This window comes from Rhodococcus sp. SGAir0479 (assembly GCF_005484805.1).
Classification (GTDB): domain Bacteria; phylum Actinomycetota; class Actinomycetes; order Mycobacteriales; family Mycobacteriaceae; genus Prescottella.
Genome location: NZ_CP039432.1, coordinates 4409706 through 4467376, shown reverse-complemented (window position 1 = coordinate 4467376; position 57671 = coordinate 4409706). Strand labels below are relative to the sequence as shown.

Annotated in this window: 55 protein-coding genes and 2 pseudogenes (2 of these 57 cut by a window edge); 26 read left to right on the top strand and 31 right to left on the bottom strand. The window is 69.0% G+C overall.

Going from position 1 to position 57671, the window contains the following annotated elements; all coding sequences use genetic code 11:
• The 3 genes from E7742_RS20645 to E7742_RS20635 all read left to right on the top strand — a co-directional run.
• Positions 1–1592 carry the 3' portion of an arylsulfatase gene (locus E7742_RS20645; protein WP_137800649.1) on the top strand. Its footprint begins 754 nt before the window's first position, so the window shows 1592 of its 2346 coding nt (coding positions 755–2346); its start codon lies off the left edge, out of view; it ends in the stop codon at positions 1590–1592.
• A 105-nt stretch (positions 1593–1697) separates the two neighbouring features.
• A complete protein-coding gene (locus E7742_RS20640) occupies positions 1698–4307 on the top strand; it encodes a LuxR C-terminal-related transcriptional regulator (RefSeq protein WP_254699087.1) in 2610 nt (869 codons plus the stop codon).
• Between the two features lie 126 nt (positions 4308–4433).
• Complete coding sequence (locus E7742_RS20635; RefSeq protein WP_137800647.1) at positions 4434–4667, top strand: hypothetical protein; 234 nt, start codon at positions 4434–4436, stop codon at positions 4665–4667.
• A 2-nt stretch (positions 4668–4669) separates the two neighbouring features.
• Here the strand turns inward: E7742_RS20635 and E7742_RS20630 are convergent, their stop codons facing one another.
• Together E7742_RS20630 and E7742_RS20625 are read right to left on the bottom strand one after the other, a co-directional pair.
• A complete protein-coding gene (locus E7742_RS20630) occupies positions 4670–6373 on the bottom strand; it encodes a SulP family inorganic anion transporter (RefSeq protein ID WP_137800646.1) in 1704 nt (567 codons plus the stop codon).
• A gap of 34 nt (positions 6374–6407) precedes the next feature.
• Complete coding sequence (locus E7742_RS20625; RefSeq protein WP_137800645.1) at positions 6408–6785, bottom strand: hypothetical protein; 378 nt, start codon at positions 6783–6785, stop codon at positions 6408–6410.
• 231 nt (positions 6786–7016) lie between these two features.
• On the opposite strand from E7742_RS20625, the gene leuA reads away from it, so the two are divergent.
• Both leuA and E7742_RS20615 read left to right on the top strand, forming a co-directional pair.
• The gene (leuA, locus tag E7742_RS20620; protein WP_137800644.1) at positions 7017–8825 is read left to right on the top strand and encodes a 2-isopropylmalate synthase; all 1809 of its coding nucleotides are present in this window, start codon (positions 7017–7019) and stop codon (positions 8823–8825) included.
• Positions 8826–8949: 124 nt separating this feature from the next.
• The gene (locus E7742_RS20615; protein WP_137800643.1) at positions 8950–9492 is read left to right on the top strand and encodes a TspO/MBR family protein; all 543 of its coding nucleotides are present in this window, start codon (positions 8950–8952) and stop codon (positions 9490–9492) included.
• 35 nt (positions 9493–9527) lie between these two features.
• On the opposite strand, the gene E7742_RS20610 is transcribed toward E7742_RS20615, so the two are convergent.
• Complete coding sequence (locus E7742_RS20610; RefSeq protein WP_137800642.1) at positions 9528–10493, bottom strand: tellurite resistance/C4-dicarboxylate transporter family protein; 966 nt, start codon at positions 10491–10493, stop codon at positions 9528–9530.
• A gap of 108 nt (positions 10494–10601) precedes the next feature.
• Here E7742_RS20610 and E7742_RS20605 point away from each other — a divergent pair, with 108 nt between their 5' ends.
• From E7742_RS20605 to narI, 4 genes are read left to right on the top strand one after another with little or no spacing between them, the layout of a single operon-like run.
• On the top strand, positions 10602–14321 hold the full coding sequence (locus E7742_RS20605) for a nitrate reductase subunit alpha (protein ID WP_137800641.1): 3720 nt from the start codon (positions 10602–10604) through the stop codon (positions 14319–14321).
• Positions 14321–15988 carry a nitrate reductase subunit beta gene (narH, locus tag E7742_RS20600; protein WP_137800640.1) on the top strand — a complete coding sequence of 556 codons (1668 nt, stop codon included), beginning with the start codon at positions 14321–14323 and terminating at the stop codon, positions 15986–15988. The genes E7742_RS20605 and narH overlap by 1 nt, the downstream gene beginning before the upstream one ends.
• Positions 15985–16590 carry a nitrate reductase molybdenum cofactor assembly chaperone gene (gene narJ / locus E7742_RS20595; RefSeq protein ID WP_137800639.1) on the top strand — a complete coding sequence of 202 codons (606 nt, stop codon included), beginning with the start codon at positions 15985–15987 and terminating at the stop codon, positions 16588–16590. The genes narH and narJ overlap by 4 nt, the downstream gene beginning before the upstream one ends.
• The gene (narI, locus tag E7742_RS20590) at positions 16587–17333 is read left to right on the top strand and encodes a respiratory nitrate reductase subunit gamma (RefSeq protein WP_302660124.1); all 747 of its coding nucleotides are present in this window, start codon (positions 16587–16589) and stop codon (positions 17331–17333) included. Before narJ ends, narI begins: the two co-directional genes overlap by 4 nt.
• Before the next feature lie 4 nt (positions 17334–17337).
• On the opposite strand, the gene E7742_RS20585 is transcribed toward narI, so the two are convergent.
• The 3 genes from E7742_RS20585 to E7742_RS20580 form a co-directional block, all read right to left on the bottom strand.
• Complete coding sequence (locus E7742_RS20585; protein ID WP_217497566.1) at positions 17338–17658, bottom strand: DUF1269 domain-containing protein; 321 nt, start codon at positions 17656–17658, stop codon at positions 17338–17340.
• A gap of 18 nt (positions 17659–17676) precedes the next feature.
• Positions 17677–17826, bottom strand: coding sequence for a hypothetical protein (locus E7742_RS23375; protein WP_217497512.1), 150 nt, complete (start codon positions 17824–17826; stop codon positions 17677–17679).
• A 325-nt stretch (positions 17827–18151) separates the two neighbouring features.
• Entirely contained in the window at positions 18152–19144 is a 993-nt protein-coding gene (locus E7742_RS20580) for a GlxA family transcriptional regulator (protein ID WP_137800638.1), read from the bottom strand.
• Between the two features lie 137 nt (positions 19145–19281).
• Here E7742_RS20580 and E7742_RS20575 point away from each other — a divergent pair, with 137 nt between their 5' ends.
• The 4 genes and pseudogenes from E7742_RS20575 to E7742_RS23815 all read left to right on the top strand — a co-directional run bounded on the left by E7742_RS20575 (position 19282) and on the right by E7742_RS23815 (position 20723).
• Positions 19282–19920 (top strand): isochorismatase family protein, encoded by a 639-nt coding sequence (locus E7742_RS20575; RefSeq protein ID WP_137800637.1) that lies wholly within the window; start codon positions 19282–19284, stop codon positions 19918–19920.
• 68 nt (positions 19921–19988) lie between these two features.
• Positions 19989–20312, top strand: a pseudogene (locus E7742_RS23825) (hypothetical protein); the annotation flags it as partial.
• Positions 20227–20424 (top strand): annotated as a pseudogene (locus tag E7742_RS23820) (recombinase family protein); the annotation flags it as partial. The pseudogenes E7742_RS23825 and E7742_RS23820, both read left to right, overlap by 86 nt.
• A 113-nt stretch (positions 20425–20537) precedes the next feature.
• Positions 20538–20723 (top strand): hypothetical protein, encoded by a 186-nt coding sequence (locus E7742_RS23815; protein ID WP_368076973.1) that lies wholly within the window; start codon positions 20538–20540, stop codon positions 20721–20723.
• A 155-nt stretch (positions 20724–20878) separates the two neighbouring features.
• On the opposite strand, the gene E7742_RS20565 is transcribed toward E7742_RS23815, so the two are convergent.
• The 3 genes from E7742_RS20565 to E7742_RS20555 form a co-directional block, all read right to left on the bottom strand.
• Positions 20879–21391, bottom strand: coding sequence for a hypothetical protein (locus E7742_RS20565; RefSeq protein ID WP_137800636.1), 513 nt, complete (start codon positions 21389–21391; stop codon positions 20879–20881).
• 101 nt (positions 21392–21492) lie between these two features.
• Positions 21493–21753, bottom strand: coding sequence for a WhiB family transcriptional regulator (locus E7742_RS23810; protein WP_368076972.1), 261 nt, complete (start codon positions 21751–21753; stop codon positions 21493–21495).
• Between the two features lie 61 nt (positions 21754–21814).
• Positions 21815–22219 (bottom strand): hypothetical protein, encoded by a 405-nt coding sequence (locus E7742_RS20555; RefSeq protein ID WP_137800634.1) that lies wholly within the window; start codon positions 22217–22219, stop codon positions 21815–21817.
• A 216-nt stretch (positions 22220–22435) separates the two neighbouring features.
• Between E7742_RS20555 and E7742_RS20550 the strand changes: the two genes are divergently transcribed.
• The 3 genes from E7742_RS20550 (at position 22436) to E7742_RS20540 (ending at position 24861) form a co-directional block, all read left to right on the top strand.
• Complete coding sequence (locus E7742_RS20550; protein WP_137800633.1) at positions 22436–22816, top strand: SHOCT domain-containing protein; 381 nt, start codon at positions 22436–22438, stop codon at positions 22814–22816.
• Between the two features lie 100 nt (positions 22817–22916).
• On the top strand, positions 22917–24155 hold the full coding sequence (locus E7742_RS20545; RefSeq protein ID WP_441346932.1) for a MurT ligase domain-containing protein: 1239 nt from the start codon (positions 22917–22919) through the stop codon (positions 24153–24155).
• Positions 24148–24861: a type 1 glutamine amidotransferase gene (locus tag E7742_RS20540; RefSeq protein WP_137800631.1), complete on the top strand. Its 714-nt coding sequence runs from the start codon at positions 24148–24150 to the stop codon at positions 24859–24861. The genes E7742_RS20545 and E7742_RS20540 overlap by 8 nt, the downstream gene beginning before the upstream one ends.
• Before the next feature lie 18 nt (positions 24862–24879).
• On the opposite strand, the gene E7742_RS20535 is transcribed toward E7742_RS20540, so the two are convergent.
• The 13 genes from E7742_RS20535 to E7742_RS20475 all read right to left on the bottom strand — a co-directional run bounded on the left by E7742_RS20535 (position 24880) and on the right by E7742_RS20475 (position 38242).
• Positions 24880–25320: a flavin reductase family protein gene (locus tag E7742_RS20535; RefSeq protein ID WP_137801326.1), complete on the bottom strand. Its 441-nt coding sequence runs from the start codon at positions 25318–25320 to the stop codon at positions 24880–24882.
• Positions 25321–25656: 336 nt separating this feature from the next.
• A complete protein-coding gene (locus E7742_RS20530; RefSeq protein WP_137800630.1) occupies positions 25657–26559 on the bottom strand; it encodes an oxygenase MpaB family protein in 903 nt (300 codons plus the stop codon).
• Between the two features lie 48 nt (positions 26560–26607).
• Positions 26608–27201, bottom strand: a complete 594-nt coding sequence (locus E7742_RS20525; RefSeq protein ID WP_137800629.1) for a mce associated protein mas1a — start codon at positions 27199–27201, stop codon at positions 26608–26610.
• Positions 27188–28408, bottom strand: coding sequence for an MlaD family protein (locus E7742_RS20520; RefSeq protein ID WP_137800628.1), 1221 nt, complete (start codon positions 28406–28408; stop codon positions 27188–27190). Before E7742_RS20520 ends, E7742_RS20525 begins: the two co-directional genes overlap by 14 nt.
• The gene (locus E7742_RS20515) at positions 28405–29442 is read right to left on the bottom strand and encodes an MlaD family protein (RefSeq protein WP_137800627.1); all 1038 of its coding nucleotides are present in this window, start codon (positions 29440–29442) and stop codon (positions 28405–28407) included. Before E7742_RS20515 ends, E7742_RS20520 begins: the two co-directional genes overlap by 4 nt.
• Positions 29442–30566 carry an MCE family protein gene (locus E7742_RS20510; RefSeq protein WP_441346867.1) on the bottom strand — a complete coding sequence of 375 codons (1125 nt, stop codon included), beginning with the start codon at positions 30564–30566 and terminating at the stop codon, positions 29442–29444. Before E7742_RS20510 ends, E7742_RS20515 begins: the two co-directional genes overlap by 1 nt.
• On the bottom strand, positions 30557–31624 hold the full coding sequence (locus E7742_RS20505; RefSeq protein WP_137800625.1) for an MCE family protein: 1068 nt from the start codon (positions 31622–31624) through the stop codon (positions 30557–30559). The genes E7742_RS20510 and E7742_RS20505 overlap by 10 nt, the downstream gene beginning before the upstream one ends.
• Positions 31624–32673 (bottom strand): MCE family protein, encoded by a 1050-nt coding sequence (locus E7742_RS20500; protein ID WP_137800624.1) that lies wholly within the window; start codon positions 32671–32673, stop codon positions 31624–31626. The genes E7742_RS20505 and E7742_RS20500 overlap by 1 nt, the downstream gene beginning before the upstream one ends.
• Positions 32670–33854 (bottom strand): MCE family protein, encoded by a 1185-nt coding sequence (locus E7742_RS20495; RefSeq protein ID WP_254699086.1) that lies wholly within the window; start codon positions 33852–33854, stop codon positions 32670–32672. Before E7742_RS20495 ends, E7742_RS20500 begins: the two co-directional genes overlap by 4 nt.
• 2 nt (positions 33855–33856) lie before the next feature.
• The gene (locus tag E7742_RS20490) at positions 33857–34714 is read right to left on the bottom strand and encodes an MlaE family ABC transporter permease (RefSeq protein ID WP_137800623.1); all 858 of its coding nucleotides are present in this window, start codon (positions 34712–34714) and stop codon (positions 33857–33859) included.
• Entirely contained in the window at positions 34714–35523 is an 810-nt protein-coding gene (locus E7742_RS20485) for an MlaE family ABC transporter permease (RefSeq protein WP_137800622.1), read from the bottom strand. Before E7742_RS20485 ends, E7742_RS20490 begins: the two co-directional genes overlap by 1 nt.
• Positions 35524–35599: 76 nt before the next feature.
• On the bottom strand, positions 35600–37198 hold the full coding sequence (gene fadD5 / locus E7742_RS20480) for a fatty-acid--CoA ligase FadD5 (protein WP_137800621.1): 1599 nt from the start codon (positions 37196–37198) through the stop codon (positions 35600–35602).
• A gap of 267 nt (positions 37199–37465) precedes the next feature.
• The gene (locus E7742_RS20475) at positions 37466–38242 is read right to left on the bottom strand and encodes an enoyl-CoA hydratase-related protein (RefSeq protein WP_137800620.1); all 777 of its coding nucleotides are present in this window, start codon (positions 38240–38242) and stop codon (positions 37466–37468) included.
• 387 nt (positions 38243–38629) lie between these two features.
• Here E7742_RS20475 and E7742_RS20470 point away from each other — a divergent pair, with 387 nt between their 5' ends.
• Both E7742_RS20470 and E7742_RS20465 read left to right on the top strand, forming a co-directional pair.
• Entirely contained in the window at positions 38630–39892 is a 1263-nt protein-coding gene (locus tag E7742_RS20470; protein WP_137800619.1) for a TetR/AcrR family transcriptional regulator, read from the top strand.
• Between the two features lie 48 nt (positions 39893–39940).
• Complete coding sequence (locus E7742_RS20465) at positions 39941–40417, top strand: DUF4334 domain-containing protein (RefSeq protein WP_137800618.1); 477 nt, start codon at positions 39941–39943, stop codon at positions 40415–40417.
• Between the two features lie 16 nt (positions 40418–40433).
• On the opposite strand, the gene E7742_RS20460 is transcribed toward E7742_RS20465, so the two are convergent.
• From E7742_RS20460 to E7742_RS20450, 3 genes are read right to left on the bottom strand one after another with little or no spacing between them, the layout of a single operon-like run.
• Entirely contained in the window at positions 40434–41243 is an 810-nt protein-coding gene (locus tag E7742_RS20460; protein WP_137800617.1) for an oxygenase MpaB family protein, read from the bottom strand.
• The gene (locus tag E7742_RS20455) at positions 41240–41920 is read right to left on the bottom strand and encodes a GntR family transcriptional regulator (RefSeq protein ID WP_137800616.1); all 681 of its coding nucleotides are present in this window, start codon (positions 41918–41920) and stop codon (positions 41240–41242) included. The genes E7742_RS20460 and E7742_RS20455 overlap by 4 nt, the downstream gene beginning before the upstream one ends.
• A gap of 9 nt (positions 41921–41929) precedes the next feature.
• On the bottom strand, positions 41930–43072 hold the full coding sequence (locus tag E7742_RS20450; protein ID WP_137800615.1) for an acyl-CoA dehydrogenase family protein: 1143 nt from the start codon (positions 43070–43072) through the stop codon (positions 41930–41932).
• 166 nt (positions 43073–43238) lie between these two features.
• Between E7742_RS20450 and E7742_RS20445 the strand changes: the two genes are divergently transcribed.
• Both E7742_RS20445 and E7742_RS20440 read left to right on the top strand, forming a co-directional pair.
• Positions 43239–44756 carry an aldehyde dehydrogenase family protein gene (locus E7742_RS20445; protein WP_137800614.1) on the top strand — a complete coding sequence of 506 codons (1518 nt, stop codon included), beginning with the start codon at positions 43239–43241 and terminating at the stop codon, positions 44754–44756.
• 4 nt (positions 44757–44760) lie between these two features.
• Positions 44761–45708, top strand: coding sequence for an oxygenase MpaB family protein (locus E7742_RS20440; RefSeq protein ID WP_137800613.1), 948 nt, complete (start codon positions 44761–44763; stop codon positions 45706–45708).
• Here the strand turns inward: E7742_RS20440 and E7742_RS20435 are convergent.
• Entirely contained in the window at positions 45687–46604 is a 918-nt protein-coding gene (locus E7742_RS20435; protein ID WP_137800612.1) for a LysR family transcriptional regulator, read from the bottom strand. The genes E7742_RS20440 and E7742_RS20435 overlap by 22 nt on opposite strands.
• Positions 46605–46678: 74 nt before the next feature.
• Here E7742_RS20435 and E7742_RS20430 point away from each other — a divergent pair, with 74 nt between their 5' ends.
• The 3 genes from E7742_RS20430 (at position 46679) to E7742_RS23805 (ending at position 50258) form a co-directional block, all read left to right on the top strand.
• Positions 46679–47605, top strand: a complete 927-nt coding sequence (locus E7742_RS20430; protein ID WP_254699085.1) for a DMT family transporter — start codon at positions 46679–46681, stop codon at positions 47603–47605.
• A gap of 112 nt (positions 47606–47717) precedes the next feature.
• Entirely contained in the window at positions 47718–49262 is a 1545-nt protein-coding gene (locus E7742_RS20425) for an acyl-CoA synthetase (RefSeq protein ID WP_137800610.1), read from the top strand.
• Between the two features lie 819 nt (positions 49263–50081).
• The gene (locus tag E7742_RS23805; RefSeq protein ID WP_368076928.1) at positions 50082–50258 is read left to right on the top strand and encodes a hypothetical protein; all 177 of its coding nucleotides are present in this window, start codon (positions 50082–50084) and stop codon (positions 50256–50258) included.
• Positions 50259–50328: 70 nt separating this feature from the next.
• On the opposite strand, the gene E7742_RS20415 is transcribed toward E7742_RS23805, so the two are convergent.
• Positions 50329–51651 carry an NAD(P)/FAD-dependent oxidoreductase gene (locus E7742_RS20415; protein WP_254699356.1) on the bottom strand — a complete coding sequence of 441 codons (1323 nt, stop codon included), beginning with the start codon at positions 51649–51651 and terminating at the stop codon, positions 50329–50331.
• 157 nt (positions 51652–51808) lie between these two features.
• Between E7742_RS20415 and E7742_RS20410 the strand changes: the two genes are divergently transcribed.
• A complete protein-coding gene (locus E7742_RS20410; protein ID WP_137800609.1) occupies positions 51809–52744 on the top strand; it encodes a LysR family transcriptional regulator in 936 nt (311 codons plus the stop codon).
• Positions 52745–52753: 9 nt separating this feature from the next.
• On the opposite strand, the gene recR is transcribed toward E7742_RS20410, so the two are convergent.
• The 3 genes from recR to E7742_RS20395 are packed head-to-tail and all read right to left on the bottom strand — an operon-like array spanning position 52754 to position 54179.
• Positions 52754–53362 carry a recombination mediator RecR gene (gene recR, locus E7742_RS20405; protein WP_137800608.1) on the bottom strand — a complete coding sequence of 203 codons (609 nt, stop codon included), beginning with the start codon at positions 53360–53362 and terminating at the stop codon, positions 52754–52756.
• A 10-nt stretch (positions 53363–53372) separates the two neighbouring features.
• The gene (locus tag E7742_RS20400) at positions 53373–53696 is read right to left on the bottom strand and encodes a YbaB/EbfC family nucleoid-associated protein (RefSeq protein ID WP_137800607.1); all 324 of its coding nucleotides are present in this window, start codon (positions 53694–53696) and stop codon (positions 53373–53375) included.
• Positions 53697–53744: 48 nt separating this feature from the next.
• Entirely contained in the window at positions 53745–54179 is a 435-nt protein-coding gene (locus tag E7742_RS20395) for an SRPBCC family protein (protein ID WP_137800606.1), read from the bottom strand.
• A 172-nt stretch (positions 54180–54351) separates the two neighbouring features.
• Here E7742_RS20395 and E7742_RS20390 point away from each other — a divergent pair, with 172 nt between their 5' ends.
• Positions 54352–55797, top strand: coding sequence for an FAD-binding oxidoreductase (locus E7742_RS20390; RefSeq protein WP_137800605.1), 1446 nt, complete (start codon positions 54352–54354; stop codon positions 55795–55797).
• Positions 55794–57095, top strand: a complete 1302-nt coding sequence (locus E7742_RS20385; RefSeq protein ID WP_137800604.1) for a class I SAM-dependent methyltransferase — start codon at positions 55794–55796, stop codon at positions 57093–57095. Before E7742_RS20390 ends, E7742_RS20385 begins: the two co-directional genes overlap by 4 nt.
• Before the next feature lie 63 nt (positions 57096–57158).
• Here the strand turns inward: E7742_RS20385 and E7742_RS20380 are convergent, their stop codons facing one another.
• Positions 57159–57671: the 3' portion of an IclR family transcriptional regulator gene (locus E7742_RS20380; protein WP_254699084.1), read on the bottom strand. 258 nt of this gene lie beyond the right edge of the window; only the last 513 of its 771 coding nucleotides appear in the window; the start codon falls outside the window, past its right edge; the stop codon is at positions 57159–57161.

Below are 57671 nucleotides of genomic sequence, written 5' to 3'. Positions count from 1 at the left end.
GCTACGAGGCCTACCGGGAGTGGGTCCTCGCCCGGATGATCGAGCGGGGCATCCTGCCGGCGGACACCGACCTGACGCCGCTGAATCCGATGCCGGACGGCACCTTCTCGCCACTGGACGCGGTCCGGCCGTGGGACGAGCTGAGCGACGAGGAGAAGCACATGTTCAGCCGGATGGCGGAGGTGTTCGCCGGCTTCTCGGAGTACACGGACGCCCAGGTGGGCCGCATCGTCGACTACCTGGAGGAGTCGGGCCAGCTCGAGAACACGCTGATCCTCTACTGCGCCGACAACGGGGCGTCCGGTGAGGGCAGCCCCAACGGTTCGGTCAACGAGGGCAAGATCTTCGGCGGCTACCCGGACGACGAGGCGCAGAATCTCACGATGGTCGACAAGCTCGGCAGCCCCGACACCTACAACCACTACCCCACCGGGTGGGCGGCGGCGTTCTCGACGCCGTACAAGATGTTCAAGCGCTACACCTACCAGGGCGGTGTCTGCGATCCGCTGGTCATCCACTGGCCGGCCGGGATGAAGGCACGCGGGGAGGTACGCCATCAGTACCACCACTCGACCGATATCGTGCCGACGATTCTCGAGGCGTGCGGCGTCTCGATGCCCGACACCTACAACGGAGTCGAGCAGACGCCGCTGTCCGGAGTGTCGATGGCGTACTCGTTCGATGCGCCCGCCGACGGGCCGACGGCGAAGCAGACGCAGTATTACGAGATGTTCGGCCAGCGCGGCCTGTGGCACCGGGGATGGAAGGCCGTGTCGGTCCACGGCCCGATCTCGGGAACGGGAAATTTCGACAAGGACGTGTGGGAGCTGTACCACACCGATGTGGACCGTGCCGAGGCTCACGACCTGGCGGCGCGGCATCCCGACAAGCTCGAGGAACTGAAGACGCTGTGGATGGCGGAGGCCGAGGCCAACAACGTGCTGCCACTCAACGACCTCCAGGTTCTCGGCAACCCCAAGGACTTCGAGACCTTCATCGGGATGGAGTTCCACCAGCCGGTGCCGCCGAGCGGCCAGTACGTCTACTACCCCGGCACCAGCGAGATCCCCGAGCGGTCGGCGGCCAACGTGCACGGCGTGTCGTACCGGATCCTCGCCGAAGTCGACCTCACGCCCGACACGGAGGGAGTGATCTTCGCGCACGGTTCCCGCTTCGGCGGACACGCGCTGTTCGTCAAGGACGGGACGTTGACCTACGCGTACAACTTCCTCGGCATCCCGCCCGAGGACCGGATTTCGGCGCCGGTCCCCACGTCCGGCAAGCACATCCTGGGGGTCGAGTTCACGAAGGAAGGCATGGGGCCCGATCGGGAGGGCATCGGACCGCTACGCCTCTACATCGACGACAAGCAGGTCGGCGAGCAGAAGATCCGCACGGTCCTCGGCCATTTCTCGCTCTGCGGCGAGGGCCTGTGCATCGGGTACGACAGTGCCGACCCGGTGTCGAGCGCGTACCCGGAGCCCCGGTTCGAGTTCCGCGCCGGCAAGATCACCAAAGTCGTCTTCGACATCGCCGACGACGCGTACGTCGACATCGAGAAGCACATGCAGGCCGCCATGGCCCGCGACTGACGCGATACTGCCTCCACGAACCGCCTGCGCGGGTTAGACTTTCCCCGCTGCAGGCGGTTCGTCCTTTTGTCCGGATATGAACTCGTTGTGTGGGAGGCATGTCGGGTGTCCATCGCGCAAGACGGGAGATTCGCTGCGGGCGTCGAGATTCCGACGTTGCGCAGCGACCGTGTCGTGCACCGCCGACGTCTCTGCGATGCCCTCGACCGTGCGCTCGGCCAGCCGGACGAACAGTCGTCGGTCGTACTGATCTGCGCCCCAGCGGGATCCGGCAAGTCGACACTGCTGGCGGACTGGGCGCGTCGGGTGATCGACGAGCCGGGCCGCCCGCTGGTCGCGTGGGCCGCGCTCGACGACGTCCACAACTCAGCCGCGGACCTGCGCGCGGAGCTCGTCCGCGCGGTCACCGCCATCGCCCCCCGCGAGCTCCACACCGGAGACGAACCGGACTCCGATAATTCACGGGCACAGCAACTTCCGTTCCCCGAACTGCTGCACCGGCTCGACCGACCGGTGTGGTTGATCCTCGACGACGCCCACCTTCTTCACGAACCGGACGCCCTGTCGGAGTTGGAGATGCTGCTCCGGGCACCGCCGGCACAACTTCGTGTGGTGGTGTGCGGGCGTTTCGAACCCCCACTGGCGTTCCAGAAACTTCGACTCGACGGCCGGATCCTCGACGTGACGTTCGACGACCTCGCCTTCACCGCCGCAGAAGCGGCGGCCCTGCTGGCCGAGCACGGTGTCGAACTGGACGCGGCCGACCTGTCGGCGCTCATGGAGCGGACCGAGGGTTGGGCCGCGGGCCTCCGACTCGCCGGAATGTCACTTGCGGGCAACGCCGACGCGCGCGCGATGATCGAGAACTTCACGGGATGCCGCCGCGCGGTCGCCGACTACCTGATCGAGCAGGTACTGTCCGGCCAGAGCGACGAGGTCCGACAGTTCCTGGTGAAGACGTCCGTCCCTGCCACGTTCTCGGCAGCCCTCGCCGAGGAACTGACCGGCTGCGCCGACGCCCACGCGATCATCGATCTGCTCGAACACCGGAACTTCCTGATCACTCGGGTCGAGACCACCCCCGCGTTGTTCCGCTACCACCCACTGCTGCGCAGTTACCTGCGCGCCGAGATCAGCCTCCTCGGCCGGCGTGCAGTCGCCGACCTCGAGCACGTGACGGCGCGCTGGTACGCCAGGTTCGGCGACGCGCTGCTGTCCCTCGAGCACGCCGTGACGGCCGGCGACGTGGCCGACGTCGAAACCGTGTTGTCCGAATCCGGTCTCGGACTCGTCCTCGACGGGCACGGTGACGCGGTCGAGAGACTGGTCGCCGAAGCGCCACGCACCATCCGCGACCGGCCGACCACCCGTCTCGTTCGTGCCGCCGCCTATCTGCACGGCGACAACCCCACGGTCGCCGAGGCTCTGCTCGCGTCGATCGACGGTCGGCCGCCGCTCCCCGGGATCGACGGTCGGGCACGCGTGCTCGTGGACGCGCTCCGCCTGCAGTACGCCGTGCACTCCGGGGATCCGGCACGGCTGCACGCGCTCTCCCCGGGATCGGACGAGGTCGCATCGGGCGACCACCTGCTGGATGCGTTCGTGGCGCTGCAACGCGGTCGCGTCCGACTGCACGTCGGCGAACTCGAGTCCGCCGCGGAAACCCTGCAGCGCGCACACGCCCACGCCCGGGAGAGCGATTCGGCACCACTGCTCACACAGACGTCGACCGCCCTGGGAGTGGTCGCACTGTGCCGCGGCCGGATCGGCGAAGCCGGCACCTGGGCCGCCGAGAGCCGATCGGCGGCGATCGTCGCCGTCTCGCCCGACGCGACGGACGCCCGCCGGACCGCGCTGCTCGAAGCCCTGTGTCACTACCTCCGCAACGACACCGCGCGCGCGGCCGAACTCGTCGGCGCAGCCGACGACACGTCCTCCGAAAGCGTCATGGCCCGAGCACTGTTCGGGATCGACACCGCCCCGGACCGCCGCGCGGCCGTCGCCGCGCTGCACGCGGCCACCGTGTCGGGCAGGCCGGCGGCACACCCGCCCGGATTGCTCGCGGCCTGTCTGCCGTCCATCCACTTCGCGTACCTGCACATCGGAGAGACGACGTGGGCCCACGAGCTGGTCGCCACCGCGACGCGCGTTCTCGAGCGAACCGGTGACGTCCTCCTGCTCGAGGCCGTCCTGCATCTGTGCGCGAACCAGCTCGAGCGCGCCCGGAGTGTTCTGCATCCGGTGCTCGAGGGCGAGATCGCGTGCGCGGCGGCCACCAACACCGTGACCGCCTGGCTCGTCGAAGCCGAACTGGCCGGGCGCCGGGCGCACGAGGCCCGAGCTCACGAGGCGCTGGGCGAGGCGCTGCGTCTCGCCGAACCCGAGGGCGTGCTTCGTCCGTTCCACGACATGACGTCGGCCAGCCTGGACCTGCTGTCCGCGAACCGAGGACGCTTCGGACCCCGCGACAGCTTCGCCGCCACGGTGTGGGCGTCGCTGCCGCGCACGGCCGCCACCACTGCCGAGAAGCTGACACGGCGCGAGCTGCAACTGCTCGCCGAGTTGCCCACGTGGCGCACCGCGGACGAGATCGCGGCCGATCTGTGCGTGTCCGTCAACACCGTCAAGACCCATCTGCGCGGCATCTACCGCAAGCTCGGTGTGACCACCCGCCGCGACGCGGTCACGGCGGCACACACGCACGGTCTGCTGTGAGACTCGGATTCACCATCGACGGGTGAGGACCGCTGCCGCCTCGGGCGGCATCCTCGACTGATCGGAGGCGAGGTCCCGAACGGCGGCGATCGGCCCGGGTGGTGCGACCGGCAGAGGGGAGATGTCATGGCCACTTCGGACTCGGCCTGGCCCGCCACCGTGCGCTATGCGTTCCTGATCGGCGGCGAACTGTCCGAGCGCGTCGTGGCCGCCTTCCCCGAACTCCGCGTGTCGGAGACGGCGCACGCCCACACGACGCTCTACGGGCCGGTCCGCAGCCCCACCGAGCTACGGGGCATGCTCGCCCGCTTCGACGCACTCGGCCTCACGGTCGTCGAGATGCGGCGGCTCCCGGACTGAGCTCAACCGCCGGCGCGCTCGGTGACCCGGACACGCCTGCGCTCCGCGGCACCGAAAGCGCGTCGCGTCGATTCACCGATCGTCTCCGTCGCCGGGAAGACCTCCAGCGCCAGCCCCAGCCCGGCCAGCCGCTCCTCGCCCCAGTCGTCGGCGGCCTGCGCACCGATGCCGCTCAGGTAGAGACGCCCGTTCTCCGCATCGAGTCGGCGGGCGTAGTCGCGGATCACCGAGAAGAACGTGGCGCCGAAGGTCGTCCGCCCGCGGAGCCGCAGGATCACCTCGGCGTTCGTCGCGTCGGCAGGATCCGGGAGACGTGCCTGCAGGGTGCGCGCGCCCGCGTAGAACAAGCTGCCGTAGACGTCGAGGACGAGCACCTGCCCGGCAGTGAGCCGGCGTGGCGCCGGCCGCTCCCGCAGCGTGCCGTTGTCGCCGGGGACCAGCTCGACCACCGACAGGTCCACCGCCTCCTGGTTGAGCTGCAGCAACAACGAGAGCGCGACGCCGATGCCGACCGCGGCCGCCACGGGAAGCAGCAGCGTGGCAACGAAAGTCGTCACGACGGCGATCTGCGAGGTAGGTCCGGTCCGAAGGATCTCGAGAATCTGTCGCGGGCGGATCGAGCCGACGGCCGCGACGATCAGCACCGCGGCCAGCGTCGGCATCGGAACCTTGCCGACCACACCGGCGAGGACGACCAGGATCACCAGCATCCAGATCCCCGACCACACGGCGCCCCACCGCCCTCGCGCACCCGAGGTGGCGTTGAGGGCGGTCTGCCCCACCGAGCCGCCCACCGGCATGCCGCCGAAGAGCGCCGCGCCGACGTTGCCGACACCCTGCGCGGAGAAATCGACGTCCGAGTCCGAGCGACTGCCGTCCAGGTTGGGCGCGGATTCCGCGACACCGGCCCCCTGCACCAGCACGATCACCGCGACGGCGAGCGCCCCGCTCAGCAACTCGAACGAGAGCAGGCCCGGGTCCGGCAGCACGGGCAGCGGCAGCCCGGTGGGGATCGCACCGACGTCGGAAACCCGGGCGACACCGTCCCAGCCGAACCCGATCACCACTGCACCGGGCACCACCAGCGCCAGCAACGAACCGAACAACGCCAGCCGGGTGCGGGCCGCGAGCACCAGCACCAGCAGCGCCGTCACCCCGGTGACCAACGCACGCCAGTCGACGCCGGACGGGTTGGCGACTACGTCGAAGAACTTGGTCACCGCGACCGAGCCGCCGGCGTCCGCCCCCGCGAGATCGGGCACCTGACCCAGGACGATGTTCACGGCGATCCCGGTCAGGAAGCCCGTCATGACCGAATGCGAGACGAATCGGGTGAATCGGCCCAGGCGCAACAGGGCCGCCGCCACCATGATCGCCCCGGCGATCAGCGTCAGCAGCACGATCGCGCCGGACCGATCCGACTCCGGGACGTCGGCCACCGCCGATCCCGCTGCCAGCGCGGCCGCACTGGTCGTGGTGACCACCATCAGCTTGGTGCTGGTCTGCAACCCGCCGAACACGGGACCCGCGAAACTCGCGTACAGCCCGTGGACCGGGTTGACCCCGGCCAGCACTCCCGCCGCCATGCCGTCGGGGACGCTGCTGATCGCCCCGGGGATTCCGGCAATCAGGTCGTTCTTGAACGTGCGCCGCTCCGGGAGCCGGGAACGCACCCAGCTCCGCAGGGCGCCGACCACCCGAGCCATTGATGCAGTGTGGAGTGCCGGATTCGCCGCGTCCTCATTCGCCGCGGATGAGCTTGTTCCGGCCGACGAGGCGGATCGCGGCGTCGATGCGGTGGATGCGCGGGTCCTCGGCGGGGATCAGGAACGTCTCGTGCACCCGAGCCGTCACCAGCGTGCGCCCGAACAGGCCCGCGTCGAGGAGATAGTCGGCCACCACCTCGTCGCCGTCCACCCGGTAGGTCGCCTCGCGGATCGCGCGGACGACCCGGAACTGGGGTCCGCGCGAAAGGCTGCGGCGCAAGTGGTTTCCCGAGAAACCCGTCTTCAGCCCCATCTCACGGCGCGTGACGCCGGGCGCGTACGGGACCGAACCGCCGTCGTGGCTGACAAGGGCGGCGACGTAGGCGCGCGCCGCGTCGAGCTGTGCCGTCATGCGCACCAGTCGACCATGCCGACGACGCCCCGAGTGTGAATTTGCTCCCCACTCCCTGCCGAGCCGTCCGGGCACAGGGGTACAGTGCTTGCTATGCAGCGCGCGCTCCTTCTTGGGTGCCGCGGCGGGGTCTGATCCAGACTGGCCTCCCGTCGCGGGTCCTCTCGTGCGCCGGTCGCCTCAGCTGTCGGACTCTCTACAGTCCACACACCAACCTGGAGATCGATTCCCATGTCCCCCGCTGACGCCTTCACTTCCGGTTCGCGCACCATCACGCCGCCGTCCAAGCCGGCGCCCGCCGATCAGCCGAGCTGGAACACCCAGAAGAACTCGTCGATGCCGACGTTCCGCTACCGCCCCTACGGCGAAGAGGTCGAGACGGTGTCGCTGCCCGACCGCACCTGGCCGGACAAGGTCATCGACCGTGCCCCGCAGTGGTGCGCCGTGGACCTGCGCGACGGCAACCAGGCCCTGATCGATCCGATGAGCCCCGCCCGCAAGCGCCGCATGTTCGAGCTGCTGGTCCGGATGGGCTACAAGGAGATCGAGGTCGGCTTCCCGTCCGCCAGCCAGACGGACTTCGACTTCGTCCGCGAGATCATCGAGGACAACGCGATCCCCGACGACGTCACCATCCAGGTGCTGACGCAGTCGCGGCCGGAGCTGATCAAGCGCACGTTCGAGGCCTGCGCCGGCGCCAAGAACGTGATCGTGCACTTCTACAACTCCACCTCGATCCTGCAGCGCCGGGTCGTCTTCCGCGCCGACAAGGACGCGATCAAGAAGATCGCCACGGACGCCGCCGCGCTGGTACTGGAGGAGGCGCAGAACCACCCCGACACCAACTGGCGGTGGGAGTACTCGCCCGAGTCGTACACCGGCACCGAACTGTCGTACGCCAAGGAGGTGTGCGACGCCGTGGTCGAGACCCTGGGCGCCACCCCCGACAACCGGGTGATCATCAACCTGCCCGCCACCGTCGAGATGGCCACCCCCAACGTGTACGCCGACTCCATCGAGTGGATGCACCGCAACCTGGCGCAGCGCGAGAGCATCATCCTGTCGTTGCACCCGCACAACGACCGCGGCACCGGTGTCGCCGCTGCCGAGCTGGGTTACCAGGCCGGCGCCGACCGCATCGAGGGCTGCCTGTTCGGTAACGGTGAGCGCACCGGCAACGTGTGCCTGGTGACGCTGGGTCTGAACATGTTCACCCGCGGCGTCGACCCGCAGATCGACTTCTCGAACATCGACGAGGTCCGCCGCACCGTCGAGTACTGCAACCAGCTGCCGGTCCACGAGCGTCACCCGTACGGCGGCGACTTGGTCTACACCGCGTTCTCGGGCAGCCACCAGGACGCGATCAACAAGGGCCTGGACGCGATGAAGGTCGCGGCGGACGAGCAGGACTCGGACGTCGACGACATCGTCTGGGAGGTCCCCTACCTGCCGATCGACCCCAAGGACGTGGGCCGCACCTACGAGGCCGTCATCCGCGTCAACTCGCAGTCCGGTAAGGGCGGCGTCGCGTACATCATGAAGGCGGACCACGGCCTGCAGCTGCCGCGCCGCCTGCAGATCGAGTTCTCGCAGGCCGTCCAGAAGATCACCGACGGCGAGGGCGGCGAGGTCTCGCCGAAGGAGATGTGGGACGTCTTCTCGGAGGAGTACCTGTCTCCGGTCAGCCCGCTCGAGCGCATGCGCCAGAAGGTGACGGCGGCCGAGGAGGACGGCGGCACCGACTCGATCACCGCGGTGATCAAGGTGAACGGCAAGGAGCAGGAGATCTCCGGCGCCGGCAACGGCCCGCTGGCCGCGTTCGTCGACGCGCTGGGCACCATCGGCTTCGACGTCCGCGTGCTGGACTACTCCGAGCACGCGATGTCCGCCGGTGACGACGCTCAGGCCGCGGCCTACGTCGAGTGCTCGGTGACCCTGCCCGACGGCACCAACAAGGTCGTCTGGGGCGTCGGCATCGCCACCTCCATCACCACCGCGTCGCTGCGCGCCGTCGTCTCGGCGGTCAACCGGGCGCACTAGAGTTCGCAATTCCCGCGAAGGGGCCGCATCCGCCGGGATGCGGCCCCTTCGTCGTGCGGGGCGCCCGGCGATGTGGCACAACGGAGGGTGGACGGACACCGCACACGGCCACCGGGAGGTATTCATGACCGCATCCACCAGGCCGGAGGCACCCGGCCCGGTCGAGAGGCCCGACGGACCACGCCGCGGACGGCTGCTGACCGCGCTGGCGAAGACCGGCGCCGCGACTACCGCGGCGGCCGTGACCGGTTCTCTCGCGAGCAGCGGCGCGAACAGCCCGTGGTTCGTCCGGTTGCGCAAGCCCCGCTTCCAGCCGCCGGCAGCTGTCTTCCCGATCGTGTGGACGGCGCTGTACGCCGACATCGCCGCCACCTCCGCTCTCGCGGCGGAGCGGCTGGAGGCGACCGATCCGGAGCAGTCCACCGCCTACGCCCGGGCCCTCGCGGTGAACCTGGCACTCAACGCCGGCTGGAGTTGGGTGTTCTTCCGGGCGCACCGCCTCGCGGCGGCGCCGGTGGTGGCGGGCGCCCTCGCCGTGAGCAGCGCCGATCTCACACGCCGCACCGCACGGGTGCACCGCGGGGCCGGCTGGGCGCTGGCGCCGTACCCCGCGTGGTGTGCGTTCGCCACGGTGCTGTCGAGTGCGATCTGGTGGAAGAACCGCTAGACCGCGACCGCGCGTGAGGATCCACCGCCGGCCGGTCAGGCCGCCGCCCGGGACAGGTGCCGCCCCGACGCGAACAACAGGATCAGGCACACCACCACCGCCGGCCACACCAGGACCAGGCCGATCGGCCGCAGCCACCCGGCATCGGACGACACCGCAACGGTCATCGAGGCCGCGGACGTCATTCCCATCGGGAAGGTGGTGGACCAGCGGCGGACGTCGTAGCGCAGTCGCGGCCACCTGATCTCGCACGCCACCAGCACGGCGTACCCGGTCAGCGCCAGACAGACGATGGCGACGCCCGCGGACCGGACGGCGTGGTGCACCCCCTCCGCCCAGCCGGCCGAGACGACGGCAGGCGCGAGTTTGCCGGCCGCGAGTCCGCTGATCGCGAGCGCGCCCGCGAACACCCAGTGGTCACCGGCCCCCACCCGGAACTGGTCGAACGAGAACCGGACCAGTACCAGCAGATAGAAGCACAGACCCGCCAGGAACGCCGCGACGGCGGGCGCGACCAGCCAGGACGCCGGCGCCGATACCGCGAGCGACGCCGCCAGCACCGCCAGTCCCTGCGTGGCGACGCACAGCAGGAAGTGCACCCCCACGGTCGGTGACGTCCAGTGCCGGACGACGGCGGGCATGAGGATCAGCCAGGCGACGAACGCGAGCACCAGCGCCGACCAGCCGACCTGGTTCCAGTCCAGGAGCACGCAGCGGGCGCCGAGCACACACGTGGCGGCCACCCCGGTGAGGGCCGGCGGGGTGTCGGCCTCGTCGGCCCAGCGGCCGCGGTCGTCGAACAGCCGGGACAGGAAGACCGCGACCAGCAGCAACCAGATCGCCCCGCCGACGCCCAGCCAGAACAGCGACAACCACTCGACGTCCGCGAGGTGCAGCGCCACCGAGACGATGCCGGTGGACATGGCCGCCGCGCCGGCACCCGCCGGGACGGCGGTGAGCACGCGGCCGGCACCCATCCTCACGCCGCGGCCGTCGGACATGTCCCCATGATGACGCAGTCCGCTTCCACCAGGACGGGTTTCGGTGTTTCGACGAGTTCCACTGCGAGTCCGCGTTCCATGCGCCATCCTCGGTGAAGGGAGGCAGCCATGTCGCGTGCAACCGAGGACCCTGCTCGCTCCGCCCCGACACCACCGGCGCCGATCGAAGGGCCGTTCGGTGCCGCGCTGGTCGAGACGGGGCGCTTCTTCACTCGCTCCACCGTGTCCGCGGACCTGCGCGCGGTGTACCGCACGGGCGGTCGCGAGGGCGACGCCTTCTATCGGGACCGGTGGAGTCACGACAAGGTGGTCCGCTCCACGCACGGGGTCAACTGCACCGGGTCGTGCTCGTGGAAGGTGTACGTCAAGGACGGCGTCATCACGTGGGAGACCCAGGCGACGGACTATCCGTCCGTCGGCCCGGACCGTCCCGAGTACGAGCCGCGCGGGTGCCCGCGCGGCGCGGCCTTCTCCTGGTACACCTACTCGCCCACCCGCGTGCGCTATCCGTACGTGCGCGGACTGCTGCTGGAGATGTTCCAGGAGGCCCGCGAACGTCTGGGTGACCCCGTCCTCGCCTGGTCGGACGTCGTCGGCGATCCCGAGCGCCGCGCCCGGTATCAGCGGGCTCGGGGGAAGGGCGGGCTGGTGCGGGCGTCGTGGGACGACGCGGTGGAGATGATCGCCGCCGCGCACGTGCACACGATCGCGACGTACGGTCCGGACCGGGTCGCCGGCTTCTCCCCCATCCCGGCGTTCTCGATGGTGTCGTTCGCGGCCGGGTCGCGATTCATCGAACTGCTCGGCGGCGTGATGACGTCGTTCTACGACTGGTACGCCGACCTGCCGGTCGCGTCGCCGCAGGTGTTCGGTGACCAGACCGACGTCCCCGAGTCGGGTGACTGGTGGGACGCGGCGTACCTGATCATGTGGGGATCGAACGTGCCGGTGACGCGCACTCCCGACGCGCACTGGATGGCCGAGGCACGCTACCGCGGGCAGAAGGTCGTGGTGGTCTCGCCGGACTACGCCGACGCCACCAAGTTCGCCGACGCGTGGCTGCCCGCCCAGCCCGGCACCGACGGTGCGCTCGCGATGGCGATGGGCCACGTGATCCTGCAGGAGAACTACGTGGACCGCCGGGTGCCGTTCTTCGCCGACTTCGCGACGCGCTACACCGACCTGCCGTTCCTGGTGACGCTCACCGAGCGCGACGGCGCTTACGTGCCGGGGCGGTTCCTGCGGTCCTCCGACCTGGGCGACACCGGCGAGGGCGCCGAGTGGAAGACCGTCCTGCTCGACGCCGCCACCGGCGCCCCCGTCGTCCCGCCCGGCAGCGTCGGTTTCCGCTACACCGATTCCGGTGTGGGCCAGTGGAATCTGGACCTGGGCGACACGACACCGGCACTGAGTGTGCGTGACGCCGCGGGCGAAGACGGCGCCGTCGAACTCCTCCTGCCCCGCTTCGACATCGGCGAGCGCGGCGCGGTGATGCGACGCGGAGTACCGGTCCGCGAGGTCGGCGGGCACCTGGTGACCACGGCGCTGGACCTGATGCTCGCGCAGTACGGGGTGCACCGAACCGGGCTACCCGGCACGTGGCCACGCGGATTCGACGACCCCGAGCAGCCGTACACCCCGGCGTGGCAGGAACCGCTCACGTCGGTGCCGGCAGAGGCCGTGACCCGTATCGCCCGCGAATTCGCCCATTCCGCAGCACGATCCGGTGGCCGCTCGATGATCATCATGGGTGCGGGCATCTGCCAGTGGTTCCACGGGGACGCGACGTACCGGGCCGTGCTGGCACTGCTGATGCTCACCGGCAGCATGGGCCGCAACGGCGGCGGGTGGGCCCACTACGTGGGGCAGGAGAAGGTCCGGCCGATCACGGGCTGGGCGACGATGGCCATGGCCACGGACTGGTCGCGGCCGCCGCGGCAGGCGATCGGCACCGGCTTCTGGTACATGCACACCGACCAGTGGCGCTACGACGGCTACCGCGCCGACGCGCTCACCTCCCCCCTCGCCGAGGGCCGGCTCGCGGGCATGCACACCGCCGACACCATGGCGCTGTCCACCCGCTTGGGGTGGATGCCGTCGTACCCGCAGTTCGACCGCAACCCCCTCGACCTGGCCGACGACATCGCCCGTTCCGGGGCCGACCCCGGCTCGTACGTCGTCGACGAACTACGCAGCGGGAGGCTGAAGTTCGCGGTCGAGGACCCGGATGCGGAGGAGAACTGGCCACGCGTGCTGACGTTGTGGCGAGCGAACCTGTTGGGGTCGTCGGCGAAGGGCAACGAGTACTTCCTCGAACACCTCCTCGGCGCCGGGTCGAGCCTGCGCGCCGCGGAGACCCCGCCCGAGTCACGGCCGACGTCGGTGCGATGGCGCGACGAGGCGCCCCGCGGCAAGCTGGATCTGCTGGTGTCACTGGACTTCCGGATGACCAGTTCGACGCTGCTGTCGGACGTCGTGCTGCCCGCGGCGACGTGGTACGAGAAATACGACCTGTCGAGCACCGACATGCACCCGTTCGTGCACGCGTTCACCCCCGCCGTCGATCCACCGTGGCAGGCGCGCAGCGACTTCGACGCCTTCACCGCGATCGCCCGCCGGTTCGGTGAACTCGCGCAGCGCCATCTCGGTACCCGCCGCGACGTGGTGGCCACTCCGCTGGGCCACGACACCCCCGCGGAGACCGGCCAACCGTTCGGGGAGGTCCGTGACTGGCGGGCGGGCGACACGGCGCCGGTCCCCGGCCGGACCATGCCGAATTTCGCGGTCGTCGAGCGCGACTACGCGGCGATCGCGGACAAGATGGCCAGCCTCGGCCCGCTGGCGGAACAGGCCGGGCTGAGCACCAAAGGCGTGACGTTCCACCCGGACGCGGAGGTCGAGGACCTGGCCCACCGGTGCGGGGTGATGTCGAGCGGTGCCGGGGCCGGGCGCCCCGCGATGGACACCGACGCGAAGATGGCCGAGGCGATCCTGGCGCTGTCCGGCACGACCAACGGGCGGCTCGCGCTCACCGGGTTCGAGGACCTGTCCCGTCGGGTCGGTCGACCACTGGGCCATCTGGCGGCCGGCAACGAGGAACGCCGGATCCGGTTCGCCGACACCCAGGCCCAGCCCGTGCCGACGCTGGCCAGCCCCGAATGGTCCGGCAGCGAGGCCGGCGGCCGGCGGTACGCGCCGTTCAGCATCAACGTCGAGGACCTCAAACCGTGGCACACACTCACCGGCCGGATGCACTTCGTCCTGGACCACGAGTGGATACGCGAATTCGGCGAGGTGCTACCGATCTACCGTCCCCCCCTGGACATCAGCCGCCTGTTCGGGGAGACGCGACTGGGAGACCGGGACGGGAAGGCGTTGTCGGTGCGCTACCTGACGCCGCACTCGAAGTGGTCGATCCACTCCGAGTACCAGGACAACCTGCTGATGCTCTCGCTCTCGCGCGGCGGACCCAACGTGTGGATGAACGTCGACGACGCCGCGGCGATCGGGGTGGCCGACAACGAGTGGGTGGAGGCCGTCAATCGCAACGGCGTCCTGGTCGCCCGCGCCGTCGTCACGCATCGCATGCCGCCGGGAACGGTGTTCGTGCACCACGTGCAGGAGCGTCTGGTGAACGTGCCCAGGTCGGAGACCGACGGCCGGCGCGGTGGCATCCACAATTCACTCACCCGGGTGCTGGTGAAACCGACCCATCTCATCGGCGGGTACGCACAGCTGTCGTTCTCCTGGAACTACTTTGGGCCCACCGGAAATCAACGCGACGAGGTCACCGTGATCCGCCGCCGCAGCCAGGAGGTGCAGTACTGATGCAGGTGGCAGCGCAGGTCGCGATGGTGATGAACCTCGACAAGTGCATCGGATGCCACACGTGCTCGGTGACGTGCAAGCAGACGTGGACCAACCGCAGCGGCACCGAGTACGTGTGGTTCAACAACGTGGAAACGCGGCCGGGACAGGGTTACCCCCGCAAGTACGAGAACCAGGACCTGTGGAAGGGCGGGTGGACGCTGAACCGGCGGGGCCGGCTCACGCTGCGCGCCGGTGGCCGCGTGAAGAAGCTGCTGTCGATCTTCGCGAACCCGCTGCTGCCCGACATCCGTGATTACTACGAGCCGTGGACGTACGACTACGACACGCTCACCTCCGCGCCGCTCGGGGACGACTTTCCGGTGGCGCAACCGATCTCGTTGCTGTCCGGTAAGCCCACCCCGGTCACGTGGAGCGCCAACTGGGACGACGACCTCGGCGGCACCGCCGCCACCGACGCGCACGACCCGATCCTCGAGCAGATGCGGCGCGACGCGACCGACGCGGTGAAACTCGAGTACGAGAAGACGTTCATGTTCTTCCTCCCGCGGATCTGCGAGCACTGCCTCAACCCGTCGTGTGTGGCGTCGTGCCCGTCCGGGGCGATGTACAAGCGCGCGGAGGACGGGATCGTGCTGGTGGACCAGGACCAGTGCCGGGGCTGGCGCATGTGCGTGACCGGATGTCCTTACAAGAAGGTCTATTTCAATCACCGCACGGGCAAGGCCGAGAAGTGCACGTTCTGTTATCCGCGGGTGGAGGTGGGACTGCCCACGGTGTGCTCGGAGACCTGTGTGGGCAGGCTGCGGTACATCGGGGTGGTGCTGTACGACCTCGACCGGGTGGGCGAGGTGGCGTCGACGCCCGACGAGCGGGAGCTGTACGACGCACAGCGCGGCCTGTTGCTCGACCCGGAGGATCCTCAGGTGATCGAGGGCGCTCGCGCGGCCGGCATCCCCGACGACTGGATGGACGCGGCGCGCCGCTCCCCCGTGTATGCGCTCATCGAGAAGTACCGGGTGGCCCTGCCCCTGCATCCGGAGTTCCGCACGCTGCCCATGGTCTGGTACGTACCGCCGCTGTCCCCGGTCGTGGACGTGCTGAGCCGGACCGGGCACGACGGCGAGGACCTCGACAACCTCTTCGGGGCGATCGACACGCTGCGTATCCCGATCGAGTACCTGGCCGGGTTGTTCACCGCGGGCGACCCGGAACCGGTGACCGCGGTGCTGCACCGGCTGGCGGCGATGCGGTCGTACATGCGCGATCTCAATCTGGCCGACGAGCCGGACGAGTCGATCGCGACGGCAGTCGGAATGACCGCGGAGCAGGTGTACGAGATGTACCGACTCCTCGCGATCGCGAAGTACGAGGAGCGCTACGTCATTCCGACCGCGCATGCCGAACAGGCGCACCAGCTCGAGGAACTCGGTTGCAGTCTCGACTTCGAGGGCGGCCCCGGCATGCTGGACAGCGGACCGTTCGGCGAGGCGTCGGGGCGCCCGGTCCCGGTCGCGGTGGAGACCTTCCACGCGCTGCGGCACCGCCAGTCGGCGGACTCGGTGGCCGACCCGCGGGATCGTGCGGCGCGGGTCAATCTGCTCAACTGGGACGGCAAGGGTGTCGTCGACGGCATGTTCCCGGACCGCAACGGGGACCGCTCGTGAAGGCCGCGCAGCTGCGCGTGGTCGATCAGGCCGCGTCGCTGCTGCTCGACTATCCCACCCCCGCGCTGGTGGCCCGCCTGCCGGTGCTCGCGGGCGCGCTCGCCGAACTACCGGCCGGCACCGCGCGGTCCGATCTCACCGGCTTCGTCGAACACGTCGGTAGCCGACCGCTCCCGGAGCTCGCGCGCCACTACGTCGAGACTTTCGATCTGCGCCGCAAGAGTTGTCTGTACCTGACGTACTACGCCGACGGCGACACCCGGCGCCGGGGCGTGACGCTGGTCCGCCTCAAGCAGTACTACCGGCGCGCCGGGGTGGAGTTCGCGGCGGCCGACCTGCCGGACTTCCTGCCGGTGGTGCTCGAGTTCGGGGCGGCGACCGGGGACCGCTCGCTGCTGGGCCGGCACGTGCTGGGTCTGCAGCTGATCCGGCTCGGCCTCGTCGAGGCCGGCAGTCCGTACCGAGCGGTGCTCGACGCACTGTTGTCGACGCTGCCGGGGCCGACGGCCGACGACCGCGAGGCCGTCCTCGCGCTGGCCCGCAACGGACCGCCGCAGGAAGAGGTGGGCCTGGAACCGTTTCCGACCGGAGGTGCCCCGTGACCGGCAACCCGACCGACAGCAGTATCGCCGACATCCTCCTGTGGGCCGTGCTGCCCTACGTGATGGTGGCGGTCTTCGTGACCGGGATCGCCTGGCGCTACCGGTACGACCAGTTCGGGTGGACCACCCGGTCGTCGGAGTTGTACGAGTCCCGACTCCTGCGCATCGGCAGCCCGTTGTTCCACTTCGGTCTGGTGTTCGTCGCCGCCGGTCACGTGTTGGGGTTGGTGATCCCCGACGAGTGGACCGCCGCGCTCGGGGTCACCGAGACCCGCTACCACTACGTGGCGTACGTCCTCGGCGGGCTGGCCGGCTTCTGTACCCTCGTCGGCATCGGAATCCTGTTGTACCGCAGACGTACCCGCGGACCGGTGTTCATGGCGACGACCCGCAACGACAAGATGATGTACCTGGTGCTGCTCGCCACCATCTGCGCCGGGCTGTGGACCACCGTCGCCGCGAACTCGTTCCACGAGGGCTACGACTACCGCGAGACGGTGGGGCCGTGGTTCCGGAGCCTGTTCGTGTTCCAGCCGGAGATCCACCTCATCGCGTCCGCTCCGCTCACCTACCAGGTGCACGCGCTCATCGGCATCGTGTTGTTCATCCTGTGGCCGTTCACCCGCCTGGTCCACGCCTTCAGCGCCCCGGTCAAGTACCTGTTCCGCCCCTACATCGTGTACCGCAGCCGGGACCCCGAGGGTTCGCCGCGCACCGAGGTGCCCGGCCGCGGATGGCGGTGATCGATCAGTCGGCGAACACCTCCCGCAGGCGGGCTTCCTCCTCGTGCGACAGGTTGGTGGAGATCAATTCGGCGTGCTGACCCTGGAACTCCTCGTGGATGCGGTCGAGGGTCTCGTCGGAGGTCAGCACGAACAGCGCCGAGCTGCCGGGAGTGATCTGGTCCTCCAGTCGCTTGATGAAGTCGTCGTCGATCCCGACGTCGGTCAGGGCGCCGGTCAATGCCCCCACAGCGGCACCCACCGCTGCGCCGATGAGCGGGACGAAGAACAGGATGCCGAACAGCAGCCCCCAGAACGTGCCGCCGAGGGCACCCGCCCCGGCCAGGTTCGTGAGTTGACGGGTCTACGGCTTCTTCCGCCCCTCCGGCCAACTCACCACGGCGGCGTCGTGGACGCTGATCAACGCCTGCTTCTGCAGGTCCTCGAGTGTGTCGATCGCGGTCTCGGCGCCGGTCGGGGTCGCGAACTTCCAGACGGTCAGTGCTCCAGCCATGGTGTGCTCCTTGCCTGTTCGGTGACGGCCGAGTTCGGCCTCGTCCGCACCGTACGAGCGAACCCGCCCCGGGCCTCACACTCCTTCGAGACGCATGGAGCCGCCGGATGCCAGGCCGTTCGGCGTATGCATTCCAAACCGAATCAGCGGTAACCGCGACCATGTCAGACTGCACTGGACGATTGAGCTGCGATCAACGTCGCTGGTTCAGCTTTGATCTTCGATCGCTGGCTCCGCCCGGGGGTCAGCCAGGACATGTTGCCCAGGACTTGGCGCCCTATTGTCTTTCCTCGGAACAGCTGCGGGGCGGCACCTGCTGTTCGGGTCAGTCTCGCGGGCCGAGCGTTGGTGTCGTGGCGGTGGTGTTGACGCGTTTGTCGGCGAATTGCCGCCGGTACGCGGTGGGTGAGGTGGCGAATGCTGCGGCGAAACGCTGCCGGAAGGTGACGCTGCTCCCGAAGCCGCATTTCCCGGCGATGGTATCGACACTCCAGTCGGTTGTTTCGAGGAGGGCCCGTGCTTGTTGCAGGCGGTGTTCGAGGATCCAGCGTGCCGGGGTCGTTCCGGTGGATTGGTGAAAATGGCGGACGAAGCTGCGTCTACTCATTTGTGCCTGATCGGCGAGCCGGTCGATGGTGAGCGGCTCGTCGAGATGGGTGAGTGCCCATTCCTGGACTTCGGCCATCGTGGTGTCGGATGTCGGCTGAGCCAGGGGGCGGTCGATGTATTGTGCCTGTCCTCCTTCCCGGTGCGGTGCGACGACCAGGCTGCGGGCAATCCGAGTAGCGACGGCGGACCCGAGGTGTCTGCGCACCAAGTGGAGGCAGGCGTCGATCGCCGAGGCCGTTCCCGCGGAGGTAAGGACGTCACCGTGATCGATGTAGAGCACCGAGGAGTCGACCTCGCTGCCGATGCTGCGTTCAGCAAGCAGTGGCATCACCTCCCAGTGCGTGACCGCGGATCGTCCTGCGAGCAGGCCGGTGTCGGCGAGCGCGAATGCACCAAGGCAGAGCCCGGCAATGACGGCCCCGCGGGCATGCGCGGCCGTAATCATGTTCTTCAACATGTCGTCGACCGGGTTGAGGGACTGCGGCCAGGAAGGGAAGACGATGATGTCGGCCCACTCGAGGGTCGCCGGCCCTGCAACCTCGCCGATCGAGTATCCCTCGATCGTGCGAATGGCGCCTTCTCGATCGGACCACAGCCGTGTCTGCCAGTCGGGGGCGAGGCCAAGGCGGCCCACCTCGCCGAACACCATCAACGGTGCCGCCAGGTGAAACATGGTGATGTCGTCGAACGCGTAGACCGCGATCCGCATGATGCCTCCGAGGTTGGCCTGTTTTCATCGAAAGTATGCATTCATGCCACTCGTGGAGGGAATCGATGTGCCGAACACTGGTACCCAGCCGCGTCCGCACGGTGACGCGGCGCCCCCATCGTTGAAGGAGAGAAGTTGTGACTACACCCCACCGCGCCCTTGTCGTCGTCGATGTCCAGCAGGAATACTTCGAGGGACCACTCGAGATCCAGTTTCCCCCGCGCGCGGAGTCCCTAGCCAACATCGTCAACGCGGTGGACACGGCCACCGCGCGTGGCATCCCGGTTCTCGTGGTCCAGCATCAGATGCCGCAGGGCGCGCCCGTGTTCGTCGAGGGCACCGTGGGATGGTCGCTGCATCCGGAGATCGAACGATGCATCGATCCGGCCACTAAGCGGGTGCACAAGCAGTACGGGAGTGTGTTCGCCGGAACAGATGTGGCGCGATGGCTCCACAGGCACGACGTCGACACCATCACGATCGTCGGATACATGACCAACAATTGCGACCTCGCCACGGCAGTGGAGGCCGAGGGGCTTGGGTTCGCCACCGAAATCCTGTCCGACGCCACGGGTGCCATCGATCTGGCCAATGAGGCCGGCACGATCTCCGCGGAGTCCTTGCACACGGCACTGATGGTGCTGCTGCAGTCGAACTTCGCTGCGGTGTCGACGACCGCGCAGTGGATCGAAGCGCTGACGGCGGGTTCGACGCTGCCGAAGAGCAACCTGGTGCAATCGGCCATCGATGGACGCTCGACGGCCACCCTCGCCTGACGACAGCAACACAGGGTGATCATCGGGCGCTTCCTGCCGCTTCCCGTGGTTGTCGAAGTTCGTTGGTCATGCGGACAACCCGCTACGTAGTGGCGCAATTGCCTGACCCCGCGTCTACGGCCCGGGTCGCGGAGGTTCGGAGGTTCCACGGTCGGAAACGACCGTGGAACCAGGGGCAGAGTATGGGCTATGGCAGGAAGTCAAGGAACACACCGGCCAGGAACGTCGAGATGCGGGTGCTTCGCGGATCTGGACCGACGTCGCGAGCGGTGCGACGACGAGTCGACCGGAACTCGACAGCTTGTTTTGCATCTGCGGGCCGGCGAGACGGTTGCGTGTGGCGGCTCGACCGACTGGGGCGGAATCTGCCGCACTTGCTGCAGACGATCACCGGCCTCGAGGAGAAGGGGTGTCGGCTTCCGATCGCTGACCGAGTCGATCGACACCACCACTGCCGGCGGCAAGCTCATCTTCAACATCTTCGGCGCGCTCGCGAGCTTCGAGCGCGACCTGATCCGGGAGCGGACGGCGGCCGGGCTCGCTGCAGCCCGCGCCCGGGGCAAGGTCGGCGGCCGCCCCCGGAAGATGACCGACCCCGAATCGAGCAGGCCCGAAAGATGCGTGAGGGTGGCATGTCCCAGACCGAGATCGCCGAGACCCTCGGCGTCGGGCGCACCACCCTCTCAGTACCTCGGACCACAGAAGAGCAAAGGAAGCGGCGATCAATGAGTGACGAGAGACAGAGCTTCATGCGCTCCGACATAGTGTCGATCTATGCGATGGATCCTCACCGGCGCAGGTAGCGCCGCGGGCTGCGCTGTGTGTCGTGGCGTGGTTGACAGTGTCGCCGACTGCGCTGTGCCGCGACAGAAGTCCAGTACCTGCAGTCCCTCAGTTTCAGCTGTCAGAACCACGCCACTTACAGCTGAAGATCACAGACATAGGGGATGCCCTGGCGTCACGGTTTGTTCGACCTGCGTCGTCGGACCGCTAGGGCGATGAGCCAGACCGCGCCGCCTGTCGCGGCAAGCATCCACCACCGTGCGGTACCGACGTCGTCGATACCGACACTGTCGCGGTGTGGGTCGGGCGCGTGTGGCGCGCCGTAGACGGTCACTGCTGCTTCGCGCGTCCGGTCGTTGGACGATTCCGTTGTCGCCGAGCAACTGTTCACCGACCATGGTGCACCCTGGGTGTCGTATGTGGAGGTAAAGACCAGATACTCTGAGCCGATCTCGAAGCCTCGCCCGCACGCGGCGTCATGCACGCTCGAGGAGACCGTTGTCGTGGTTCCGATGTCGCCGTCGAACACTTCTCGGACGTCGAACTCATAAAATGCCGTCTGGCCTGCGACGCGCTCAGCCGTCGCAGTCCCCGTGAAGATGGAAGCAGCATGCGAGATCTGTTCGACGATCTGGGACCCGTCAGGTGGGTACGCGCAGGAACAGGCGAATGCGGTTGTGGGCGTCAAGATCTGCACCGCCCCCGCTAGCCCCATGACCGCGAGTACCGACAACAACCACCGCACAATGCCCCCTGATCGTTGACTCGGCCGACGAGCCCGGTCCGATGCTATGCGTTCCCGGAACCGTTTCCCGAACGCCTGCCACACTCAACTATCAGAAGGGCGCCATCTGACACTGAAGGCCACAGCTGTAGAGCTTGCCGCCGCATTCGTAAGCGTTCGGTGGGTGTGGGCCCGCCCCCGATTCCGAACCTCTGCGGTTTACGTAGGGCGTGATCTCGGCACGGTGCGCGTACCGGGCGGGTCATGCAGATGTTCATGGCCTGCGCTGATTTCGTTCTCTCCGGGGCTCGGGAAAGAACAGATATGGACTCTTCGGGTGAACGTTCGGTACATCCCGGTCGACCGGGACGAACACGACGGCGGGGCTCAGTCGTCCACGTGCACGTCCCGCGGCAGTTCGTCCGGGAAGCGGTAGTCGCATCCGAGGTCGTCGGTGGACTCGGTGCCCCACTCGTCGCGGAACCACGCGACGCACGCGTCGGCGATCAACCGGACATCGCGGGTGAACAGATAGCCGTCGGTGCAGTCCGCGAAGTGGTCGTCGAAGAACCAGCGGTCCAGGACCAGTCCCTCCGGGGAGAAGCTGCGCAGCGCCAACTGGTCGAGAAAGGTCCGTGACCGCCGGAGCATCACGACGTCGTCCTCGAGCACCACGATCTGGGCGCACACCACTTCGTCGAAATCGTCACGGGTGCGGTACCCGTTGGGTCCCATCTCCAGCATGAAGGCCACGGGCTTGTCGCTCAGGGACTCGACCAGCCAATCGGCCATCGCCGGCCACGACACCCCTGATGATCGCGCATGTTCGGTCACCGTTCTCCCCCTTCTCGGTCACCACCACCGGCAAACCTACCGGTCGGCTCCGACGTCGGTCCGGGCCCTCCGGCGGGGCGTGGAATTCACCCGTCCCGTATGACCTGACGGGCCCGTCCGCTGTGTCACAGTCGGGTCCACTCCCGCAGAACCACGAGGAACGGAGCGCTACCGATGGACTCTTTCTGGGATTTTCTCTGGGTGATTCTCGTCAGCTTCGCGTTCATCGCGTACCTGATGCTGCTGTTCTCGATCATCACGGACCTCTTCCGTGACCACAAGAGTTCCGGCTGGGCCAAGGCGATCTGGGTGGTCTTCCTCATCATCTTCCCGTTCATCACGGCGCTGATCTACCTCATCGTCAAGGGTGACGACATGGCGAAGCGCTCGGTCCGCGCCGCGCAACAGATGCAGGACGCGCAGGACGCCTACATCCGTCAGGTCGCCGGCAAGTCCGGTCCGGAGCAGATCGCGGACGCCAAGGCACTTCTCGACGCCGGCACCATCACCCCGCAGGAGTTCGAGGCCCTCAAGTCCAAGGCACTCGCCGGCTGACCGCGGCGCCGGCGCTCCACCCGGGACGTGGTGACCGCAACACCCGAGGGCGTCGGGCAGCCGCCTGTGGAAAACTCGGGACGTGGAAACCAGCACTCGGATGACACTGCGCGGACGCCTCGCGCTCCGCGCGGCGGCCGCGGCGGCGTGGGCGTCGCAGAAGGCCGGTCGCGGCAAGGGCTCGATGATCGGCGGCCTGATCGCCCTCAAGATCGACCCGTCGCTGATGCAGCAACTCGGCCGCGGACGGCGCACGGTCGTCATCACCGGCACCAACGGCAAGTCCACCACCACCCGGATGACCGCGGCGGCGCTGGCCACCCTCGACGAGGTCGCCACGCAGGCGGACGGCGCCAACATGGACGCGGGCATCGTCGCGGCGCTCACCGCCCGCGTGCACGCGCCGCTGGCCGCCCTCGAGGTGGACGAGCTGCATGTGCCGCACGTGTCCGACGCGGTGAACCCGGAGGTCGTTGTCCTGCTCAACCTGAGCCGCGACCAGCTGGACCGGGTGGGCGAGATCAACATGATCGAGCGGGCGCTGCGGGCCGGTCTCCAGCGTCACCCGGACGCGATCGTGGTCGCCAACTGCGACGACGTGCTCGTCACGTCCGTCGCCTACGACTGCAAGAACGTCGTGTGGGTGGCCGCGGGCGGCGGCTGGGCCAACGATTCGGTGAGCTGCCCACGCACCGGTGAGCCGATCGTGTGGGACGGCCCGCACTGGCGCAGCACCGGCTCGGACTTCGCGCGTCCCACCCCGGACTGGTGGCTGGACGACGACAACCTCTACGGCCCGGACGGGCTCGTGCTCCCCATGAAGCTGACGCTGCCGGGCAAGGCGAACCGTGGCAACGCCGCGCAGGCCGTGGCCGCGGCGGTCGCGATGGGAGCGAAGGCCGAGGACGCGGTGGCGGCGGCGTCGATCGTCGAGGAGGTGGCCGGCCGGTACAGCACCGTGCAGGTGGGTCCGCACTCGGTGCACATGCTGCTCGCCAAGAACCCGGCCGGCTGGCAGGAAGCGCTGTCGATGATCGACCCCAGCGTCGACGGCCTGGTCATCGCCGTCAACGGCCAGGTGCCCGACGGCGAGGATCTGTCGTGGCTGTGGGACGTGCGCTTCGAGCACTTCGAGGGCGTCAAGGTGGTGGCCGCGGGCGAACGCGGGACCGACCTGGCCGTCCGGCTCACGTACGCGGGTGTCGAGCACACGCTCGAGCACGACGCCCTGCGGGCGATCGCGTCGTGCCCGCCCGGCCGGGTCGAGGTACTGGCGAACTACACGGCCTTCCGTGACCTGAACACCGCGATCGCGAAGGAGAACAGCCGCGATGTCTGAGTCCACGGTCCGCATCGGCCTCGTCCTGCCCGACGTCATGGGCACCTACGGTGACGGTGGCAACGCGCTGGTTCTGCGCCAGCGGCTGCGCATGCGCGGCTACGACGCCGAGGTCGTCGAGATCACCCTGAACGATCCGGTGCCGGAGTCGCTCGATCTGTACACCCTCGGGGGCGCCGAGGACTCCGCACAGCGGCTGGCCACGCGCCACCTCACCCGGTATCCGGGATTGCAGCGGGCCGCCGAACGGGGCGCCCCCGTCCTCGCGATCTGCGCGGCGATCCAGGTGCTCGGGCACTGGTACGAGACGTCGGCCGGCGAGCGCGTCGAGGGCGTCTCCATGCTCGACGCCACCACCTCCCCGCAGGCGAAACGGTCCATCGGGGAGGTCGTCACGACGCCCCTGATCGACGGTCTCGCCGCTCCACTCTCGGGTTTCGAGAACCACCGCGGCGGAACGACTCTCGGCCCCGATGCCGGCGCAGTCGGCCGGGTGACGCGCGGCGTCGGCAACGGCATCGGCGACGGACTCGAGGGCGCCGTGCAGGGGTCGGTCATCGGCACCTACATGCACGGCCCCGTGCTGGCACGCAACCCGGAACTGGCCGACCTGCTGCTGAAGCGGGCACTCGGCGTCGACTCGCTCCCACCCCTCGATCTGCCGGAGGTCGACCTGCTGCGCCGGGAGCGGTTGCGGGCCCGCTGAGACCGCGCCCGGCCGGTCTCAGGCCTCGTGGCCGGCCTCGAGGTGGCGGACGGCGCCGAAGGTGACCAGACTCGGCGGATCCGCGTCCATGTGCCCGATGTCGGGCTCGATCAGGAACGCGACGTGGTCGCCGAGGGGAAGCCGTTCGAGGATGCGTCCGCCGAACCAGCCGGGCGCGTCGTCCAGCACCGGGAGGCCGTCGGGTCCGTCGTGCCACGCGCACCGGTCGAACTTGTCGATCTCGTCGCCGGTTTCCTCGCCGAACAACCGGGCCAGCTCGAGATCGCGGCGACCGAGGACGTGCACCACCAGCCGCTCGGCTTCCCGGGCGACCTGATAGGTGTGGTTCTTCTCCGAGAGCCCCACCAGGAAGCGCGGGGGGTCGATGCTGATCTGGGAGGTGAACCCGACGAGGCACCCGGACCGTTCCGCGCCCGCTCGGGTGGTGACGACGAACATCGGATAGTCGAGGAGTCCGACGAGCTGCTCGAAGGCTTCGGCACCGTCGGTGCCGTCGGATCGGGAAGCGGAGTTGGTGGCCACGTCTTCCTTGCTACCGGACGAGCTGCCGCGGCGCTCGGCGACACCCGTGAGAGCCGACAAGGCCCCGAACAGGGGTGTGGCCGGGAATGCTCTCACATCCTCGGCCGCATCTCTGTTTCACGAGCCTTTCACCGTCTCCGATTACTCACTCGATCCGCACTACTGAAACTACGCGCGCGACCCACCCACGGCAATGCCTCCGGCAGGACTTTCCCGAGTTGTGACGGTCCACCGGTCACTGTCACTCGGTCGTTACACGAGCGGGCGTCCGCTCCGGATCCGCCACTGCAGATCGCGCATGAGAACCCGGCTCGGCAGGTGGCGGACGAAACGGGGCAGCAGGCGGTTGACGCCCGCGACGAACAGGAAGAGGTGTTCGAAGCGGCGGCGGTCGTCGGCGCTCCACTCCATGCCCAGTTGCTCCCGGAACAGCGGCGGCAGGAATCCTGCCGTGAGGAACTTCAGCAGGTCCCCGAAGGCGAACCGCAGCGGCCACGACACCATGCGCAGGTCGATCAGGTCGTTCAGGTAGTCGCGGACCGTGTCGTCGATCGCGACCCGCTCGCACGCGATGTTCCAGTAGCGGTCGAACTCGGCCCGGGTCGCCGGCCACATGTCCTCGGTGACCTGGAGGGTGGTGCCGAGCGTGGACGACGACCGGTAGAACTCCTCCGCCTGTTCGGGCGTGAGCTTGCCGTGCAGCAGTTGGTGGGTGTCCTCGAACCCGACGAACAGACAGGCCGCCACCCACAGCTGCAGTTCTCGGTCGAAGGCGTTGTACGTCACCGGGCTGTTCTCGTCGGAACGGACGTACTTGTGCGCACCGTTGACGGCCGCCCGGTACGCGCGGCGCTGCTCCTCGGAGCCCAGGATCGCCACCGACAAGTACGTGAACGTGGTGCGGGCACGCTTCCACGGATGCCTGACGACGCTGCCGGACTCGACCTTGCTCTCGGCGACGCCGTGGCCGACCTCGGGCCACGACAGTTGCATCACCACGTTCGCGGCGCCGCCGGCGAACGACCAGAAGTCGAGTGCGTCGGTGATCCGTGCGGGCCGGCCACCGCGGCGCGCCCCGGTGGCAATCGGAATTCGGGTGCGTTCGTCGGTCAGTCGCGGTTGCGACCCCGCGAGGTCGAGATACTTGTCGGACACGGCGGCTCCTCCCGTCGACACCTCACTCGGGGCATGCCCGAGCGGCGGCTACTTGGTCTCGAGATTCTCGACGATCCACCGGTCACCGTCCCGGGTGAGCGAGACGACCATCCGGTACTTCTGCGACTTGCCTTCGGGGGCAATCACATTCTTCGCTTCCTGGTCGACGAACGCCAGCACGACGGCCCGTTCGTCGTCGACGCTCTCGACACCGATGTCCGTGACGGTCGCGGTCGCCGTCCCCTGCCCGTCGGTGACGAGCTTGCCCAGGGCGTCGACCATCTCGTTGTACTTCCCGGCGAAGTCCTGCGTCGACATGCCGGCGATCTTGTCCCGGTTGGCGTTCAGATCCTTATAGTCGAACGTCGCGATCGTCTGCGCGTAGTCACGCGTCGTGTCCACCGCCTCGGCGCGCAACGCGTCGGCGCGGTGCTGCTGCCACACCTGCCAACCCAGCACCGCCGAGAGTGCGGCGAAACCGGCGACCACCACGGCGAGGATCGTGGGCACGATCCGGGAGACCGTCCTCGGTTCCCGTGCGTGCCCGCCGTCGGCCGGACCGGGTCCGGCCGACGACTCCGGCAGTGTCGCGACGGCGGTTGCGCCGTCGGCCGGGTCGATTCCGGGATCATCGTTCGCCATCTTCGAGCTCCTCCAGCAGTCGATTCCATTGGTCGAGCGCCTCGGCCCCGGTGGGCACGAGGACGGGATCGGACACCATCGGCGGACCGATGACGGTGCCCGGGGTCGTTGCGTTCTGCAGCCCCAGATCGTCGGGCCGCGGCGCCGTGCGAGAGCCGCGCTGCGCGATGTCCGGGCCCGGAGGGCAGTACAGTACGAGGTTCGGTTCGGTGGGACGGAGATCGCCCACCTCGCGCCGCTCGGTGTCGTAGTTGCACACCGGCCCCTGTGTGGCGACGAGCGCGAACTCGGCCCGGTCCCCCTTGACGATCGCCTCGAGCTTTCCGAGCCCCTCGGGGATCGCCTCGAGCCCCGCGGCCAGGGCGCCCCGCCGGTCGGCGAGGATCGGGGTGACGGTCGCCAGATCGGCCAGCAGCACTCCGAACGTGTCGTGGTACCGGTCCAGCAGCTCGCGCGTGCGGGTGAGCGCGGCCGGCGACCGGTCCACCAGATACACCAGCACGGGCGAGTTGTCGTCGAGCTGCGCAGTGAAGGTGCGGGCCGCGGCCGTCCCCCGCTCCCACGAGTCCGCCTCGCGGGCCATCGTGCCCACGAGGTCGACGGTGTGGCTGAGCAGCGACCGCAGTTGCGGTGCCTGTCGCTCGAGCAGTGCCGACAGCCGGTCCCCGTCGTCGATCATCCCGGTCAGGTCGGGGCCGCGCCCCTCGAAGGCGGCGCCCAGTTCGGTCCCGAGACCACGGACGGCCGCGGGATCCACCCGCTCCAGCAGTTTCGCGGCGTCGCCCATGAATTCGTCCATCTGCACGGGTTGCCGGTCCGGGGGCGCGGCGATCGCATCGCCGTCCTGGAGATACGGTCCCGTGTCGGTGGCGGGGTAGATGTCGACGTTCTGGATGCCCGCGACGGTGCCCATGGTCACCGTGGCGATGCTGTCGCGCGGAATCCGGGTGCCGGGGTCGAGGTCCAACTCGATGCGGGCGGCGGCGCCGTCGGGGTCGAGCGCGACCGCCGCGACCCGCCCGATCAGCACACCGCGGTAGGTGACGCTGGTGCCGGCGGTGAGGCCGAACGCGTCCGACATGGTCGTATGCAACCGCACCGGGTCGCCGAAGACCCGCGAACCCAGCACGTAGGTGATGCCGAAGGGGACGACCATCGCCGCGATGACCGCGAACAGAATCAACTGCACCAGGACCACCCGTCTCATCCGGCGCCCCCGGTCAGAAGCGAGCGCAGCGACTCGGGCCCGGGCGGCTGCGTCCCGGACGTGCCACCGGTCAACAGGTTCTCGATGCCCGCGGGGATGTCCAGGGTGCCGTCGAACATCAGGTAGTCGCCCTTGGCGGCGCGGCCGAAGTTCGCCAGGAAGGCGTTCATGTTGGCGAGGGTCTCGCCGATCCGGGAATTGAACGCCCGCAACGTCGCCGAGACGGCGGCCGCGTCCGCGACCAGGTCGTCGACCGCGGACGACGACAGCACGACGTCCGCGTGCTCCGCGAGCCGGGAGCTCGAGTGCAGCAAGGACGAGATCCGATCCCGTTGCTGCGCAAGCAAGGACGTCGCCTCCGGCACGGTGTCGAGGAACCCGGCCAGCACGTCCTGTTGCGCTGCCAGCTGTCCGGAGATGTCGTGCGCCAGGTCGACGGCCGCGGTGAAGTCGCTTCTGCCGTCGACCGCGGCGCCGGTCAGCGCGGTCATCGCGTCGAGCAGCCCCCGGACCTCCTGTGGTCGCGTCGCGAACGCGGTGTCCAGTTCGTCGACCACGGTCTGCAATTGCGCGAACCCGCTGCCCGTGAGCACGGTGCCGAGCGCCGCGAGGGCACTCTCGATCTGCGGTCCGATCTCCGTACGGGCCTCGATGATCACGTCCCCGTCCGACAGCGTCGCGGACGACGGCTCCGCCGGCATCCGCAGCCGCACGAACGGGCTCCCCAGCGCCGAGGGCAGTTCCACCGCGACCTCCACGTTGTCGGGCACGGCCACCTCCGACGACAGGCTGAGGTCCACCGCGGCGCCGACCGTGTCGGTCGTCAACGCCGACACCCGGCCGATCACGCGCTGACCGGTCCGCACGTCGGCGCCGACGAGGATGCCGTCGGCGTGGGCCAGCTGGACGATGACCGTGTAGTTGTCGCCGGGCACCGACCGTCCGAGCGGCAGATCCTGAATGCCGATGCCGCAACCCGTCAGCAGCACGGCGGCGACTCCGACGGCGACCGGCCCGAGGATTCGTGCGCGCATCAGCGGCCTCCTGCCGGTACCGCCCCGCCCGACAGCACCGTCGCGAGCCCGAGGGGGTCGGCGGCGCTCACCGGGAACGAGACGGGATTGGTGAACCCGGCCCCGGTGCACAACGGCATCGGATACTGCGCGCACAGCGGCTGCGCGACCGCGAACTGGGTGAGCGCCGTCGAGACGTTCAGGCGGATCCGCCCGCGGTCGTCGGGTCCGACCGTGCGGGAGAGGTTCTGCATCAACAGCGGCACGAGGTCCATGAACTCCGCGAGGCCGGGTTGCCGCGCCGTCAGCGTCTCGCCGAGCGTGCGCAGGTTGTCGGCGACCGCGCCGACGTCGTCGCCGTGCTCGGACGTGAAGCGGTCCATCCGGTCGAACACCGTCTTCAGGTCCTGCAGCGGCCCCGCGATGTCCAGCTCGTGGGCCGACCACTCGTCACCCAGCGCACCCAGGTCGGACACCAGCTGGTCGATGCTCACCTGGCGGACGTCGAGCGCGGTCATCAGTGAGTCGAGATTGTCGACGAGCGCGCCGATGTCGTCCCCACGGGCCGCCACCACGCCCGTCGCCGCGCCCAGGTTCCGGAGTGCCCGGCCGATCTCCGGCCCCTGCCCGTCCAGCCCCGACGCCGCCTGCGAGAGCAGCGCGCCCACATCGCCGCCATCCGCACCGAGCGCCTCGGTGAGCGTGCCGAGACTGCCCATCAGGCCGTCGAAGTCGATCGGGGCGTGGCTGCGTTCGACGGGAATCACGGCGCCGTCCCCGAGCCGCGGGCCGCCGCGGTAGGCCGGACCGAACTCGAGATGCCGGTCGCTGATCACGGACGGATTGAGCACGTAGGCCTGGATCTCCGCCGGCAGCACGACGTCCGCGGGCACCGTCGCCGTCACCCGCACGTGGGTGCCGCGCGGTTCCACACCGGTGACCGTGCCGACGGGCACACCCAGCACGGTGACCTTGCTGCCCGGGTACAGGCCGTTGACGTAGGCGAAGTCGACGTGGACGGTGGTGGCGCGGTCGGTGCGGCCGAACACGAACCACGAACCCGCCGCGACGACCGCGACCAGCACGGCGGCGATCGCGACGCGTCCGACCCGCCGCCGCGCGGTGTGCCGGCCGCTCACCGGCACTCCTGCATCACGCCGAGGGCGCACAACAGATTGTCGGGGACGACCGCCGCGGGCGCCGTGACATCGGTCCAGTTGCCGTTTCCGGTCGCGTCCGTGGCGGCACGCAGGGCGGGTGGCAGCCGGGTGAGAATCAGATCGATGTCGTCCGCGTTCCGCTCCAGCGTGTCCGTGACCGCGACGAGATCGGCGGTCATCTGCGAGAACTCGTCCTCGCGTTCGGTGAACGTGGTCGCGACGGTGTCGAGCACCGACCGCAGGTTCTCCACGAGCCGGGTGACGACCTCCTTGCGCACTGCCAGGGTACGGACGACGATCTGCGCGTTCGACAGCGTCGTCGTCAACGAGTCCTGTTGCCGGACGATGAGTTCCGACAGTGAGCGCGACAGGGTCAGAAGCTGGTCGATCTGCCGGTCGTTCTGCGCGACGGCCGACGTCGCCCCACTGATGCCGGCGAGCGCCCTCGCCACCTGCTCCGGGTCGTCCGGCATGATCTGCGACAACGTCGTCATCATCGCCTCCAACGACTTCGTGTCGAGTTGTTGCGCGACGGCGGTCGCATCGCGGCCGACGTCGTCCAGACTGTAGGGAACCGTGGTGCGGGACAACGGGATGACGTCGGCGGCGGCAGCGTCGGACGCGGATTCGTCGACGACACCGGCGGGAATCACCTCGAGATAGCGCTTGCCCAGGACCGTCTCGAGTCGCACGGAGGCCGTGGTGCGGCTGCCCAGCGGCTGTCCGTCGTCGAGACGGAACGCCACGCGCACATGGTCTCCCGCCAGCTCGATGCCCTCGACCCGACCGGCCGGGACCCCCGCGACGTAGACCGGGTCGCCTCCGGACAGGCCACTCGCGTTCGCCAGTTCCGCTGCGTAGGGACTGGTCCGTGCCACGTACCACAATTTCGGGATGCCCACGGCCGCCACCAGTCCCAGCACGAGCGCGACGATGCCCACCGCGCCGAGCAGCACCGGACTGCCGGATCCCGGACGGCGTTCGCCTCGAACGAGGAACAGCCACGTGCCGACCACGGCATCGATGATCTTGACGAGGAACATCAGCGGCACACCTCCGAGTGGGTGGCCCCGAAAATGTTCGCCTCGGCGTCGCCGGCCTTCAGCACGAAGTTGCACAGGTACAGGCTCACGAATCCGCCGTACCCGCTGATCCGGTTGATGCCGTCGGCGAACTGCGGCATCTGCGTGACGAAGTGGTCGAACGCCTCGGTATCCGAGATCCACTGCTCGGTCACCGATCTCACGTCGCCGATCGCACTGCCGAAAGCGCCCTGGGAGCGTCCGAGGACGTCGGCCAGCGCGGCGACGGACCGGTCACCGTCGTCGAGCACCGACGCCAGGCGGTCGTTGTCGCCCGCCATCGACGTGGTCAGGTCGCGCAGTCCGGTGACGAGTTCCTCGACCTGCGGTTGTCGCTCGTTCACCGATCCGAGCAGCGAGTTCAGATCGGTCGTCAACCGTTCGAACACCCCGCGGCGGTCGGCCAGGTCCGTGGTGAGCACCGTGATGCGATCGATGAGCGTGGACACGGCGTCTCCACGCCCGTCGAACGTCTCGACGAACGAGCGGGTGAGGGCATTGACCCGCTCGGGCTCGAGCGCGTCGAACAGGGGCTGGAAGCCGTTCATGAGCGCGGTGAGGTCCACCGGCGGTGTGGTGTGGTCGCGGCCGATCACGCCCCCGGGGGGCAGGGTGTTCCCGGCCGCCCCCACCGCGGCCGGTTCCACCGGTACGCCGGCGGGTGGGGTGAGCGCCAGGTAGCGGGCGCCGAGCATGTCGCCGTACCTGATCGCCGCGGTGACGTCCCGATGGAGCGTGTAGCGGGACGAGATCTCGATCCGGACGACCGCCTTGCTCGTTCCGCCGCCCGCGTCCGCGAACTCGATACCGTCGACGCGCCCGATGCGGACGCCGGACATCGTCACCGGATTGCCCGGGTCGAGCCCCTCGACCTCGGTGAACTCGACGCTGTACGCGTCGGTGCCGCCCCGCACCGGAACCGAGAGCGTGTTCGCGACCAGCAGCCCGCACGCCAGACCGGCGGCGCAGAATCCGGCGGTCTTCGCGAGGGGCACCCACCCGATCTTCATCGCTGGTGCACCTCCGTCCCCCGCACCAGCGGGCCCAGCAGCACCGGCGCCAACGGATTGGAGTCGGTGGGCGGGTTCGCGGCCGCCGACGTGTCGACCAGTCGGTCCTGCAGGACGTCGAGCGCCTGTTGCTCGCGGGGGCCGCCGTCCACGGCGCTCGGTCCACACGCGCCGAGGACGGCGCCGTAGCCGGGACAGTCCGCCAAGGTGTACGGCATCGGGTCGGCGAACGTGGGTACCGCCACGATGTCGAACCGGCCGGTGGCGAAGACCCGGGCGCCCGCGGCCCCGAACGTCCGCGCTCGGTCGAGGGTGCCGGTGAGACCGGCGGTGTTCGCCGCGGTGGTCGCCAGCACAGCTCCGGACGAGTCGAGCACGGTGACGATCCGGGCACGCTGCTCATCGGCGAAGGTCGCCGTCGTCGATGCGAAACGGGCTGCGGCGTCGAATGTCTCGGTTACGACGTCATCGTTCTCGACCATCGTTCGCGACAGGTCGGTGGCCGATGCCAATGTCGCCAGCAGGTCCGGCGTCGCGGTGTCGACGGCCTGCAGGACGGTCCGGAAGTCGGGGGTGGACGCGAGCAGCGACTGCACCGCCGGCGTCAGCGTGGGCGATGCGGCGGCGAGGCGATCGACGATCCGGCCCACCGTCGCGCCGCGCCCGTCGAGCGCCGTCGCCAGCGCGGACAGCACCACCTGCAACTTCTGTGGCTGCATGCTGTCGAGGACGTCCACCAGACGCGTGTAGACGTCGTAGAGGGCCACGGCGTCGGGACTGTCGTCCAGGCGCAGTTCGGCGCCGTCGGACAGGCTCGTGCCGTCGGGCTCGCCGATCAGCTTGATGTAGATGTCGCCGAAGAAGGTGCGCGGGACCACCCGGGCCCGGACGGACGCCGGGACGGATCCGATCGCGTCGGAGTCGACGGTCAGCCGGACCCGCGACGATTCCGGCCCCGAGTCGATCCCGGAGATCTGTCCGACGTTGACGCCCCGGTACCGGACGGGACCCTCGCCGGTCACCAGCCCCACCGAGGCGGGGATGCCGACGACGACCTCCGGGTCGCGTTGCAGTTGCCCGGTTCCCCGCATCACCATCGCGGCGCCCGCGACGACGGCCAGGACCACCGCCACCGCCCCGCGCACGGCCAGCGAACGCCGCTCCGAGCGCCGGGTGTCCACGTTCAGACCCCCATTCCGGGGATCGAGGGCACGAGCCCCCACAGCGCGAAGGTCATCAGCACGTCGAGCACACCGATCGCCAGAATGGCCGTGCGCAGTGCCCGGCCCGCCGCCTGCCCCACCCCGGCCGGGCCGCCGGAGGCGAAGTACCCGTACGAACAATGCACCAGTGCAACCACTCCCGCGAAAACGATCGCCTTCACGGCGGCGTAGACGAGATCCTCGGGCGACAACGCCAGGTGGAAGAAGTAGTCGTAGGTGCCTGCGGAGGCACCGCCCCAGAACACGATCACCAGTCGCGTCGACAGGTAGCTGGCGAGCAGACCGATCATGAAGATCGGCAGGACGCAGACCATCGCCGCGAGCACCCGGGTACCGGCCAGGAAGGGAATCGATCGCACCGCCATCGAATCGAGCGCATCGATCTCGTCCGAGATCCGCATGGCTCCGAGCTGAGCGGTGAATCCGGTACCGACTTTGGCGGCCAACGCGATCGCGACGACGACGGGGGCGAGTTCGCGCGTGTTCGCGATCGCCGACAGCATGCCGGACAGCGTCGTCATGCCGACGAGCTCGAGGCCGCGCTGGGTCTCGACGCCGAGCATCATCGCGGCGGCGAGTGACATCGCGAACACGATGCCGATGGTGCCGCCGCCGGACAGCACCGAGTTGGTGCCGAAGCTGACCTCGCTGATCTGCGCGAGGACGTGTCGGCGATACCGGGTGGCGGCGTAGGGCAGTGACACGACCGTCCGCCAGAAGAACGTGACGTGTCGGCCGACGTCCGCCAGTCCCCCGTACACCGCGGTGACGGGACGCACTGCCCGTCTGATCCGGATCCGGGTGTCGAAGTCGACCATCAGTACGCTCCCACGGCCGGCACGATCACCGTGTACAGAGCCGAGAGCACGGTGTTGACGATGAACACCAGCGCGAACGCGATCACGACGGCCTCGTTGACGGCGTCGGCGACACCACGGGGCCCGCCCTTGGCGTGCAGTCCCTTGAACGTCGCGACCAGCGTGGAGGTCAGCGCGAACACTGCCGCCTTCACCAACGCCATCACGAAATCCGAGGTGCGCCCGTACTGACTGAACGTCGCCAGAAACGCTCCGGCGGGCAGGTGTTGCACGTAGATGTGGTACAGGTAGCAGGCCATCACGCCGCCGAAGGTCACCATCGCACACAGGGCGAGCGACACGACCATCGATGCCACCAGCCGTGGTGCCACGAGCCGTTCGACCACGTCGAGGCCCATGACCTCCATCGCGTCGATCTCCTCGCGAATCTTCCTCGAGCCCAGATCGGTACAGATGGCCGATCCCGCGACACCCGCCATCATCAGCGCACACACCAGCGCGGACGCCTGCCCGACGATGACGAACGCGACCACCGCGCCGGAATACCCGCCGGCGCCGATCCGGCCGGCCAGCTCGCCCACCGACACTGCGACGAACACCCCGATGGGAACCATCAGCAACAGCGAGGGGGCCGTGCTCACGCGACCGATGAACAGCGTCTGACTCACCGTCTCCTGCAACGACAGGCGTCCGCGCGCGGCAGCGCGTGCGAGCGTGACGAAGGCCTGCACCGCGAAGCCGATGAGGTACCCGCCTTGGAGCGCCACCTCGCGCAGCGGCCCCTTCGCGGTGGGTAACTCGTAGGTCATGCGCCGGCCCTCCCCCAGTTCCGTCTGCGACCTTGCGGCCGTCGGGCACACGCGCAGCGAGCCCGGTGGCGTACCGTCAGCCCTGTACGACGGCGGTGGCACCGCCGCGCAGATCGCCCTTGACGACCTTCCCACTCGCGTTGCGTGGCAACGCTTCCACGCACACCAGCGCCTTGGGATGCTTGTACCTGGCGAGCCGCTCGTCGAGGAACGGCTGCAGCTCGTCGAGGGTGAGCTCGGCACCCGCGTCGGGTCGCAGCGCGACGACCGCCACCGGGATCTCGCCCCACCGGGGGTCGGGGCGTCCGATCACCGCGGCCTCGAGGATCTTCGGATGCGCGAACAGTGCGTTCTCCACCTCGGCGCAGTAGATGTTCTCGCCACCCGAGATGATCATGTCCTTCTTGCGATCGACCACGTAGACGAACCCCTCGTCGTCCACGCGCACCAGATCGCCCGAATGGAACCATCCGCCGTGGAACGCGTCCGCGGTCGCGGTCGGGTTCTGCCAGTATTCGAGCATCATCGTCGGACCTCGGTAGACGATCTCTCCCACGCCACCGGGTGGGACGTCGTTCATGTCGTCGTCGACGACCCGGGCCTGCACCGTCGGAATGACCCGGCCCACCGATCCGAGTTTGCGCAACGCATCGACACCGTCGAGCACACACGTGATCGGCGACATCTCGGTCTGCCCGAAGACGGCGACGTTCGCGGCGTCCGGGAACGTCTCGGCCATCGCCCGCAGGACGGTGTCCGATGCCGGGGCCGCTCCCCAGGAAATGCCGCGCAGCTTCAGTTTCCGCGGCTGCGCCTGCTGCGCCGCGCACACTGCCTGCCACTGGACCGGCACGAGGAACAGCGTGGTGACCTGTTCCGCCTCGAGGACGTCGAGCAGGGTGTTCGGGTCGAACGCCCCCACGGGGTGGACCACCGTGGGGAGACCGAGCATCAGGCTCGGCGCCATCGATCCCAACGCCGCGATGTGAAACATCGGGGACGCGCAGAATCCGATGTCGTCGGCATTGTTCAACTGGAAAGCGCGGATACACGTGAGCGCCTGCGCCTGCATGTTGCCGTGCGTCAGCACCGCGCCCTTGGGCCGGCCGGTGGTTCCCGACGTGTACATGATGAGTGCCGGGGTGTCGTCCGGGATGTCGGTCTCGGGACGGGCGGCGCCCTCCTCCGCGATCAACTCCTCGTACCCCAGCACGTCACCCTCGGTGGTCCCGCCGACGACGACGGACAGCTCGAGCCCGTCGGTTTCGGCCCGCACCGCGGCGGCCAGCGGCGCCAGCACGGCGTCCGCCACCACGACCCGAGCACCGCTGTCGCGCACCAGGAAAGCAACTTCGGGCGCCGTCATCCGGAAGTTCACGGGCACGGCGATCGCGCCGAGAGCGTTGGCCGCCAACACGATCTCGACGTACTCGGGTCGGTTGAGCGCAAGGATCAGCACCCGGTCGCCGAAACCGACACCGCGGCGCGCCAGCGCGTCGGCGAACCGCTCGATACGTTCGTGCAGGGCGGCCCACGTGATCGACGCTCCCTGGAACCGGAGCGCAGTTCGGTCGGGAATCATCGAGGCGTGCCGCGCCACCTGGTTGTTCCAGTTGTTGCGACGCGATCGGCGCGCCTCGAGCGAGGCCGCGGACGCAGCAGCGGAGTTGACCATCGAAGGTTCCTCTCGTGCGTTTCGGGTCTTCCCGATCTGACCGGACCCGTGGTTCGATGTGAGGCAGATTACATGTTATGTGCGGTTCGCGGGTGCACTTTTGTTAATCGCGATTCTCGACTGTCGGCCGCGTCGAGACGTGACCGCTTCCGTCCACGACCCCGCGTCATGCGGCGGCGTCGGTCCGCCTGACCTTGCTTTATCGACCGGCGCTCCGTGCCGACCGGAGAGGCCCGGACGCCGGAGAAGTGGATGCAGATTCGCACTTCACGAGAACCGTGGTGGGCGCTTGTGCAGCATCGCCGCCGCGCCCTCGGCGAAGTCGTCGGATGCCAGTAGTTCGGCCTGCCCGGCGCGCTCCCGCTCGAGTGCGGCGTCGAGCGCCTCGAGCGTGACGGCGTTCAACGAGCGTTTCGTGAGTTCGAGCGCCCGTCGCGGACCGGCGGCCAGTCGGTGGGCGACGGCGTCTGCGTGCGTGAGCAATTCGGCGTCGGGCAGCGTCCGCGCAACCAGGCCGATGCGGGCCGCGTCCACCGCAGGGATCCGCTCCCCGAGAAGTGCCATCTCCGCGGCCCGCGCGCGTCCGACCGCCGCGGGTACCAGCAGGCTCGTCCCTCCGTCCGGCATGAGACCGACACCGACGAACGCCAGCAGGAAGTAGGCGCTCTCGGCGGCGTACGTGAGGTCCGCCGCCAGTGCGATGGACACCCCGACGCCGGCGGCAGCCCCGTTCACGGCCGCGACCACCGGCACCGGGGCCGCCACGATGGCGCGGATGACCGCGTTGGCGACGTCCATCACGACGGTCGGATCGGTCGGATGATCCGATGCCGCAGCGAGATCCGCACCCGTGCAGAAGGCCGTCCCGGAGCCGGTGAGGAGGATCGAGCGCACCGACCGGTCACCGCCCGCCTCGAGAAGCGCCTCCCCCAACTCCCGCATTGTCGCCATGTCGACGGCGTTCATCCGGGAGGGGCGATCGATCGTCAGCCGCAGGACACCGTCGTGCAGGTCGCGGCGCAGTCCCGTCGTCGCGGCAGTCATACCCGCACCCGCTCGCCGATCGCGGCAGCCGGTCCGGCGCGGCCCGCCCACATCATGCCGCCCTGGACCACCGGGTGACGTACCCCGAACATCCCCGTGAATCGGGTCCTCACATGTCCTCCTCGGTCCCCGGAAAGCCGATCCGGAGCTCGGCTGCGAACGACAACGGCGATACCGACACGAGCGGTGGAGCGACCGGGCACTGCACACGGCCGGCCCTCGGCGAGAATTTCCGTTAACATTCGCGGCGCCGGTCCGGTTTGTCAACCCCTGTCGTACAGACGAATTCGTAGTATTCACGCGGGGATTCGGGCACCGATCCCGTGTCACCGGGACTCACCTGTGCGTTATGCTGCGGCGATCAGGCCCACTCGGCGAGGAGGTTCGGTGGCGGAACGGACGAAGGCCCGAACCCGCGCGGCGCGTGTCCGTATCGACGTGCAGCACGCACCCGTGGCCGAGCCGCGACGCAGGCCGAAGAATCGGAAGGCGCAGATCGCGGCAGTGGCTGCGGAGGCGTTCAGCGAGCGGGGTTACCACGGCGTGAGCATCGACGAGATCGCCACGACGGTGGGGATCTCGGGGCCGGCCCTCTATCGCCACTTCCCCAACAAGTACGCACTCTTCCTCCACGCCGCGACCGGACTCGCGACCAGCCTCGAGGACGCGATCGCACGCGACGCGGAGTCGGCCGCCGCGAGTCCGGCCGAACGGCTCGACCAACAGATCGTCGCCGCGATACGCACCACCGTCGCCAACCGGAAGACCGCGGGCCTGTACCGGTGGGAGAGTCGCTACCTCGAGCCGGCCGACCGCGCGATCATTCGTGCCGCGATCACGTCGGTCAACCGGAGGATGGGTGAGACGCTCGCCCGGATGCGCCCGGGCCTGACCGAGCAGGACGACTTCCAGATCTGTGTGGCCGTGCTCAGTGTCGTCGGAAGCGTCACCGCGCACCGAGCGCACCTGCCGACTCGGCGGCTCGAACAACTACTGCTCGACGCGTGCCGCGCCGTGGCGCGAACCGAACTGCCTCTTCACGATGCGCCCGCGCACCGTCCGCCCGCGCCTGCGGGAATCGCCTCGTCCAACAAACGTGAGGTTCTGCTGCACGAGGCGATCCGGCTCTTCCACGCCCGCGGCTACCACGAGGTGAGCATCGAGGAGATCGGCAGCGCCGCCGGCATCAACGCGTCGGGGGTGTACCGGCACTTCGCGAGCAAGTCCGATCTGTTGTCGGCCGCGTTCCACCGCGCGGCGGAGCGGCTCGCGGTGGCCGTCGGGACCGCGCTGGCCGGGTCCACGACGCCCCGCGACGCGCTGCGGTCGCTGGTCGAGGTGTACGTCCACCTGTCCTTCGGGCAGAGCGAGCTGATGAGTGTGTACTTCGCGGAGATCGGCAGCCTGCCCGAGGCGCAGCGCACCGAACTGCGGAACGTGCAGCGGCTGAACGTCGAGGAGTGGTCACGTCTGTTGAACGAAGTCCGTGCCGACCTGTCCGTGGTCGAGTGCCGGTTCCTCGTCCACGCCGCGCTCAACCTCGTGCTCGACGTGGGACGCGTGATGCACTTCGAACCGGCCCCCGCCAACGAGGCGCGTGTCCGGGCGCTCATGCTCGCCACCCTGTTCGGTTCCGCGAGCGGCGCATGAGCGAATCGGCCACCGAACCTTCCCCACCGACGGCATCGGAGGATGAGCATGGACGTACGTGACGAGGTCGCGGCCCTGCGGGCGCGCACCGACCGGATCGATCCGCGCGAACTGGATGCGCTGTGGGCGCGCCTGGACGTCTGCCGTCCGATCGATCTCATCGGATACCGCTGGCGCGGTTTCGCTTTCGACACCGGTCACCGCACCGGCACGCTGCTCGACCGGGCGCACTGGTACGGCAAGGCCTTCGCCGGCGAGTCCGACGTCCAGCCACTGCTCTGCCGCGGCGAGGACGGGCAGCTGTTCTCCGACATCGGGACCGGCCACGGTGAGGCGAGCCTCTGGGAGGTGGTCTTCCGGGGCGAGGCCACCGCGACGATGGTCTACGACGGCATGCCGGTGTTCGACCACTTCAAGAAGGTCGACGACGACACCGTCATCGGTGTCATGAACGGCAAGGGCAAGCTCGTGTTCGACGCGGGTGAACACTTCTGGTTCGGACTCGAGCGGGACGTCGCGCTCTGACCGCGGTCCGTCTCGCTCAGATGAGGTGCCGGTGCGCCGCGAGCCGTCGGCGCATGTCCCACAGGTAGTAGCCGGCGGCGGCCTGGCGGACCGACCGCGGCACCCGCCGGTACACGCGGGGCAGCACGCGCATCGTGCGGTCGAACCGGCGCTGGTCGCGCGGACTCCACGCCAGCGCGAACTGGTCCCGGATCCGCGGCGGCAACAGCCCGGTGGTGAAGAACCGTTGCAGCGGCATGCTCATCCGCACCGGGAGCGGGGCCCGGCCGCCGGACAGGAGGCGGCGCACGTACGCGCGCACCTGCTCGTCCACCTCGGCGCCCGCGATCATCCGGTCCCAGTACGCGTCGAACTCGGTTCTCGACGCCGGCCACATGTCCTCCCGGACCTGCAACGCCGTCCCGTAGACCGCGGACTGCCGGTAGAGCCGCTCCGCATCGGCGTCCGACAGCTCACCGAAGAAACGCGTGTACATGTCGAAACCGTTGCGGTACAACGTGGCCGCGACCCACAACTGCAGATCCGGATCGAAGGCGTTGTACCGGTCCGACCGCACAGGTACGTGAGCCTTGTTGACCAGTCGCACCACCGTCTGTTTCTCCTGCGGCGTTCCGAGGGTCACGGCGTAGACGTACGTCATGGTGGTGCGCAGCCGGTCGAGGGGCCGTTGCAGAGTCGTGCTGTGCTCGGCGACGCCCCGTCCCACCCCGGGGAGGGCCAGTTGCAACAGCACGCTGGCACCGGCGCCGAGGAGCAGCATCGACTCACCGACGAAGTCGGCCAGGTCCACGTCCCCCGCCGGACGCTGCACGATCTGATCGGTCATGTCCAGATTCCACTTCGTTCGAGGTGTGCGACGAGCCGCTTCGCGGCATCGTCGAACTGGATACGGGTGTGCCGGCCGACGGCCTCCCGGTCGCGGTCGCGGATCGCGTCGATCAGCCGGGTGTGCGACTGCACCGCGAGGGTGCCCCAGTCCGGATCGGCGGCGTACAGCTGATGAGGCGTGTACCGGGCGGCGCCCAGCAGGAACCACGCGAGCTTCGGTCCGCGGCCGATCCGGCACAGCTCGCGATGGAACTCGTACTCCGCCTCGGCGATCCGATCCGGATCGGCCAGCTCGACGGCCGTGCGCAGCGCGTCGTTGCGGGCGGCCAGCCGGGTGAGGTCGTCGGCGGTCGCGGAGTGGACGGCACGTTCGGCGAGCTCGACCGTGATGCGACCCTGCAGCCAGAAGATGTCGTACACGTCCTCACGCCCCAGCGGCGCGACGACGTATCCGCGGTTGGGCACCGACTCCACGATGCCCTCGCCGCGCAGCGTCAGCAGCGCCTCCCGCACCGGGGTGACGCTCACCCCCAACTCGGCGGCGGTCTCGTCCAGGCGGACGAACGTCCCGGGCCGCAGCCGGCCCGACATCACCGCGCTGCGCAGGCGGGCTGCCACGTCGTCGGACAGCTGGGTCCGCCGCAGCGGTCGCGGGGGCCGTGTCGGCGCAGCCATGTCGATCCCCTACAGCCCGAACGTCTTGCCGATGATGTCGCGCTGAATCTCGTTGGTGCCGCCGTAGATCGACGACACCAGCGTCCTGCGGACGTGGCCTTCCATGTCGAACTCGGTGGCGTATCCATAGCCGCCCATCATTTGCATGCCCTCGAGCGCGACCTTCTTGGCGGTCTCGGTGGCCTTGAGCTTGACCATGGAGGCCTCGCGCGGGAACAGCTTCTCGGGGTTCGCGTCGATCGTGCGGGCGGTGTCGTAGACGAGCAGTCGGGTGCACTCGATCTCGGTCGCGAGATCGGCGATCCGGTGCCGCAACGCCTGGAACGTACCCACCGGTCGACCGAACTGCTTTCGCTGCGTGACGAATCGGAGTGTGTCGTCGAACGCGCGCTGCGCCGTGCCGAGCATCATGGCACCGAGAATGAGCCGCTCGATGTTGAGGCCCGTCATGAGCTGCGCCCACCCGTTGCCGACCTCGCCGACCACCGCATCCTCCGGCAGGTGGACGTCGGTGAGGTAGAGGTCGTTGACCTCCTTGCCGCCCATCGTCTCGATGCCGCTGATCTTCAATCCGGGTGTGTCCGCCGGCAGGTGGAACATCGTCAGGCCCTCGTGCTTGGAACCGGTGCGGTCGGTCCGCGCCACCAGCAGGATGTTCTCGGCGATGTGCGCGTTGGAGCACCACGTCTTCTGCCCGTTGATCAACCAGCCGTCGGACACCTTCTCGGCCCGGCAGCTGAGATTGCCCACGTCCGATCCCGCCTCGGGCTCGGACATCGAGATCGACTCCGACGCGCCACGGACGATGCCGCCGAGGACCACGCGCTTCTGCGCCTCGGTGCCGAACTTGGCGTAGGCGGCACCGGTGATGAGCGTGGGTCCGATGCCCCCGATCGGCGCCATGCCGCGCGCCGCCTGCTCGAGCAGGATGCACATGTCGACCATGGTCCCGGCCGACCCGCCGTACTCCTCGGGAACGGTCACGCCGAGCCACCCCAGGTCGGCCATCTTCGAATACAGCGCCTGACTGTGGTTGTGCTCGCTCCGCCCGGTCAGCGCGTCCCGCTGCTCCCGGGTACCGCACTCACGCCGACAGAACGCGGCCACCGCCTGCGCGAAATCCTGCTGCTCGGGGGTGAAGTCGATCGTCATGAAGGGGCTCCTGCCTGGGAAGAATCGAATGATCGCGTTCCGGGACAACATGCGGACACCGCGCGCGGGGGTTGTCCGCGTCGGCCGGGCCTAATAGTGTGAGCGTCACCACAGTAAATCACATCACATATATGTGATGCGATCCCTGGAGCGGAGGAAGTTCGACATGACCCGAGAACTGCGCGACGCCACCCCCGGCCTGGCCCCGGACCGAGCCCCGGAGACGTTCACGAGCCTCAACCCACGGACCGGGCAGGTACTGGCCGAGTACCCGGTGGCCGACGAAGCCGACGTCGCCGGCGCTGTGGAACGCGCACGCGGCGCCGCTCGGTGGTGGGACGCGCAGGGATTCCGCGGTCGCCGCGACTGGCTGCTGGAATTCAAGAAGGCGATCGCCGCGGATGCCGAGGACCTCGCCCGCGTCGTCTCCGCCGAGACCGGCAAGCCGCACGACGACGCCCTGCTCGAGGTGATGCTCGCCGTCGAGCACCTCGACTGGGCGGCCCGCAACGCGAAGAAGGTCCTCAGAGCGCGCCGGGTGTCGCCGGGACTGGTCAGTGCCAACCAGTCGGCCACCCTCGGCTACCACCCGCTCGGCGTCGTCGGCGTCATCGGCCCGTGGAACTACCCGGTGTACACGCCGATGGGGTCGATCTCGTACGCGCTCGCGGCCGGCAACGCGATCGTGTTCAAGCCCAGCGAGCTGACGCCGGGTGTCGGGAAGTGGCTCGAGGCCAGGTGGAATGCGCTGGCCCCCACCCAACCGGTCCTGCAGGTGATCACCGGGCTGGGCGCGACGGGCGCGGCGCTGTGCCGGGCCGGCGTCGACAAGATCGCGTTCACGGGGTCCGGGCCCACGGCCCGCAAGGTCATGGCGGTGTGCGCCGAGACGCTCACCCCGCTCGTGGCCGAGTGCGGCGGCAAGGACGCGATGCTGGTGGCCGAGGACGCCGACCTGGACAAGGCCGTCGAGTTCGCGGCGTTCGGCGCGTTCGGCAACGCCGGTCAGACGTGCGCGGGCGTCGAACGGATCTACGTGGCCGAACCGGTGTACCAGCAGTTCCTCGACAAGCTCACCTCCGCGGTCGATCGCGTCCGCCCGGGCGGCACCGACGCCGACACGTACGGCCCGATGACCCTCCCCCGGCAGGCCGACGTCGTCCGCAACCACATCGCCGACGCCCTCGACAAGGGCGCTCGCGCGGTGATCGGCGGCATCGACTCGGTGCACGAGCGGTTCGTCGATCCGGTCATCCTCACCGACGTACCGGAATCGTCCTCCGCGGTGTGCGAGGAGACGTTCGGTCCGACGGTGGTCGTGAACCGGGTCCGCGACCTCGAGGAGGGGATCGAACGCGCCAACGCGACGTCGTACGGTCTGGGCGCCTCGGTGTTCACGCGCAACCGCTCGCGCGGCCGGGACATCGCGCAGCGCCTGCGCGCCGGCATGGTCTCTGTCAACTCGGTGCTCGGCTTCGCGGGCGTCCCGTCGTTGCCGTTCGGCGGCAGCGGAGAATCGGGCTTCGGCCGGATCCACGGCGCCGACGGCTTGCGCGAGTTCAGTCGCCCCAAGGCCGTCACGGTCGAAAGGTTCTCGGCGCCTCTGAAACTGATGACGCTGGAGCGGTCCGTGCGGGACATGAGGGTATCGGCGTGGATGCTGAAGACCCGGCACGGGCGGTGACCCGATGACGCTGACGAACTCACGCCCGGCCACGCGACGGGCGGGCACGTTCCCCGCACCCGACCGCGAACCGCGGCCGCACCGGGGCCGGATGGGATGGGTGAAGACGATCGAGGGCCTCGACCCCGAGGCCCGACACCAGGACATCCTGCGGATCACCGCGGGCTACGAGTTCCCGTGGGACTACCAGCGTTCGCTCGAGTTCGCCCTCTTCCGCACCTACTGCGTACCCTCGATCTCCGAACTCCTCGCTCGCACGGGTGAATTCGAACGTCGGCCGCAGAAGCGGTACGACGACACCTCGCTGTTGATGACCGAACTGGTCGAGCACGGCTACGACTCGGAGCGAGGCCGCGAGTCGCTCCGGAACGTCAACCGCATGCACGGGCGGTATCCGATCGCCAACGACGACATGCTCTACGTGCTGTCGACGTTCGCGTACGACCCGATCGACTGGATCGACCGGTACGGGTGGCGCAGGCTCCATCCGCACGAGCGCCTCGCGTCGTTCCACTTCTACCGTCAGGTCGGAATTCGCATGGGTATCAAGGACATTCCCGAGTCCTATCAGGACTTCGCCCGCTTCAAGATGGACTACGAACGCGACCGGTTCGTCTACAGCGACGACAACCACCGGATCGGCACCTACACCCTGCGGCTGTTCCAGTCGTGGTACCCGAGCGTCCTGGAACGGCCCGTCGCGGCGGCCGTGTACGCGCTCGTCGACGCCCGGATGTCCGCCGCCTTCGGCTTTCCCGAGGGGTCACCGCGGGTGCGCGCCGCCGCCGAGGCGGGTCTGCGGGCGCGGTCGGCGGTGGTGCGTGCGCTCCCCAAACGGCGTACGTCCGCCGGTGCGGCCGACCCGGGCAACCGCACCTATCCCGGATACCCCGTCGGCTACCGTCCGCGCGATCTCGGCACCGAGCGCGTTCAGACGCCCTCGGGTACCTGAGCAGGCCTGCGGTCGAACGCTTCCTGCACGGCGACGATGCCGGCCCGTACCGCCGGGCCGGCGTTGTCGGGGCGCCACACCACGTGGATGTCGCGCTGCAGCGGCGGATCGGTCGGAAGCAGGATCACGCCGTCCGGCACGTCGTCGACCGCCAGGTGCGGCACCAGGGCGGCGGCCAGACCGGCCGCGACGAACGCCAGGTGCGTGGAGACATCCGACGCCTCGAAATCGACACGGGGCTCGAAGCCCTGCCCGCGCAGGGTCTTCACGAGCCACTCGCGGAAGGCCGTCCCGGCGCCCCACGCCACCCAGGCAGTGTCCGCGAGCTCGCGCAGCGGGACCGCTCCGCGGCCGGAGAGAGGGTGGCCCGCGGGCAGCGCGACCGCCGCCGAGTCCCGATGGACCAGCCGCGAGTCCATTCCGACCGGGATGTGTGCCGGCGCCGATTCCCAGCTGTCGATCACGCCGATGTCGACCCGTCTGCGCGCCAGCGATTCCAGCGTCACCTCGGTCTCCGCCTCCGCCACCGACACCTGCACGGGATAGCGGCCGGTCAGTGCCGTGACCACCGACGGCAGCACCACCCGGGAGGCCGCCACGAAGGCGCCGAACCGGATCGGCCCGACGATCTCGTCCCGCATCGACCCGATCTCCGCCTCGACGGCGGCCGCGCGGGCCAGTAGCTCCCCGCCTCGCCGGGCCAGCAGCTCACCGGCCGGCGTGACCCGCACGCCGCGCCCCACCTGTTCGAGCAGCGCGGTACCCATCTCCCGCTCGAGTTTCGCGAGCTGCTGCGAGACCCCGGACGGGGTCACGTGCAGCACGCGGGCTGCGGCGGCGACCGATCCGGTCTCGGCCACGGCGCACAGCGCACGGAGTCGCTCGAGGTTCAACACGTCACGAACACTACCGGATACCAAGAAACATATCTTACTTGTCGTTTGTGCAGGTAGAACCCAGAATCGAGCGCGTGCAAACGACCGAAATCCTGGACGCGCGACCGGTCGTCACCGCCCCCGCCGGTCGCGCCGCCGACCCGCGCGTGCTGGCCGTGGCGGGCGCGGCCTCCATCTCCCTGACCGCGGTGTTCATCCGACTGGCCGACGCTTCCCCCGCCACGGCCGTGTTCTACCGCTGCCTGCTGCCGCTCCCCCTTCTGGCGGTGCTCGCGTGGCGTGAGCACCGGCGCGGACACCGTGTCACTTCACGGGACGCGCTGCGGTACACCGTCGCGGGCGCGATGCTCGGGGTCGACTTCGCGCTGTGGTCGCAGGCCATCCTGCTCATCGGCGCCGGCATCTCCACGGTGCTCGTCAACGTCCAGGTCGTCGTCGTCCCCCTCCTGTCGTTCCTGGTGCTGGGGACCCGGGTTCCGACACGGTTCGTCGTCGCGGTGCCGGTGTTGTTCGCCGGGATCGCGCTCACCGCCGGAATCGCCGACGGATTCTCCACCGGATCGGACCTGGTGTGGGGCACGGCGCTGGCGCTGCTGTCGGGGGTCGCGTACGCGGGGTACATCTTCGTGGTGGGCGGCCGCGGATCGGCGGAGACCGCGGGGGGCCAGGTGCTCGTCTCGACCGCCGCGGCCGGAATCGCCGGGGCCGTCGTCGGATCCGCGTGGGGCACGGTGGACCTCACACCCGGGTGGGTGTCGTTCGGGTGGCTGGCGCTCCTCGCCGTCTCCGCCCAGCTCGTCGGGTGGGTGCTGCTCGGTCGATCGCTCCCCCGCCTGGCGCCCGAGGTCGGGGCCACACTGCTCCTCCTGCAACCCGTCCTCGCGATCGCGGCCGCGATGGTTCTGCTGCACGAGCGCCCCACCACGCTGCAACTCGCCGGCTGCGCCATGGTCGTCGCGGCCGCGTGGTACGTCGCGGCGCGACCGCGCAGGTCCCGCTGAACGAGATTCTCGTTCCACTTTTGCGCCCACGCGTCCACGCTGTGACACCGGACACGCGTCGCGTGTCGACGTGCACCCTGCGCAACCTCAGACACCCAGGAGGCTTCTCGAGATGTACCCGGGCATCCACGCGGCAACCGCGCCCGAGCGACCGGCGGTCGTCTTCGCCCCCACCGATGAGGTCGTGACCTACCGCGAACTCGAGGACCGCTCCAACCAGTTGGCGCAACAATGGCACGCACTCGGCCTGCGTCCCGGGGACCACGTGGCGATCCTCGCCGAGAACCATCCGCGGTACCTCGAGGTCTACTGGGCCGCGGTGCGGTCGGGCCTGTACATCACGGCCGTCAACTGGCATCTCACCGCAGACGAGGCCGCGTACATCGTCACCGACTGCCAGGCACAGCTGATCGTCACCACGTACCGGCTCGCCGACCTGGCGACCGCGATCGTCGACGAACTCGCGGACCGTCCGCACCTGTTCATGATGGACGGCGTCGTCGACGGCTTCACCTCGTACGAGGACTCGATGGCCCGGTTCGAGCCGGTGCCGCTCACCGAACAACCGCGCGGCGACATGATGCTCTACTCGTCGGGAACGACGGGACGACCCAAGGGTATTCGTCGGCCGCTGACCGGCATCACGATCGACGACCCGCGGGGAATGAGCGTCGGGTACTTCGCGCAGTCGCTGCTCGGGATGACCGAGGAGTCGCGCTACCTGGTGCCCGCACCGATGTACCACTCCGCCGCACTCCAGTGGTCCGCGGGCGCGCAGGCGGTCGGCGCCACCGTGGTCCTCATGGAGCGGTTCGACGCCCGCGAGTTCCTCGCCACCGTCGAGAAGTACTCGATCACGCACACCCAGGTGGTGCCGACGATGATGGTGCGTCTGCTCAAACTGCCCGACGCCGAACGCACCTCGTACGACGTCTCCTCGCTGCAGGACTTCCTGCACTCCGCGGCGCCGTGCCCGCCCGCCGTCAAACACGCCACGATCGACTGGCTGGGTCCCATCGTCAGCGAGTTGTACTCGGGCACCGAAGGAATGGGCATGACCTTCCTGACCGCGACCGAGTGGCTCGAGCGCCCCGGCTCCGTGGGCCGCCCGGTCCTCGGCACCCCGGTCGTCTGCGACGAGGACGGCCAGCCGGTTGCCGCCGGACAGATCGGGACCGTGTACTTCGAGCGCGATGTCGTGCCGTTCGAGTACCACAACGACGCCGACAAGACCGCCGATTCCCGGCACCCGAGCAACCCGCGCCTGTCCACGGTGGGCGACGTCGGCTACGTCGACGAGGACGGCTACCTGTACCTCACCGACCGCAAGTCGTTCATGATCATCTCCGGCGGCGTCAACATCTACCCGGCCGAGATCGAGTCGTGCCTGTCGGCGCACCCGGACGTCGCCGACGTCGCGGTGTTCGGCCTGCCGGACCCCGAGATGGGTGAATACGTCCACGCGGTCGTCGAACTCGATCCCGGGGTGCCGGCCGACGAGTCCACGGCGGAAGCACTCCGTGGTTACGTCCGCGAGCACCTCGCGAAGTACAAGGTGCCGAAGACGATCGAGTTCTGCGATCGCCTGCCGCGGCTGGCGACCGGCAAGGTCCGCAAGCACGAACTGCGCGACGCCGCGCTGCGCGCCCTCGTCTAGAAACGAGCGGGCGGTTACTGCGCCCGGCTCTCGGCCGATGGTGCAGTAACCGCCCGATCAGCCTGTGGATGGCGACCACCGTTGTCCACAGACTCCCGTGACGGGTTCCACGGTCGGGCAGCACCACTCATGCTGCACCCATGCAACCGTTTCTGGGGTCACGGGCCGTCGCCGACGGGTCCGTCACCGTCCATCGACTCCGCCACGACTTCACCCGTGTGTACCGCGACGTCTACGTTCCGCGCGGGACACCGATCACGCCCCACGTCCGGGCCCGCGCAGCCAGCCTGTTCGCGGGTCGCGATGCGGTACTGACGGGATGGTCGGCCGCGGCGCTGCACGGGGCACGGTGGGTGGATGCCGGGGCGCCCGCGGAGGTGATTCGCAGCGGGCACTGGCGAGCGCCGACCGGGTTGCTCGCCCACGACTGCCGGCTGACTCCGGGCGAAGTCTGCGTCGTCGGCGGAATGCGGGTGGCAACTCCCGCGCGGACGGCCTTCGATCTGGGACGCCGCCTTCCTCGCAGGGACGCGATCGCCACCCTCGACGACCTGTGCCGTAGTACGACGGCCACGATCGCGGACATCGACGAGCTCGCGCGGCATCACGCACGCACCCCCGGCAGCCGACGCGTGCGCGAGCACCTCACGCTCGTCGACTCGGGTGCCGAGTCGCCGCCGGAGACCCACACCCGGTTGACCCTCGTCGATGCCGGGCTGCCCCGGCCGGAGACGCAGATAGTCCACGTCGAAGGGGGGTGGGAGTTCGCCCGGTCCGATCCGGGCTGGCGGCGATGGCGAACGCTGGTCGAGTACGACGGTGCGCACCACTGGACCGATCGTCGCCAGCGGGCCCTGGGACCTCGAACGCGCGACCCGGATCGAGCGGCTCGGCTGGTCCGTGGTGCGGGTGGGCGCCGAACTGTTGTACGACCGTCCCACCGAACTGGTGCGGCGGGTGCGCGACAAACTGCGCGCGGCGGGGGCCGACGTATGACGAACGGGCGGTTACTGCTCCCGGCTCTCGGCCGATGGTGCAGTAACCGCCCGTTGTTCGTCGGTGTCGGTCAGGCGGCGACCTTCGCGCGAGTGTCGTCGGGAGCCTGGGCCTCCGGTGTCTCGACCGGCCCGATCGCCTGCGCGTAGTGGAAGTGCGGGCGGCGGTGGCCGAGGAAGGACCCGAACCAGGACATCACCGCGACGTAGCGGTTGCGGAAGCCCACCAGGTACACCATGTGGACGGCGAGCCACAGCACCCACGCGACGAAGCCGGTCAGTTCGATGCTCTTGACCTTGGTGACGGCGCGGAAGCGGTTGATGATCGCCATCGAACCCTTGTCGCGGAACTTGAACGGCGTGCCGCGCTTGGTCTTGCCGAGGATCGTCTTGGCGACGTGGCGGCCACCCTGCATCGCGACCGGGGACTGGCCGGGCAGGTTGTTCAGCGACGTCATGTCGCCGACCGCGAAGATGTCGGCACGGCCACCGACGGTGAGGTCGGGGTTCACGAGCAGACGCCCGGCGCGGTCGGTCTCGCAGCCGGTGCGCTCGGCGAGCACACCCGCGAAGTCGTTGGCCTGGACACCGGCCGACCAGATGATGGTCTCGGCGGTGCGACGCTCGCCGGTCTCACTGCCGTGCGCCTTGAACGTGGCGCCGTGCTCGTCGATGTCGGTGACCAGCGTGTTCAGCACCACCTCGACGCCCGACTTCTCGAGCGATTCCTGGGTGTACTTGCTGAGCTTGCCGCCGTACGCCGGCATCGCGACACCCGCGCCCTCGACGAGGGTGACGGTGACGTCGTCGGCGGTGACGCCGCGGATCGACTGCTCGAAGTAGCGGCCCGCGAGCTCCTTGATCTGCCCGGCCAGCTCGACGCCGGTCGCGCCGGCACCGATGACGATGAAGCTCAGCAGGTTCTTGCGGTGCTCGAGGTCGGTGGTGGTGTGCGCCTCCTCGAAGCAGCGCACGATCTGCGCACGCAGCCGCTCGGCGTCGTCGACGGTCTTGAGCGCGTAGGTGACCTTGGCGAACTCGTTGCGGCCGAAGTAGCTCTGCCGAGCACCGGTGGCGGCCACGAGCGAGTCGTAGCCGAGGGTGTGGCGCTCGCCGCCGGCCTCGTAGACCAGTTCCTTCTCGTCCGCGTGCACGTCGACGACCCGGCCCAGGCGGACGTCCGCGTGGGGGTACTTCGCGAGGATCGCGCGTACCGACGGGGCGATCTCACCGGCCGCCAGGACGCCCGTGGCCACCTGATACAGCAGGGGCTGGAAGAGGTGCTCGGTGGTCTCCGAGATGAGGACGAACGGCTTGCCGGCCTTGGCCAGCTTCTTCGCCGTGGCGAGGGCACCGAACCCGGATCCGACGATCACAACTTCGGTCCGGTCGATTGCTGCTTCGCTCACGGTTGCCTCCTTCTCGAGATGTACGAGAGACCTGGTCGAGATGTATGAGTAACACCGTAGGAGCGCTAAGTACCCGTACGCCAGCAATCAGGGATATTCGGAAAACAGTTATCGCGATCGCTCATAAGTAGTATGGGGACTCGTGGACTTCCGGCAGCTGCGTTACTTCCTCGCCGTCAGTGAGGAGCTGAGCTTCAGCAAGGCCGCGCAGCGGTGCTTCATCTCGCAGTCCGCGATCAGTCACCAGGTCAGCAAGCTCGAGCAGGAACTGGGGACGTCACTGTTCGAGCGGTCCACCCGGGTCGTGAAGCTGACTCCCGCCGGGACGCGGCTGAAGCCCATCGCGCAGGAGGTGCTCAGCCTCGAGGCCAAGGCCTTCGCCGCGGCCAAGGAACCGCGCAACCGCATCCGGATCACCGCGAGCATGAGTTTCGCGCCGCAGAGCCTGGCCGCCATCGCACACGTGCGGGCGCGGCACCCCGACCTCGACATCGAGTTCGTGATCAAGAACTTCACCGACCGCATCGAGGCGGTCTCGGCGGGCGACGCCGACATCGCGCTGATCCGCGGCGAGGTCGACCGGCCGGGGCTCGAAACCCTGGAGCTCGGCGTCGAGGATCTGCTCGTCGCGACGTCCAACCAGCACCCGGTGTCGGCGTTCTCCACCGTCGAACTGAGCGAACTCGCCCCCTACCCGCTGCTGCTGCCGCCCCGGCACAGCCAGGTACTCATCCATTCGGTGGTCGAGGACGCCTTCGTCGAAGTGGGACGGCGGGCCCAGCTGGGGCCGCCGATCGCCCGGGACCACGCGGCGATCCTCGACGTCATCACCAATCCGCGCGCGTGGACGGTTCTGTACGCCAGCACGGTCGCCGAGGTGCCGCGGACCGGGCTGTGCCTGATGCGCGAGCGACGCAACCGCCTGCGGGTCCCGGTGAGCGGCATCGTCCGCACCGGCGCCGCCGACGCGCCGGGCATGGCCAGCCTGGTGCACGCGCTGCGCCGGACGGTGACGGCGGACAGCAGTGCGCCCCCGGCACCGCCGCAGCAGGCCGGGGGCGCACCGGACGAGCGGTGACGAGCGCGGTTACAGAGTGCGCCGTCCCGACAGCGCGCGGCCGAGCGTCAGTTCGTCGGCGAACTCGAGGTCGCCGCCCATCGGCAGACCCGACGCCAGCCGCGACACCGTCAGCCCCGGGAAGTCCCGAAGCATCCGCACCAGGTACGTCGCGGTGGCCTCACCCTCGGTGTTGGGGTCGGTCGCGATGATCACCTCACTGACGTCGACGCCGTCCTCCTGGTTACCGATGCGCGTCAGCAGTTCCCGGATCCGCAACTGGTCCGGTCCGATGCCGCTCAACGGGTCGAGTGCGCCGCCGAGGACGTGGTAGCGGCCCCTGAACTCACGGGTGCGTTCGATCGCCTGCACGTCCTTGGGCTCCTCGACGACGCACACCATGGTGCGGTCGCGGCGCGGGTCGGCACAGATCCGGCACTTCTCCTCCTCGGAGACCGTGCCGCACACGACGCAGAACTGCACGCCGTCGCGCACCTTCTGCAGGACGGCCTGCAGCCGGTCGATCTCGGGCGGCTCGACCGACAGCAGGTGGAAGGCAATGCGCTGGGCGCTCTTGGGGCCGATACCGGGCAGCTTGCCCAGTTCGTCGATCAAGTCCTGGACGGGACCCTCGTACAACTGCCGACCTCTAGAACGGGAGTCCGGGCAGGCCGCCGGCGAGCGGGCCGAGCTTGCTCGCCGCCATCTCCTGGGCCTTGTTCGACGCCTCCGCGATCGCGCCGATCACGAGGTCCTGCAGCGTCTCGATGTCCTCGGGATCGACGACCTTGGGGTCGATCGTGAGGCCGACGACCTCGCCGGTGCCCTTGACCGTCGCGGTCACCAGTCCGCCTCCGGCCTGACCGGTCACCTCGGCCTCGGCCATCTCGGCCTGCGCCGCCATCAACTGCTGCTGCATCTGCTGCGCCTGCGCGAGCAGTTGCTGCATGTCGGGCTGTCCACCTGGTTGCACTGGACTGGTCCTTTCGTCGGGTCGGTTCGTCAGCGTAGTCCGTCGCCGCTAGGCCAGCTCGCGCTGCAGATTCGCGAGCGTGGCCTCCTGGATCCGGCGCAGACCCAGCGGCGCGAACGTGCGCTCGAAGAATCCCCCGATGCCGCCCGCGCCCTTCCACTCGGTGGACGTGGTGACCGTCGACCCGGCACCGGACGGCTCGACGGTCCAGGTCGTGACGAGCGACGAATTGGCGTCGCGCTCGGTGATCGTGTTGCCGGCGACCGTCACCGACGCCTTGACGTTGCGCGACCGCTTCTCGGTGGCCTGCAGCGTCCACTGCACGACGGTCCCGTCGCCCTGCCCGCCCTCGAGCACCTGGTACTCGCGGTACTGCGACGGCAGGATCCGCGGGCGCATCGTCTCGTAGTCCGTGAGCGCGCCGAGTGCCTGCTCCGGCGTCGCAGTGAGAGTGATGGAACTGCTGGCGTTGACCTGTGCCACGGGATGAATCTCCTTGCTCGGGGTTTGTTCCTCCATCCTGCCCGTCCGTCTGCGATGATCGCGATGACGCGAGTGCAGAACACCTCGACCCCAGTTCGTTAGCATAGCTACGGAAAGCCGACTCACCGGGATATCGATAGCCGACGGTTCGCACTAGCGATAGCGTCATGGGGTGGTCGACTCCAAGAGTGGTATCCGCGAGATCGGGCTTGCCGCGCACAGTGCGGGGGTCCAACGTCTGCTGTCCAGCTACCGGGCGATCCCGCCGGACGCGACCGTGCGGCTGGCCAAGAAGACATCCAACCTGTTCCGGGCCCGTCCGAAGACCGGAGTACCGGGTCTCGACGTCTCGGGGCTCGGCGGGGTGGTTTCAGTCGATCCGGAGGCCCGCACCGCGGACGTCCAGGGCATGTGCACGTACGAGAACCTGGTGGCCGCGACGTTGCCGTACGGCCTCGCACCGTTGGTGGTGCCGCAGCTGAAGACCATCACCCTCGGCGGTGCGGTCACCGGCCTGGGCATCGAGTCGACGTCGTTCCGCAACGGGCTGCCGCACGAGTCGGTCCTCGAGATCGACATCCTGACCGGCAGCGGCGAGATCGTCACCGCCACCCCCGACGGGGAGTACGCGGACCTGTTCCGAGCGTTCCCCAATTCCTATGGCACCTTGGGCTATTCGACCCGCATCCGGATCGAGCTCGAGCCGGTGAAGAAGTACGTCGCGCTGCGGCACGTGCGCTTCACCGACCTGCAGCAGCTCGAGGAGGCGATGGCGCGCATCGTCACCGAGCGCACGTGGGACGGCATCGCGGTCGACTACCTCGACGGCACGGTCTTCACCCCGGACGAGGCGTACCTGACGCTGGGGGTGCAGACCGACGAGCCGGGTCCGGTCAGTGACTACACGGATATGGACATCTACTACCGGTCCATCCAGCACGAGTCGGTGAACCACCCCAAGACCGACCGGCTGACCATCCACGACTACCTCTGGCGCTGGGACACCGACTGGTTCTGGTGCTCGCGCGCGTTCGGCACCCAGAACCCCAAGATCCGCCGGTTCTGGCCCAAGCGCTACCGCCGCAGCAGCTTCTACTGGAAGCTCATCGGGCTCGACCAGAAGTACGACATCGGCGACCGGCTCGAGGCGCGCAAGGGACTGCCGCCGCGCGAGCGCGTCGTGCAGGACATCGAGGTGCCGATCGAGAACACCGCACGGTTCCTCGACTGGTTCCTCGACGAGATCCCGATCGAGCCGCTGTGGCTGTGCCCGCTGCGCCTGCGCGAGCCGGCGCACCCGGTCACCGGCACCGACGGTGCCACCGCCGAGCGGCCGTGGCCCCTGTACCCGCTCGAGCCGCGACGCACCTACGTCAACGTCGGCTTCTGGTCGTCGGTGCCGATCGTGCCGGGCGAGCCCGTCGGTGCGGCCAACCGCCTGATCGAGAAGAAGGTCAGCGAGCTCGACGGCCACAAGTCGCTGTACTCCGAATCGTTCTACGAGCAGGACGAGTTCGCGCACCTGTACGGCGGCGACCACTACGAACAGATCAAGAAGCGATACGACCCCGATTCACGTCTACTCGACCTCTACTCGAAGGCGGTGCAACGAAAGTGACGACTCTCGGCACGAAGTCCGACCCGGCGAAGAAGCTCAACCTCGCACAGATCCTGGAAACCGTCGCCGACGGCCAGATCCCGTTGCGCTTCACCGCCTACGACGGCAGCGCCACCGGCCCGGAGGATGCGCCGTACGGTCTTCACCTGAACTCGACACGCGGCACCACCTACCTGGCCACCGCCCCCGGCGACCTGGGCATGGCACGCGCCTACGTCTCGGGGGATCTCGAGGCCATCGGCGTTCATCCCGGTGACCCGTACGAGATCCTGAAGAAGATGACCGACCTGAGCTTCCACCGCCCGTCGGCGAAGGAACTCGCGGCCATCACGCGCTCGATCGGCTTCGACAAGCTGCGTCCGATCGCGCCTCCCCCGCAGGAACACCTGCCGCGGTGGCGGCGGTTCGCGGAGGGCCTGCGGCACTCGAAGACCCGCGACGCCGAGGTCATCCACCACCACTACGACGTCTCGAACACCTTCTACGAGTACGTGTTGGGCCCGTCGATGACCTACACGTGCGCCGCGTACGAGTCCGCGGACCAGAGCCTCGAGGACGCCCAGGAGAACAAGTACCGCCTGGTCTTCGAGAAGCTCGGGCTGAAGGAGGGCGACCGCCTGCTCGACATCGGCTGCGGCTGGGGCGGCATGGTCCGCTACGCGGCCCGCCGCGGCGTCAAGGTCATCGGCGCCACCCTCTCGCGTGAGCAGGCCGAGTGGGCGCAGAAGGCCATCGCCGACGAGGGACTCGGCGGCCTCGCCGAGGTCCGGTTCTCCGACTACCGCGACGTCCCCGAGACCGGGTTCGACGCAATCTCGTCGATCGGCCTCACCGAGCACATCGGTGTCCACAACTACCCGGCGTACTTCGGGTTCATGAAGGAGAAGCTGCGCGACGGCGGCCGGCTGCTCAATCACTGCATCACCCGCCCGGGCAACCGCGGCGGCGCCAAGGCCGGCTACTTCATCGACCGGTACATCTTCCCGGACGGTGAGCTCACCGGCTCGGGTCGCATCATCACCGAGATCCAGAACCTGGGCCTCGAGGTGCGCCACGAGGAGAACCTGCGCGAGCACTACGCGCTGACCCTCGCGGGCTGGTGCCGCAACCTCGTCGAGAACTGGGACAAGTGTGTCGCCGAGGTCGGCGAGGGCACCGCGAAGGTGTGGGGCCTGTACATGGCGGGGTCGCGACTGGGCTTCGAGCGCAACGTCGTTCAGCTGCACCAGGTGCTGGCCGTCAAGCTCGGCCCCAACGGCGAGGCGGACGTGCCGCTGCGCCCGTGGTGGCACGGCTGATCGCACGGACCCGAAGGGCCGCCGTCCGCACCCGGACGGCGGCCCTTCGTCTGTGATCGTTTTCTACGGTGTCGCCCGTGAGTCCTCGTCGACCTGACGGGCGGCCCGTTCGATGCCTGCCGCGGCACGCTGGACGGCCTCGATCATCCGGCGGTCCTTCGTGATCCGCTCGCCCGGCCCGCAGATCGAGATCGCCGCCGGCTTCGGGATGCCCTTGGCGACCGGCGCACCGACGCAGCCGAGCGACGACGACAGCGTGCCCCGGTCGAAGGTCACCCCTTCGGACACGGCGCGGTCGAGTTCGGCGCGAAGCGCCTTCCGGCCGCCGACCACCCCGGTCTCGACGTGGTCGAACATCGGATCGTCCAACGCCTCCGGCGGCAGCTGTGTGAGCAGCGCTTTCCCGACCGCCGACCGGTGCGCCGGGTAGCGTCCGCCGATCCGCGACGGCACGTCGGCACCGAACGACCCCGACAGCTTCTCCCAGTAGACGCCGTCGCTGCCGTCGAGGAACGCCAGGTGGACGACCGCCCCGGTGGTGCGGTGCAGTTTCTGCATGATCGGCAGCGAGAGCCG

Bases quoted from the DNA above. Each gene is read 5' to 3' on its own strand.
- E7742_RS20635 (WP_137800647.1), top strand. From the start codon at position 4,434: ATGGCCACTTCGGACTCGGCCTGGCCCGCCACCGTGCGCTATGCGTTC.
- E7742_RS20630 (WP_137800646.1), bottom strand. From the start codon at position 6,373: ATGGCTCGGGTGGTCGGCGCCCTGCGGAGCTGGGTGCGTTCCCGGCTC.
- E7742_RS20625 (WP_137800645.1), bottom strand. From the start codon at position 6,785: ATGACGGCACAGCTCGACGCGGCGCGCGCCTACGTCGCCGCCCTTGTC.
- leuA (WP_137800644.1), top strand. From the start codon at position 7,017: ATGTCCCCCGCTGACGCCTTCACTTCCGGTTCGCGCACCATCACGCCG.
- E7742_RS20615 (WP_137800643.1), top strand. From the start codon at position 8,950: ATGACCGCATCCACCAGGCCGGAGGCACCCGGCCCGGTCGAGAGGCCC.
- E7742_RS20610 (WP_137800642.1), bottom strand. From the start codon at position 10,493: ATGTCCGACGGCCGCGGCGTGAGGATGGGTGCCGGCCGCGTGCTCACC.
- E7742_RS20605 (WP_137800641.1), top strand. From the start codon at position 10,602: ATGTCGCGTGCAACCGAGGACCCTGCTCGCTCCGCCCCGACACCACCG.
- narH (WP_137800640.1), top strand. From the start codon at position 14,321: ATGCAGGTGGCAGCGCAGGTCGCGATGGTGATGAACCTCGACAAGTGC.
- E7742_RS23375 (WP_217497512.1), bottom strand. From the start codon at position 17,826: ATGGCTGGAGCACTGACCGTCTGGAAGTTCGCGACCCCGACCGGCGCC.
- E7742_RS20580 (WP_137800638.1), bottom strand. From the start codon at position 19,144: ATGCGGATCGCGGTCTACGCGTTCGACGACATCACCATGTTTCACCTG.
- E7742_RS23815 (WP_368076973.1), top strand. From the start codon at position 20,538: ATGCGTGAGGGTGGCATGTCCCAGACCGAGATCGCCGAGACCCTCGGC.
- E7742_RS20555 (WP_137800634.1), bottom strand. From the start codon at position 22,219: ATGGCCGATTGGCTGGTCGAGTCCCTGAGCGACAAGCCCGTGGCCTTC.
- E7742_RS20550 (WP_137800633.1), top strand. From the start codon at position 22,436: ATGGACTCTTTCTGGGATTTTCTCTGGGTGATTCTCGTCAGCTTCGCG.
- E7742_RS20545 (WP_441346932.1), top strand. From the start codon at position 22,917: ATGACACTGCGCGGACGCCTCGCGCTCCGCGCGGCGGCCGCGGCGGCG.
- E7742_RS20540 (WP_137800631.1), top strand. From the start codon at position 24,148: ATGTCTGAGTCCACGGTCCGCATCGGCCTCGTCCTGCCCGACGTCATG.
- E7742_RS20535 (WP_137801326.1), bottom strand. From the start codon at position 25,320: ATGTTCGTCGTCACCACCCGAGCGGGCGCGGAACGGTCCGGGTGCCTC.
- E7742_RS20525 (WP_137800629.1), bottom strand. From the start codon at position 27,201: ATGGCGAACGATGATCCCGGAATCGACCCGGCCGACGGCGCAACCGCC.
- E7742_RS20520 (WP_137800628.1), bottom strand. From the start codon at position 28,408: ATGAGACGGGTGGTCCTGGTGCAGTTGATTCTGTTCGCGGTCATCGCG.
- E7742_RS20515 (WP_137800627.1), bottom strand. From the start codon at position 29,442: ATGCGCGCACGAATCCTCGGGCCGGTCGCCGTCGGAGTCGCCGCCGTG.
- E7742_RS20505 (WP_137800625.1), bottom strand. From the start codon at position 31,624: ATGTTCCTCGTCAAGATCATCGATGCCGTGGTCGGCACGTGGCTGTTC.
- E7742_RS20500 (WP_137800624.1), bottom strand. From the start codon at position 32,673: ATGAAGATCGGGTGGGTGCCCCTCGCGAAGACCGCCGGATTCTGCGCC.
- E7742_RS20490 (WP_137800623.1), bottom strand. From the start codon at position 34,714: ATGGTCGACTTCGACACCCGGATCCGGATCAGACGGGCAGTGCGTCCC.
- E7742_RS20485 (WP_137800622.1), bottom strand. From the start codon at position 35,523: ATGACCTACGAGTTACCCACCGCGAAGGGGCCGCTGCGCGAGGTGGCG.
- fadD5 (WP_137800621.1), bottom strand. From the start codon at position 37,198: ATGGTCAACTCCGCTGCTGCGTCCGCGGCCTCGCTCGAGGCGCGCCGA.
- E7742_RS20475 (WP_137800620.1), bottom strand. From the start codon at position 38,242: ATGACTGCCGCGACGACGGGACTGCGCCGCGACCTGCACGACGGTGTC.
- E7742_RS20465 (WP_137800618.1), top strand. From the start codon at position 39,941: ATGGACGTACGTGACGAGGTCGCGGCCCTGCGGGCGCGCACCGACCGG.
- E7742_RS20460 (WP_137800617.1), bottom strand. From the start codon at position 41,243: ATGACCGATCAGATCGTGCAGCGTCCGGCGGGGGACGTGGACCTGGCC.
- E7742_RS20455 (WP_137800616.1), bottom strand. From the start codon at position 41,920: ATGGCTGCGCCGACACGGCCCCCGCGACCGCTGCGGCGGACCCAGCTG.
- E7742_RS20450 (WP_137800615.1), bottom strand. From the start codon at position 43,072: ATGACGATCGACTTCACCCCCGAGCAGCAGGATTTCGCGCAGGCGGTG.
- E7742_RS20445 (WP_137800614.1), top strand. From the start codon at position 43,239: ATGACCCGAGAACTGCGCGACGCCACCCCCGGCCTGGCCCCGGACCGA.
- E7742_RS20440 (WP_137800613.1), top strand. From the start codon at position 44,761: ATGACGCTGACGAACTCACGCCCGGCCACGCGACGGGCGGGCACGTTC.
- E7742_RS20425 (WP_137800610.1), top strand. From the start codon at position 47,718: ATGTACCCGGGCATCCACGCGGCAACCGCGCCCGAGCGACCGGCGGTC.